General features: G+C 63.0%; 55 protein-coding genes (2 of these 55 running past the window's edge). 28 read left to right on the forward strand and 27 right to left on the reverse strand.

The window, feature by feature from the left end:
- The 5 genes in view from KJP29_RS18540 to trxA are tightly spaced (at most 36 nt apart) and all read left to right on the forward strand, a layout consistent with a single transcriptional unit that may run on beyond the window.
- On the forward strand, positions 1–928 hold the 3' portion of the coding sequence (locus KJP29_RS18540; RefSeq protein WP_218465119.1) for an aminoglycoside phosphotransferase family protein. Its footprint begins 92 nt before the window's first position; only the last 928 of its 1020 coding nucleotides appear in the window; its start codon lies off the left edge, out of view; its stop codon occupies positions 926–928.
- Entirely contained in the window at positions 904–1599 is a 696-nt protein-coding gene (locus KJP29_RS18545) for a nucleotidyltransferase family protein (protein WP_218465120.1), read from the forward strand. The genes KJP29_RS18540 and KJP29_RS18545 overlap by 25 nt, the downstream gene beginning before the upstream one ends.
- Positions 1592–4534, forward strand: coding sequence for a double-strand break repair protein AddB (gene addB, locus KJP29_RS18550; protein WP_218465121.1), 2943 nt, complete (start codon positions 1592–1594; stop codon positions 4532–4534). Before KJP29_RS18545 ends, addB begins: the two co-directional genes overlap by 8 nt.
- The gene (gene addA, locus KJP29_RS18555; protein ID WP_218465122.1) at positions 4531–7881 is read left to right on the forward strand and encodes a double-strand break repair helicase AddA; all 3351 of its coding nucleotides are present in this window, start codon (positions 4531–4533) and stop codon (positions 7879–7881) included. Before addB ends, addA begins: the two co-directional genes overlap by 4 nt.
- 36 nt (positions 7882–7917) lie before the next feature.
- Complete coding sequence (trxA, locus tag KJP29_RS18560) at positions 7918–8238, forward strand: thioredoxin (RefSeq protein ID WP_218465123.1); 321 nt, start codon at positions 7918–7920, stop codon at positions 8236–8238.
- Between the two features lie 129 nt (positions 8239–8367).
- On the opposite strand, the gene KJP29_RS18565 is transcribed toward trxA, so the two are convergent.
- The 3 genes from KJP29_RS18565 to KJP29_RS18575 form a co-directional block, all read right to left on the reverse strand.
- Complete coding sequence (locus KJP29_RS18565; protein WP_218465124.1) at positions 8368–8574, reverse strand: hypothetical protein; 207 nt, start codon at positions 8572–8574, stop codon at positions 8368–8370.
- Between the two features lie 155 nt (positions 8575–8729).
- Complete coding sequence (locus KJP29_RS18570) at positions 8730–8936, reverse strand: hypothetical protein (RefSeq protein WP_218465124.1); 207 nt, start codon at positions 8934–8936, stop codon at positions 8730–8732.
- A gap of 126 nt (positions 8937–9062) precedes the next feature.
- Positions 9063–9677, reverse strand: coding sequence for a L,D-transpeptidase (locus KJP29_RS18575; protein WP_218465125.1), 615 nt, complete (start codon positions 9675–9677; stop codon positions 9063–9065).
- Between the two features lie 171 nt (positions 9678–9848).
- Between KJP29_RS18575 and KJP29_RS18580 the strand changes: the two genes are divergently transcribed.
- On the forward strand, positions 9849–10361 hold the full coding sequence (locus KJP29_RS18580; RefSeq protein WP_218465126.1) for a CAP domain-containing protein: 513 nt from the start codon (positions 9849–9851) through the stop codon (positions 10359–10361).
- A gap of 69 nt (positions 10362–10430) precedes the next feature.
- On the opposite strand, the gene KJP29_RS18585 is transcribed toward KJP29_RS18580, so the two are convergent.
- From KJP29_RS18585 to KJP29_RS18605, 5 genes are all read right to left on the reverse strand, one after another.
- Positions 10431–11135, reverse strand: coding sequence for a L,D-transpeptidase family protein (locus KJP29_RS18585; protein ID WP_218465127.1), 705 nt, complete (start codon positions 11133–11135; stop codon positions 10431–10433).
- An 82-nt stretch (positions 11136–11217) separates the two neighbouring features.
- On the reverse strand, positions 11218–12429 hold the full coding sequence (locus tag KJP29_RS18590; RefSeq protein ID WP_218465128.1) for a class I SAM-dependent RNA methyltransferase: 1212 nt from the start codon (positions 12427–12429) through the stop codon (positions 11218–11220).
- Positions 12426–13574 (reverse strand): CCA tRNA nucleotidyltransferase, encoded by a 1149-nt coding sequence (locus KJP29_RS18595; protein ID WP_218465129.1) that lies wholly within the window; start codon positions 13572–13574, stop codon positions 12426–12428. The genes KJP29_RS18590 and KJP29_RS18595 overlap by 4 nt, the downstream gene beginning before the upstream one ends.
- Positions 13571–14170, reverse strand: a complete 600-nt coding sequence (locus tag KJP29_RS18600; RefSeq protein WP_218465130.1) for a CoA pyrophosphatase — start codon at positions 14168–14170, stop codon at positions 13571–13573. The genes KJP29_RS18595 and KJP29_RS18600 overlap by 4 nt, the downstream gene beginning before the upstream one ends.
- Complete coding sequence (locus KJP29_RS18605) at positions 14163–15143, reverse strand: Hsp33 family molecular chaperone HslO (protein ID WP_218465131.1); 981 nt, start codon at positions 15141–15143, stop codon at positions 14163–14165. The genes KJP29_RS18600 and KJP29_RS18605 overlap by 8 nt, the downstream gene beginning before the upstream one ends.
- Positions 15144–15216: 73 nt before the next feature.
- On the opposite strand from KJP29_RS18605, the gene KJP29_RS18610 reads away from it, so the two are divergent.
- Positions 15217–15651: an NUDIX domain-containing protein gene (locus KJP29_RS18610; RefSeq protein ID WP_218465132.1), complete on the forward strand. Its 435-nt coding sequence runs from the start codon at positions 15217–15219 to the stop codon at positions 15649–15651.
- A gap of 8 nt (positions 15652–15659) precedes the next feature.
- Here KJP29_RS18610 and KJP29_RS18615 read toward each other — a convergent pair whose 3' ends face one another.
- Positions 15660–16931, reverse strand: a complete 1272-nt coding sequence (locus KJP29_RS18615) for a PP2C family protein-serine/threonine phosphatase (protein ID WP_370630895.1) — start codon at positions 16929–16931, stop codon at positions 15660–15662.
- 132 nt (positions 16932–17063) lie between these two features.
- Between KJP29_RS18615 and KJP29_RS18620 the strand changes: the two genes are divergently transcribed.
- The 4 genes from KJP29_RS18620 (at position 17064) to KJP29_RS18635 (ending at position 19569) form a co-directional block, all read left to right on the forward strand.
- Entirely contained in the window at positions 17064–17372 is a 309-nt protein-coding gene (locus tag KJP29_RS18620; protein WP_255553753.1) for an Hpt domain-containing protein, read from the forward strand.
- Positions 17373–17451: 79 nt separating this feature from the next.
- Positions 17452–18678 carry an argininosuccinate synthase gene (locus KJP29_RS18625; protein ID WP_218465135.1) on the forward strand — a complete coding sequence of 409 codons (1227 nt, stop codon included), beginning with the start codon at positions 17452–17454 and terminating at the stop codon, positions 18676–18678.
- A gap of 137 nt (positions 18679–18815) precedes the next feature.
- Complete coding sequence (locus tag KJP29_RS18630) at positions 18816–19100, forward strand: SCP2 sterol-binding domain-containing protein (protein WP_218465136.1); 285 nt, start codon at positions 18816–18818, stop codon at positions 19098–19100.
- Between the two features lie 49 nt (positions 19101–19149).
- The gene (locus tag KJP29_RS18635) at positions 19150–19569 is read left to right on the forward strand and encodes a DUF1810 domain-containing protein (RefSeq protein ID WP_218465137.1); all 420 of its coding nucleotides are present in this window, start codon (positions 19150–19152) and stop codon (positions 19567–19569) included.
- Here KJP29_RS18635 and KJP29_RS18640 read toward each other — a convergent pair.
- The 4 genes from KJP29_RS18640 to KJP29_RS18655 are packed head-to-tail and all read right to left on the reverse strand — an operon-like array spanning position 19566 to position 24349.
- A complete protein-coding gene (locus tag KJP29_RS18640) occupies positions 19566–20279 on the reverse strand; it encodes an HAD family hydrolase (protein ID WP_218465138.1) in 714 nt (237 codons plus the stop codon). The two genes, KJP29_RS18635 and KJP29_RS18640, sit on opposite strands and share 4 nt — an antisense overlap.
- The gene (locus KJP29_RS18645; RefSeq protein ID WP_218465139.1) at positions 20276–21181 is read right to left on the reverse strand and encodes a D-amino acid aminotransferase; all 906 of its coding nucleotides are present in this window, start codon (positions 21179–21181) and stop codon (positions 20276–20278) included. The genes KJP29_RS18640 and KJP29_RS18645 overlap by 4 nt, the downstream gene beginning before the upstream one ends.
- Positions 21182–21227: 46 nt before the next feature.
- The gene (locus KJP29_RS18650) at positions 21228–22091 is read right to left on the reverse strand and encodes a ribokinase (protein ID WP_218465140.1); all 864 of its coding nucleotides are present in this window, start codon (positions 22089–22091) and stop codon (positions 21228–21230) included.
- Positions 22091–24349: an NADP-dependent malic enzyme gene (locus KJP29_RS18655; protein WP_218465141.1), complete on the reverse strand. Its 2259-nt coding sequence runs from the start codon at positions 24347–24349 to the stop codon at positions 22091–22093. Before KJP29_RS18655 ends, KJP29_RS18650 begins: the two co-directional genes overlap by 1 nt.
- Before the next feature lie 230 nt (positions 24350–24579).
- On the opposite strand from KJP29_RS18655, the gene galE reads away from it, so the two are divergent.
- Both galE and mutS read left to right on the forward strand, forming a co-directional pair.
- On the forward strand, positions 24580–25590 hold the full coding sequence (gene galE / locus KJP29_RS18660) for a UDP-glucose 4-epimerase GalE (protein WP_218465142.1): 1011 nt from the start codon (positions 24580–24582) through the stop codon (positions 25588–25590).
- 89 nt (positions 25591–25679) lie between these two features.
- Positions 25680–28298 carry a DNA mismatch repair protein MutS gene (gene mutS, locus KJP29_RS18665; protein ID WP_218465263.1) on the forward strand — a complete coding sequence of 873 codons (2619 nt, stop codon included), beginning with the start codon at positions 25680–25682 and terminating at the stop codon, positions 28296–28298.
- On the opposite strand, the gene KJP29_RS18670 is transcribed toward mutS, so the two are convergent.
- Positions 28299–28910 (reverse strand): nucleotide exchange factor GrpE, encoded by a 612-nt coding sequence (locus tag KJP29_RS18670; protein WP_218465143.1) that lies wholly within the window; start codon positions 28908–28910, stop codon positions 28299–28301.
- A 9-nt stretch (positions 28911–28919) separates the two neighbouring features.
- On the reverse strand, positions 28920–29984 hold the full coding sequence (gene hrcA / locus KJP29_RS18675; protein WP_218465144.1) for a heat-inducible transcriptional repressor HrcA: 1065 nt from the start codon (positions 29982–29984) through the stop codon (positions 28920–28922).
- Positions 29985–30056: 72 nt separating this feature from the next.
- Between hrcA and rph the strand changes: the two genes are divergently transcribed.
- Genes rph through hemW form a run of 3 tightly spaced genes read left to right on the forward strand, consistent with a single transcriptional unit; the run spans position 30057 to position 32537 of the window.
- On the forward strand, positions 30057–30770 hold the full coding sequence (gene rph, locus KJP29_RS18680; RefSeq protein ID WP_218465145.1) for a ribonuclease PH: 714 nt from the start codon (positions 30057–30059) through the stop codon (positions 30768–30770).
- Complete coding sequence (rdgB, locus tag KJP29_RS18685; RefSeq protein ID WP_218465146.1) at positions 30770–31378, forward strand: RdgB/HAM1 family non-canonical purine NTP pyrophosphatase; 609 nt, start codon at positions 30770–30772, stop codon at positions 31376–31378. Before rph ends, rdgB begins: the two co-directional genes overlap by 1 nt.
- Before the next feature lie 4 nt (positions 31379–31382).
- On the forward strand, positions 31383–32537 hold the full coding sequence (hemW, locus tag KJP29_RS18690) for a radical SAM family heme chaperone HemW (RefSeq protein WP_218465264.1): 1155 nt from the start codon (positions 31383–31385) through the stop codon (positions 32535–32537).
- Here the strand turns inward: hemW and KJP29_RS18695 are convergent.
- Genes KJP29_RS18695 through rho form a run of 6 tightly spaced genes read right to left on the reverse strand, consistent with a single transcriptional unit; the run spans position 32534 to position 39306 of the window.
- The gene (locus KJP29_RS18695) at positions 32534–33430 is read right to left on the reverse strand and encodes a ParB/RepB/Spo0J family partition protein (RefSeq protein WP_218465147.1); all 897 of its coding nucleotides are present in this window, start codon (positions 33428–33430) and stop codon (positions 32534–32536) included. The genes hemW and KJP29_RS18695 overlap by 4 nt on opposite strands.
- 10 nt (positions 33431–33440) lie before the next feature.
- Positions 33441–34253, reverse strand: coding sequence for a ParA family protein (locus KJP29_RS18700; protein ID WP_218465148.1), 813 nt, complete (start codon positions 34251–34253; stop codon positions 33441–33443).
- Entirely contained in the window at positions 34213–34830 is a 618-nt protein-coding gene (gene rsmG, locus KJP29_RS18705; RefSeq protein WP_218465149.1) for a 16S rRNA (guanine(527)-N(7))-methyltransferase RsmG, read from the reverse strand. Before rsmG ends, KJP29_RS18700 begins: the two co-directional genes overlap by 41 nt.
- Positions 34827–36701 (reverse strand): tRNA uridine-5-carboxymethylaminomethyl(34) synthesis enzyme MnmG, encoded by a 1875-nt coding sequence (gene mnmG / locus KJP29_RS18710; protein ID WP_218465265.1) that lies wholly within the window; start codon positions 36699–36701, stop codon positions 34827–34829. Before mnmG ends, rsmG begins: the two co-directional genes overlap by 4 nt.
- Before the next feature lie 37 nt (positions 36702–36738).
- A complete protein-coding gene (gene mnmE / locus KJP29_RS18715; RefSeq protein ID WP_218465150.1) occupies positions 36739–38010 on the reverse strand; it encodes a tRNA uridine-5-carboxymethylaminomethyl(34) synthesis GTPase MnmE in 1272 nt (423 codons plus the stop codon).
- Positions 38011–38037: 27 nt separating this feature from the next.
- Positions 38038–39306: a transcription termination factor Rho gene (gene rho, locus KJP29_RS18720; protein ID WP_218465151.1), complete on the reverse strand. Its 1269-nt coding sequence runs from the start codon at positions 39304–39306 to the stop codon at positions 38038–38040.
- A gap of 543 nt (positions 39307–39849) precedes the next feature.
- Between rho and KJP29_RS18725 the strand changes: the two genes are divergently transcribed.
- Genes KJP29_RS18725 through dnaQ form a run of 4 tightly spaced genes read left to right on the forward strand, consistent with a single transcriptional unit; the run spans position 39850 to position 42551 of the window.
- Positions 39850–40443: a nucleoside triphosphate pyrophosphatase gene (locus KJP29_RS18725; protein ID WP_218465152.1), complete on the forward strand. Its 594-nt coding sequence runs from the start codon at positions 39850–39852 to the stop codon at positions 40441–40443.
- Positions 40440–41273, forward strand: coding sequence for a shikimate dehydrogenase (locus KJP29_RS18730; protein WP_218465153.1), 834 nt, complete (start codon positions 40440–40442; stop codon positions 41271–41273). Before KJP29_RS18725 ends, KJP29_RS18730 begins: the two co-directional genes overlap by 4 nt.
- Entirely contained in the window at positions 41270–41860 is a 591-nt protein-coding gene (gene coaE / locus KJP29_RS18735) for a dephospho-CoA kinase (protein WP_218465154.1), read from the forward strand. Before KJP29_RS18730 ends, coaE begins: the two co-directional genes overlap by 4 nt.
- Positions 41853–42551, forward strand: a complete 699-nt coding sequence (dnaQ, locus tag KJP29_RS18740; protein ID WP_218465155.1) for a DNA polymerase III subunit epsilon — start codon at positions 41853–41855, stop codon at positions 42549–42551. The genes coaE and dnaQ overlap by 8 nt, the downstream gene beginning before the upstream one ends.
- A 145-nt stretch (positions 42552–42696) precedes the next feature.
- Here the strand turns inward: dnaQ and secB are convergent, their stop codons facing one another.
- Positions 42697–43200, reverse strand: coding sequence for a protein-export chaperone SecB (gene secB / locus KJP29_RS18745; protein WP_218465156.1), 504 nt, complete (start codon positions 43198–43200; stop codon positions 42697–42699).
- A gap of 104 nt (positions 43201–43304) precedes the next feature.
- Here secB and idi point away from each other — a divergent pair, with 104 nt between their 5' ends.
- Complete coding sequence (gene idi, locus KJP29_RS18750) at positions 43305–43826, forward strand: isopentenyl-diphosphate Delta-isomerase (protein ID WP_218465157.1); 522 nt, start codon at positions 43305–43307, stop codon at positions 43824–43826.
- Here idi and KJP29_RS18755 read toward each other — a convergent pair.
- On the reverse strand, positions 43806–44315 hold the full coding sequence (locus KJP29_RS18755) for an FxsA family protein (RefSeq protein ID WP_218465158.1): 510 nt from the start codon (positions 44313–44315) through the stop codon (positions 43806–43808). The two genes, idi and KJP29_RS18755, sit on opposite strands and share 21 nt — an antisense overlap.
- Positions 44316–44435: 120 nt before the next feature.
- Here KJP29_RS18755 and KJP29_RS18760 point away from each other — a divergent pair, with 120 nt between their 5' ends.
- The 5 genes from KJP29_RS18760 (at position 44436) to KJP29_RS18780 (ending at position 49593) form a co-directional block, all read left to right on the forward strand.
- Positions 44436–45095: a Tim44/TimA family putative adaptor protein gene (locus KJP29_RS18760; protein ID WP_218465159.1), complete on the forward strand. Its 660-nt coding sequence runs from the start codon at positions 44436–44438 to the stop codon at positions 45093–45095.
- A 91-nt stretch (positions 45096–45186) separates the two neighbouring features.
- A complete protein-coding gene (locus KJP29_RS18765; protein WP_255553756.1) occupies positions 45187–46146 on the forward strand; it encodes a murein transglycosylase A in 960 nt (319 codons plus the stop codon).
- On the forward strand, positions 46146–46736 hold the full coding sequence (locus KJP29_RS18770) for a Smr/MutS family protein (protein WP_218465160.1): 591 nt from the start codon (positions 46146–46148) through the stop codon (positions 46734–46736). The genes KJP29_RS18765 and KJP29_RS18770 overlap by 1 nt, the downstream gene beginning before the upstream one ends.
- Before the next feature lie 129 nt (positions 46737–46865).
- A complete protein-coding gene (locus KJP29_RS18775) occupies positions 46866–48005 on the forward strand; it encodes a hypothetical protein (RefSeq protein WP_218465161.1) in 1140 nt (379 codons plus the stop codon).
- Between the two features lie 28 nt (positions 48006–48033).
- On the forward strand, positions 48034–49593 hold the full coding sequence (locus tag KJP29_RS18780) for a phosphate ABC transporter substrate-binding/OmpA family protein (protein WP_218465162.1): 1560 nt from the start codon (positions 48034–48036) through the stop codon (positions 49591–49593).
- 12 nt (positions 49594–49605) lie between these two features.
- On the opposite strand, the gene radC is transcribed toward KJP29_RS18780, so the two are convergent.
- The 3 genes from radC to dnaK all read right to left on the reverse strand — a co-directional run bounded on the left by radC (position 49606) and on the right by dnaK (position 53546).
- Entirely contained in the window at positions 49606–50364 is a 759-nt protein-coding gene (gene radC / locus KJP29_RS18785) for a DNA repair protein RadC (protein ID WP_218465163.1), read from the reverse strand.
- A gap of 43 nt (positions 50365–50407) precedes the next feature.
- The gene (gene dnaJ, locus KJP29_RS18790) at positions 50408–51562 is read right to left on the reverse strand and encodes a molecular chaperone DnaJ (protein ID WP_218465164.1); all 1155 of its coding nucleotides are present in this window, start codon (positions 51560–51562) and stop codon (positions 50408–50410) included.
- Positions 51563–51635: 73 nt separating this feature from the next.
- Positions 51636–53546 (reverse strand): molecular chaperone DnaK, encoded by a 1911-nt coding sequence (gene dnaK / locus KJP29_RS18795; RefSeq protein ID WP_218465165.1) that lies wholly within the window; start codon positions 53544–53546, stop codon positions 51636–51638.
- A 193-nt stretch (positions 53547–53739) separates the two neighbouring features.
- Here dnaK and KJP29_RS18800 point away from each other — a divergent pair, with 193 nt between their 5' ends.
- Positions 53740–54369 carry an alpha-ketoglutarate-dependent dioxygenase AlkB gene (locus KJP29_RS18800; RefSeq protein WP_218465166.1) on the forward strand — a complete coding sequence of 210 codons (630 nt, stop codon included), beginning with the start codon at positions 53740–53742 and terminating at the stop codon, positions 54367–54369.
- Position 54370: 1 nt separating this feature from the next.
- On the opposite strand, the gene KJP29_RS18805 is transcribed toward KJP29_RS18800, so the two are convergent.
- Positions 54371–55192 (reverse strand): ABC transporter permease, encoded by an 822-nt coding sequence (locus KJP29_RS18805; protein ID WP_218465167.1) that lies wholly within the window; start codon positions 55190–55192, stop codon positions 54371–54373.
- Positions 55193–55318: 126 nt separating this feature from the next.
- Here KJP29_RS18805 and cysQ point away from each other — a divergent pair, with 126 nt between their 5' ends.
- A protein-coding gene (gene cysQ, locus KJP29_RS18810; protein WP_218465168.1) for a 3'(2'),5'-bisphosphate nucleotidase CysQ crosses the window boundary here: on the forward strand, positions 55319–55624 show its 5' end (the start). 495 nt of this gene lie beyond the right edge of the window; 306 of the gene's 801 nt are visible here — the first part of the coding sequence; it begins with the start codon at positions 55319–55321; its stop codon lies off the right edge, out of view.

Consider the following 55624-nt stretch of genomic DNA (forward strand, 5'->3'; position numbering starts at 1 on the left):
CCGCAGATACCGTCGCCTGCGTGACGGGGATCGGCTCGCCATCCTGATGGACGCCAATCCCGATCTGGGCGAGGATGTCAGACCCTTCTGCACCATGGCGCGCCACCTGTCGGCCCATGGCCTCTCCGCGCCACACATTCACGCGGAAGACGACGCCCTGGGCCTTCTCCTGATCGAAGACCTTGGCAATGACCTCTTCGCGTCGATGACGAAGGTGGATCCCACCAGGGAACGCGCGCTCTATCTGGCCGCCACCGACACGCTCATCGCGCTCCATGCCGCGCCCCTGCCCGAAGCGCCGGATTATGGCTTCGAGACCATGACGACCCTCGCCGGGCTTGCCCACGACTGGTACCTTTTCGGCGCGACCGGCACGAAGGACGACACCGCCAAGGCGCGGGTGCAAGAGACGCTCGCCGATGCCTTCGCCACGCTCCCCGTGGTCCAGCCGGTTCTTGTCCTGCGGGACTATCACGCCGAGAACCTGCTCTGGCTTCCCGACCGCGACGCGCCCGCGAACGTCGGGCTGCTCGACTTTCAGGACGCCGGGATCGGCCATCCCGCCTATGATCTCATGTCGCTCGCCCGCGACGCGCGGCGCGATGTGGACCCCGCCACGACCAGCGCGATGATCGCGCATTACGCCCGATCCACGCAAACCGACCCAGACGACTTCACCCGTGCCTGTGCGGCCGTCTCCGCCCAGCGCAACCTGCGCATCCTCGGCGTCTTCGCGCGGCTGTCGCTCCACTATGGCAAGGCGCATTACGTCGACCTGATCCCGCGCACCTGGGCCAATCTCATGATCGACCTGGCGCATCCCGCATTCGGCGCCCTCCGCCAGGCGGTCGTAGATACGCTCCCCGCCCCCTCCCCCCAGATCCTGACAGTGTTGAAATCGAAATGCGGAACCATCCCGACGCGCTGATGCTCTTCGCCGCAGGATTCGGCACGCGGATGGGGTCCCTGACCCAAGCCGTGCCGAAACCGCTCATCGAAGTCGAGGGAAAGCCCCTCGTGGACCACGCGCTCGACATCGCCCATGCAGCCGGCATCGACCGGGTGGTCGCGAATCTCCACTACCTGCCCGAACAGCTCGCTGCACATCTTGCCCCGAAGGGCGTCGCGCTGTCGCTCGAAGACGAGCAGATCCTCGAGACCGGCGGCGGGCTCAGACAGGCGTTGCCCTTGCTGGGCGAGGGTCCCGTCTTCACGCTCAACACCGACGCCGTCTGGTCCGGCCGCAACCCGCTCGAAGAACTCGCTGCCACCTGGGACCCGTCCCGGATGGACGCGCTCCTGCTCCTCCTGCCGCCGGACCGCGCGACCGGACACAACGGGACCGGCGACTTCACCATGACGTCGGACGGTCGCCTGTCGCGGGGTCCGGGATACGTCTATTCCGGTGCGCAGATCATCAGGACCGACGCGCTGGCCGATATCGCCGAGCCGGTCTTTTCCCTCAACCTGCTCTGGGACCGCATGGCCGCAAACGACCGGCTTTTCGGAACGTTGCATGACGGCGGCTGGTGCGACGTCGGACGGCCGGAGGGGATTGCGCAGGCGGAAGCCCTGTTGAAAACTGCGCGCAATGTTTGACCCTTCGGACCTGCCCCGCCTCTTCGCCCAGGCGCCCGGATGCGATTTCCCGCAGGCCATCGTGGACGGCCTGCGCGCCCGGCTTGCCGGTGCGCCGCCGGAGGCCATGGCAAGGGTGACACTTTACGTCAACACCCAGCGCATGCGTCGCCGGATCACCGAGCTGTTCGCGCAGGGTCCCGCCGGATTGCTGCCGAAGATCCGGCTGGTGACGGACCTTGGGACCGATGCGGCCTTTGCCGACATTCCCCCTGCGGTGTCTCCCCTGCGCCGGCGCCTGGAACTCGCGGAACTCATTGCGCAACTGCTGGACAGCCAGCCCGACCTCGCCCCGAAACACGCATCCTTTTCGCTCGCCGAGAGCCTCGCGGCCCTGCTGGACGAGATGCAGGGTGAAGGCGTGGCCATCGAGGCGCTGCGACGACTCGATGTCTCGAACCACTCGCGCTATTGGGCGCGCAGTCTTGCCTTCCTCGATCTGGCCGAGCGTTTCCTGGGCGCCGAAAGCGGCGAGCCGCCGGATGCCGAAGGGCGGCAAAGGCGCGTGATCGAGCGGCTGGTGCGGGATTGGGAAACCGATCCGCCGCGCGATCCGGTCCTCCTTGTCGGCTCCACCGGGTCACGCGGCGCGACCTCGGTCTTCATGCAAGCTGTGGCACGGCTGCCGCAAGGTGCTGTCGTGCTTCCGGGCTTCGACTTCGACCTGCCCGAAGACGTGTGGGACAAGGCGGATAACGCCCTGACCGCCGAGGATCACCCGCAATTCCGGTTCCGTCGGCTGTTGACGTCTCTCGGTTTGCCGTGGTCCCATGTTCGGCCCTGGCACGACATGGAGCCCCCTGTGCCAGAGCGCAACGCGCTTGTGTCACTCGCGCTGCGCCCGGCGCCGGTCACGGATTCCTGGCAGAAGGAAGGGCCGGCGTTCCGCGGTATCGACGAAGCGACCCGCAATCTGACGCTCCTCGAAGCGACTTCCCCACGGCAGGAGGCCACCGCCATTGCCCTCGTCCTGCGGGACGCAGCCGAGCGCGGAGAACCCGCGGCGCTTATCTCACCCGACAGGACGCTGACCCGGCAAGTGACAGCGGCGCTCGACCGCTGGCGCATCGTGCCGGATGACAGCGCGGGGCGGCCCCTGCCCTTGACCGCCCCCGGCCGGCTCCTTCGCCATGTCGCCGACCTGCGCGGACGCAAGATCACCGGGGTCGAGCTTCTGACGCTGCTGAAGCACCCGCTCACCCATAGCGGTGAAGGCCGGGGCGAGCATCTGCGCCTGACCCGCGACCTTGAACTGAAGGCGCTGCGCCGGGACATGCCCTTCCCTGATGCGAAGACCCTGGCCGATTGGGCCGAGTCCGATCTCGGCAGGATCAAATGGACGGACTGGATCGCAATGGTCCTGTCCCTGCTTGCCGACGTCGGTGACCGGCCGCTTCTGGATCACGTCGACGCGACGGTCCGCATCGCCGAGTTGCTCGCGGCAGGATCGGCGGCAGACGGCAGCGGCGGCCTCTGGGAGAAAGAGCCCGGCCGTGTCGCGCGGAGCACCTTAGACGAGCTGCGGCTTCAGGCACCCTACGGCGGCACGATGAACGCCGTCGAATTTCGCGACCTCTTCACTGGCGTCCTGAACGGGCGAGAGGTCCGGGAGGCGCGCGAATCCCACCCCGGGATCATGATCTGGGGCACGCTCGAGGCGCGGGTTCAGGGCGTCGGTCTGGTGATCCTCGCCGGGCTCAACGATGGAACCTGGCCCGAAGCGCCCTCGCCCGACCCCTGGATGAACCGCGCCATGCGGCACGCCGCCGGGCTCCTCCTGCCTGAGCGGCGCATCGGCCTTTCTGCCCATGATTTCCAACAAGCTATCGGCGCGAAGAAAGTGCTGCTCACGCGGTCTGTGCGAAGCGACGATTCCGAAACCGTTCCCTCCCGCTGGATCAACCGGCTGAGCAACCTGATGCAGGGCATGTCGCCGGAAGGGCGTGATGCACTGACCCAGATGCGCGCGCGCGGTCAAATCTGGCTTGATCGCGTGGACGACCTCGACGCCCCCGAAAGGGTCGTTCCGCGCGCCACGCGCCCGGCACCAAAGCCCCCGGTCCACGTGCGCCCCAATCGCCTCAGCTTCACGCAGATCGGCAAAATGGTGCGCGACCCCTACGCGATCTATGCGCAAAAAATCTTGAGGCTCCACGCGCTCGACCCGCTCCACCGCACGCCGGACGCGCCGCTCAAGGGCACGATCCTGCACAAGGTCTTCGAGCGGTTCATTCGCGAGACGCCCGCCGACGAGATGCCGGAGCACGCCAGAGAGCGCCTTCTGGAAACCGCCAAGGCGGTCTTCGAACAGAATGTCCCCTGGCCCGCGGCGCGGCTCTTGTGGCTCGCCAAACTCGAACGCAACGTCGACTGGTTCCTCGAAGGCGAACGGCAGCGGCAGTCGCAGGCGGCCGAGACCCTGACCGAACAGAGAGGCGAGGCGTCGTTCTTCGATCCCCCCTTCACGCTTTACGGGTTTGCCGACCGGATCGACGTTCTCAACGACGGGCGCGTCGCGCTCTACGACTACAAGACCGGGCAGATTCCGACCAAGGACCAACAGCTCGCCTATGACAAACAGCTCCTGCTCGAGGCGCTGGTGGCCCATGCAGGCGGCTTCGCGACCCTTGGGTCAGCGGAAACGGCTCGGGTCGCCTATATCGGCCTGGGTGCCACCGCGAAGATCGCCGAGGTCGAGGCCGATGCGGCGACGCTGGCCCGGATCGAATCCGAGTTCGACGCGCTCATCGCCTCTTTCCGAACGCGGGAGAGAGGCTATGTCTCGCGGCGAGTGATGTTTTCGGCCAATGATCGCGATGGCACCTATGACCACCTCGCGCGCTATGGGGAATGGGGCCACACGGACTCCGCGTCGCCGGAAGAGGTCGGAGAATGACTTTGGACGACGCGACCCGCCGCCAGATTGAAGCGGCCCGGCCGGATGCCAACACCTGGCTGTCGGCGAATGCCGGCTCCGGCAAGACGCGTGTGCTGACCGACCGGGTCGCTCGCCTGCTTCTCGCCGGCGCGCCCCCGCAGAACATCCTGTGCCTGACCTACACCAAGGCCGCCGCGAGCGAGATGCAGAACCGTCTGTTCGGACGCCTGGGCGCCTGGGCCATGATGGGCGATGCGGAGCTGCGCGAGGAACTCCAGTCGCTCGGCGCGGGGATGCCCGAGGATCTGGGCGTGGCGCGGCGGCTCTTTGCGCAAGCGATCGAAACGCCGGGCGGGCTCAAGATCCAGACCATTCACGCCTTCTGCGCCGCAATTCTGCGCCGGTTCCCGATGGAAGCGGGCGTGAACCCCAACTTCAAGGAAATGGATGAACGCAGCGCCCTTCTGCTTCAGGACGAAGTGCTCGAAGAGATGGCCTCCGGCACCGGGCAATTGTTGGTCGAGGCCGTCGCCCGCCACCATTCTGGCGCCGAGTTTGCGGAGCTGACCCGAAGCATCGCGGGAAAGGCAAAATCCTTTCGACAGCCAGCGGACATGGCCGCCATCAAGCAGGCCCTTGGACTGGCACCCGACCTTGCGGAGAGCGACCTCGTCGGGCAGGTCTTCGGACCCGGAACCGGCGCCCTGATCGAAGCCGCGATTGAAGCCATGGAGGCGGGGTCCGCCACGATGCAGAAGCGGGCGGCGGAGCTTCGGCTTGTCGACCGCACCACGCCCGGGCCCGAAGACCTGGCCCGGTTCCAGTCCGTGGTGCTGACCAAGACCGGCACCGTTCTGAAGGACATGTCGGCAAAGGCCCTGACGACCGCGCTGGCTGGTGCCTCTGGTGGCTTTCTGGATCTCTGCGCCCGGGCGGAAGACGCTCATCAGGCGATGCTGGCCCTGCGTGTGGCACGGCGGTCCTTCGCGCTTCACAGCTTCGCCCATGCCTTCGTCGCGAAATACGAGCGTGCGAAGGCACAGCGCGGCTGGCTCGACTTCGACGATCTGATCGACCTGACGGCGCAGCTCCTCACGCAGTCGGAAGTGGCCCAATGGGTGCTCTTCCGGCTGGAAGGCGGCATCGACCACATCCTGGTGGACGAAGCACAGGACACGTCGCCCGACCAATGGCGCGTGATCCGCAGCATCGCGGACGAATTCATGTCCGGCGAGGGGCTTCATGCCAATCGCGACTGGTCCATCTTCGTCGTCGGCGATCCGAAGCAGTCTATCTATTCCTTCCAGGGCGCGGACCCTGCCGAGTTTGCCCGGGTCCGGCAGGAGTTCGGCTCACGTCTGACCGCCATCGAGAAACCGCTCGCGCAACTGCCGCTCGAACACAGTTTCCGGTCGGCGCCTGCCATTCTGTCCGTCGTCGATTCCGTGCTTGCCGAGCAGCCAGGACTGGGCGACATCATTCCCCACCACCTCGCTTTCCACGACACAAGACCCGGCCGGGTTGACCTATGGCCGCTGGTCGAGAAGGCCGAGAGCGAGAAGCCGAAGCCCTGGCACGATCCCGTCGACATGCCGTCGCCAGAGGATCACACCGCAATTCTCGCCAAGAAGATTGCGGAAGAAGTCGCCCGGTTGATCGACGAGGAACGCCTTCCCACAGCCGACGGCGCGCGGCCGGTCGAACCCGGCGATATCCTCGTTCTGGTGCAGGGGCGCTCGGCCCTGTTCCGCGCGATCATCGCGCAGTGCAAAGCGCACGGGATTCCTATTGCCGGGGCGGACCGGCTCAAGATCGGGGCGGAGATGGCGGTCAAGGACCTGACCGCGCTCCTGTCGTTCTTGGCCACGCCAGAGGACGACCTGTCGCTCGCCGCCCTTCTGCGCTCGCCCCTCTTCGGATGGTCGGAGGACGACCTCTACCGGCTAGCACAGCCGCGCGAAGGCTATCTCTGGCAGGCGCTTCGCAACTCCGAGGGGCATCCGGCAAAGGCGATCCTGCAGGACATGCTGGACCAGGCGGATTTCCTGCGTCCTTACGACCTGCTCGACCGGATGCTCACCCGCCACGATGGCCGCCGCCTGTTGACCGGCAGGCTTGGTCACGAGGCTGTCGACGGCATCGACGCCGTTCTCGCGCAGGCGCTGTCCTATGAACAACTCGATGTGCCCAGCCTCACCGGGTTCCTCACCTGGCTTGCGGCCGCCGAGGTGGAGATCAAGCGGCAGATGGACCGTCAACGCAACGAGATGCGCGTGATGACGGTCCACGGCGCGAAGGGCCTTGAGGCCCCGATCGTGATCCTGCCCGATACCGCCGTGAAGCGACCGATGGATCTTTCGCCACTCATGCCGCTGGAGGGAACAACGATCTGGCGCCCGTCCAAGGCGGAACTGCCCGCGTCGCTCCTAGCCGAGTTCGATGCCGCCCGGTCCCGTGAGACGGAAGAGAAGATGCGCCTGCTCTATGTCGCGATGACCCGGGCCGAAAGCTGGCTGATCGTTGCCGGAGCGGGCGAGGCCGGAAAGGAACCGGGGAAAAGCTGGCACGACATCGTCATGAACGGTCTGCATGGGATGCCATGCATAACGCAGCAGATGCCCACGGGTGCCGGGCTTCGTTATCAGACGGGCGACTGGCCGGTGGCCGCACCCGGCAGGACCGAGAAACTTTCGAGCCACCGGGCGGCATTGCCGGACTGGATGACGACCCATGCACCGACACCGCCCCGGCCACCAAGGACCTTGTCACCCTCCGATCTTGGCGGCGACATGCCTTTGACGTTCAGCGCCACTCCGGGGCAGCTCGATCAGGAAGCGGCGAAGAGACGAGGTCGACAGATTCACCGGCTGCTGGAATTTCTTCCGACCTATCCGCGAACCGAGTGGGACCACCACGCGCGCGCGCTTCTTGCCTTTGGCGATGATGCGGCCGACGACGCAACGGTCGCGGAACTGGTCTCGGAAGTGCGGATCACGTTGGACAACCCGGACCTTGCCCATCTCTTCGACGGCGATGCGCTCGCAGAAGTCGGCATCTCCGCGCCCACCGACAAGGGCGGGGCCACCCGGTTGGTGGGTATCATCGACCGGCTGATTCTGACCCCCTCCCGCGTCACCGCCATCGACTTCAAATCCAACATCGCGGTTCCGGCGCGTGCCGATGATGTTCCCGACAGCATTCTGCGCCAGATGGGCGCCTATGCAGAGGCTCTGGGGAAAATCTATACGGACCGGGAGGTTGGGCTGGCGGTGCTCTGGACCCGGACCGGAACGCTGATGGACATTCCCCTTGGTCTGGCCAGCGCGGCATTTAGTGTCCTTGACGCTGCCGACGCCGATACCTAGGTTCCGATCAACCTTCCGCATTTCAGGAGACCAGTCATGGCAACCGTTCCCGTCACCGATGCTACTTTCGAAGCCGAAGTCCTCCAGTCCGACGTGCCTGTCGTGGTGGATTTCTGGGCCGAGTGGTGTGGCCCCTGCAAGATGATCGGCCCGGCTCTGGAAGAGCTCGCCGTCGAATATGGCGACAAGGTCAAGATCGCCAAGGTGAACGTGGACGAGAACCCGAATTCGCCGGCCCAGATGGGCGTGCGCGGCATTCCTGCGCTCTTCATGTTCAAGGACGGTCAGGTCGTGTCCAACAAGGTCGGCGCCGCGCCCAAGGCCGCGCTGCAAAGCTGGATCAACGAGTCGATCTGATCCATCGAGCTTCACAGAAACAAGACGCCCGGTCACAGCGACCGGGCGTTTTCATTTACGGCGGTCCAGGACACGAAAAAACCCCGCCCTGGAAGGGCGGGGTTCGCTGCCGGTAGACCGGCGAATGACTTAGCAGATCGTGGTGTTGATCGCGCAGAACACGCCCACGCCCACGAGGGCGAGGAAGATCAGGGGAACGATGATGCCGGCGTTCGACGACGACGACGACTGTTCCACGATGATTTCCGGCTCGACGATCGGGTCGATGAGGGTGCCGGCCTGAGCGGCGGTGGCGGCGAGAGCAGCAACGGCTGCAACGAGCATGACTTTTTTCATTTTCAGGTCTCCAATGTCCCCCCGGGAATCCCCGGGATCAGGTTGGTTGCTTTAGATAGTGCTAAGAAAACAGGAAATTGCGGCGATTGCAAAAGAAAAGACCCCGCCGAATGGCGGGGTCTTCGGTAAGTCTCGGACTGTGTCCGAAAAGAACCTTAGCAGATGGTGGTGTTGATCGCGCAGAACACGCCCACGCCCACGAGGGCGAGGAAGATCAGGGGAACGATGATGCCGGCGTTCGACGACGACGACGACTGTTCCACGATGATTTCCGGCTCGACGATCGGGTCGATGAGGGTGCCGGCCTGAGCGGCGGTGGCGGCGAGAGCAGCAACGGCTGCAACAAGCATGACTTTTTTCATTTCAATCTCCAATTGTCCTTCCGGCGCTTGCGCACCGGAACAAGGGTCGTTCTGTACCTCGTGCTTCGCAGAAAACAGGAACGCTGGAAAAATGCAATGGTCACAGGTTGAATGTGCCCCTTGTTGTCAAATTAGCAACACCTGTGTTCCCACTTTGGTCAGGGCGAAAAGCTCGGCAATATGCTCATTGTAAAGCCCGACGCATCCGTTGGACGAACGCCGCCCGATCTTGCGCGTGTCATGGGTCCCGTGGATCCGGTAATAGGTCCACGAGAGGTAGAGCGCATGGGTCCCGAGAGGGTTGCCGGGCCCGGCGGGAATGACGTCGGGCCACTCCGGGTTTCTCTCCTTCATGGACGGGGTCGGCCGCCATGTCGGACCCTCGACCTTCTGCACTACTTCGGTCCGCCCGACACGGGTCAGATCCTCGGTCAGCGGGACCGAGGTCGGATAGAGTTTGTAGACCGACTGATCCTCGTTCCAGAAGTGCAGCGCGCGCGACGTGATATCGACCAAGATCGCGCCGTTTCGAGTGGACGCGAAGTACGGCCGCCAGTCGAGAGAACGAAAAGACGAGATGTTGCGTCTCACCACTTCCGAGAGATCCCGTTCGACCTCGGTCGAGGCAGGCGGCGATTCGGTCTGGGCCAGCACCCGCGCCGCGGCGAATGTCCCGGCAACTGCCGCACCCGCGCCAATGAACAGGCGACGGTCCAGAAAGGGTGTCTTGGGATCGGACATCGGAACATGACCTGCGAGCGATGATTGCCACGGCGATGTATATGGCGGGAAGTCGCCGGTCGTAAATGCTGGTGGGCGGATCACGCGGGATTTAGGTCGCGGCAAATTGAAAGTTTCCCTGTTTGTCGCTAGGGAGAGCGCGAACGCAAGGTGCGGGATGGACGGACTATCATGAATCGCAGGGCTTTTATCGTGACCGGGGCGGCGCTGTCGCTGGCCGCCTGTTCTTCGGGCGCGGGGATGCGCATGGGGCCGGATGGCAAACCCATGCCGACCGTGAACCGGCTGTCCGCTGCCGAAACGAACCGCATCACCTATTCCATGGTGGACGGCGTGAACGAGCTGCGGGCTGCAGCGGGTCTTGCCCCCGTGCAACTGAACGCGCAACTCACAGCGGCGGCCGCGACCCATTCCCGCGACATGGCCGTTCAGAACCGCCCCTGGCACTTTGGGTCCGACGGCTCCTCCCCCATCGACCGGGTGACGCGTGCGGGATACTCGGGGATCATGCTGGGCGAAAACATCTCGGAAACCTTCGAGACCGAACTTGAGACCCTGTCGGCCTGGATGGCGCAACCCGATACACGCGATATCATTCTCGATCGCCGTGCCACGAACATGGGTTTTTCATGGTTCCAGGAAGAAAACGGCAAGATCTGGTGGACGATGGTCATGGGCGGCTGATCCGCCCGGCCCATCCATGAAACGCGAAGGGCGCCCTGAGGCGCCCTTTTTACGTCTTAGCTCTTTCCCTCAATGGAGAGGGTAAAAATTCCCATAGACCGATGCCGGAGCCACGGGCCCACCCTTGGTCACGATGGTTTCGACCGGCAAGGCATCCGTCAAGGCAACCGGGGCGAGCGCCGGGTCCGGCAGGCGGCCATAGGCGATCAGCACCTCGGGGTTCACCTCTTCGAGCGGCTTCGGGGCCCCGGGACGCAGCGGAGCGATCGGTTGCGCGGCGGGCACGATATGGACGGGCGTGCCATTGCGAACCATCGCATAGATGTCCTCGATCTCCTTGTTCCGCACGGCAATACAGCCGGCAGTCCAGTCCTTCTTGCCCTTGTCGCTGGCCAGCGTCGGCCCGCCATGAATGAAGATATCGCCACCGGCGCGCACGCCGCATTCCTTCGCGATCGCGCTGTCGGTCGGGTTGGGGTAAGAAACACCGATCGAGAGGTGATAGGCGCTGTCCGGGTTGCGGCGGTCGATGTAATAGGTGCCTTCGGGAGTGCGCCCGTCGCCATATTGCTGCTTGTGTCCGTAGGGCGCGAAGCCGAGGTCGAAGTCGAATTCCTTCAGCGCCTCCCGGTGATGCATGAGATACATCTTCCGGTTTTCCTTGAACACGAAGATCTCGGTCACTTCAGGGCCGTTGTAGGTCTTGAATTTGGAGGAGCAGGCCGACAGTCCGGCAAAGGCCGCCATCGAAGCCATCATCATACGCCTGTTCATCATCTTCTTCTGTCCCGAGGTCGTCTTTTCAATGCGCTATTTACCCGATTTCCCGGAAACCGGGAAGTGTCCGAACCGCCACTCATCGGGAGAATTGCGCTGCAAGCTCCACATGCGACGACCAGCGGAACTGGTCGACCACGACGATCCAGTCAAGTTTGTAACCCGCATCCGTTAATATTTTTGCATCGCGCGCGAAAGTCACCGGATTGCAGGACACGGCGGCGATCCGCCGAGCCGGGCTCTTCGCGACTTCCACGACCTGTGCTTCCGCCCCCGCGCGCGGCGGGTCGATCACGATGGCATCCGCCGCCAACTCGTCCGCGAGAAGCGGCCTGCGGAACAGGTCGCGCGTCTCGACCGTCACCTGTTTGAGCCCCTGACTTTGCCGCCAGCCCTGTTCCAGCGCCCGCAACATCTCGCGTTCGCCCTCGACCCCATGAACCTCGGCCCGTTCGGCAAGCGGCAGGGAAAACGTTCCCGAACCGGCGAAGAGGTCGATTACACGGCTCGCGTCGCCAACAGCCTCCTGCACGGCCGCCAGGAGCGCGGCCTCTCCGGCCTTGGTCGCCTGCAGGAACGATCCAGGCGGAACAACCACCCCGGCCCGGCCGAACCGTTGCACCGGCGGCAAGGCAGTCGCAATGACCTCGTCGCCCCAGGCAAGCCGCGCGAAGCCCTGCTCGCCCGCAATCCGTGCAAGCTCGGTCTCGAGCGCGAGGTCGAGCGGCTTGCCGCCTGACACCCAGACGTCGAGCCCCGCCTCGCTCTCGGACACGGTGATCCGCACCTCGCCCTTGCGGCTACCCCCGGCAATGACAAGCGCCTCGAAGCCTGGCAGCCCCGCCATGATCCCGGGCGCGAGAAGACGACAATCGGGCACCGGCGTCAGCACGTCCGAACGGGGCGCGTGAAAGCCAACGAGCGCACCCTTCTTCGTGCGCCGTCCGGACAGGACTGCGCGGCGCCGCGCATTCGCGGGCGAGGTCATGATTCCCCGGACCGTGGTGGAAATGCCCTGCGCGACGAGCGCGGTTTCGACAACCTGAACCTTCCAGTTCTCCACGAAGGCATCGCTGGCATGTTGAAGCGAACAGCCACCGCACATCCGGTAGTGCGGACATGGCGGCTTCACGCGATCCGCACTCGGCGTCACGATCACGGGCGTTTCGATGCGTCCGTCGACGACCTCGCCCGCGATCACCTCGCCCGGAAGCGTGCGGGGCACGAACACTGGACCTTTCGCGATTCCGTCGCCTTGGTGGCCCAGTCTTTCGATCGTCAGTTCGGTCATTTCAACAGCTCCTCTCGCGTGAGGGTGAAGCCCGACGCGATCCACCTTTGCTCCAGCTCCCGCAACGCCGCACCAAGGGCGGGACCCTCCAGCCCAGGCATCAGATCCTTCGCTTTGACTGGCAGTTCCTGATGGGCCCCATGTGCGACGCCTGTAGCCGCATTCGGCGGGATATCAGACCCTAATGATGCCGAAGTCAGCGCAATGACATCAAGAGCATCCTCTACCCCCAGACGGTATCCAAGCGTCTCAGGCCGGTCCATCGTGCCCGACCATTGCTTCAGGACGGCCAGCTTACGAGCCTCCGCGCGGGAAAGGCGCAAGGCGGTTTCAGGCGCATCACCACGCAGCGCCGCGAGACGCCGGACCGGGTCTGGCGCAAGGCCGAGCTGGGCTTCAAAGTGGACCAGAATTGGCAAGACATGCGCGACCGCCCCGGACAAGGCATGGGCCAGAACCCCACAGCGTTCCATCACGGCCACCGACGGCGCCGGGTCCGGTGCTGCCAGCAACTTCAGAAGCTCGGCCCCCACCCGTTCACGCGACAATCCGGCGATCCCTTCCGCCAGCGTTGCGATCGCTGCGAGCGCCTCAGGGTCCATCCCGGCTTCGGGGTCGCCGTACCACGCATGGAACCGAAAGAACCGCAGGATACGAAGGTAGTCCTCGCGGATCCGCGCCTCTGCGTCGTCGATGAAGCGGACGTGACGCGCACGCAGGTCGGCGAGCCCCCCAAGGGGATCCACGAGGTCGCCCTCGGGCGTCGCGTAGAGGGCATTCATCGTAAAGTCCCGCCGCCGCGCGTCCTCTTCCAGCCGGTCTGCAAAGGCCACGACGGCTCGTCGCCCGTCTGTTTCGATATCGCGGCGCCAGGTTGTGATCTCGAAGGCGCTGCCCTTGGCCGCCACCGTGACGGTCCCGTGCTCTATACCAGTCGGAACGGCATGAAATCCGGCCCTTTCCGCAAGGTTAGAGACGACTTCCGGCCGTGCGTCCGTCGCGATGTCCACATCCGCAACGGGGACACCCAGCAAAGCATTGCGCACGCAACCGCCGACGAAATGTGCCTGATACCCCGCCCGGATCAGCATCTCGCAGACCTCCTGCGCGGGGCCTTCCATCCATGACCCGACGACGCGTGTCATTGGACCCGGTCCGCGAGCACGCGCAGCATTCGCGCCGTCGCGCCCCAAATGTAATAGGGGCCGTAGGGCACGGTGTAGTAGCGCCGGATCCGGCCCCGGAACATGCGGCCCTCGACCATGTAATTGGCCGGGTTCATCACGTGATCGAAGGGCACACGAAAGACTTCGGCAACCTCACCGGGCTCTGCCCTGAAGGTGAAAGGCGCCTTGACGCGCGCGACGACGGGGGTGACGCGAAACGACGTGATCGTTTCATGGAATGGCATAGTCCCCAGCACTTCGACATTGCCCGGATCGAGCCCGACTTCTTCGTGGGCTTCGCGCAGCGCCGCCCCGATCACGCCGTCATCATCGGGGTCTACCTTGCCGCCGGGAAAGGCGATCTGGCCGGGGTGATGCTTCAGCGCGGATGACCGCATGGTAAGAATCAGGTCGAGACCACGCGCGCTCTCCATGAAGGCGACCAACACGCCGGCGTCGCGGGTGACGACACCCTCAGGCCGGAAATCGGGGTTCAGATCGAAATCGGACGACGCATCGCTCGGCTCCCAGCCCGCCTCGCAGGCCCGGACCAGCGCCGACAGACGGTCAGTCATTCGTGCCGGTGGCATCCTTGCCCAACCCCGACGGATCGAGTTCGTAATGCGCGCCGCAGAACTGACAGTCCGCCGTGACGATACCTTCGTCCGTCGTCATGTAGTCGATGTCCTTCTTCGAATAGATCGACAGGCTTTCGCGGACCCTGTCTTCGGAACAGGTGCATCCGAACATGACCGGCTGCGCGTCGTAAACACGCGGCTGTTCCTCGTGAAACAGCCGGACGAGAAGTTCGGTGGGCTGCACGGCGGGACCTATCATCTCATCGGCGGTGACACTGTCGAGCAGGATATTTGCGCGGCTCCAGTTTTCACGCTCTTCCTCGTCGGGCAGGATATCCTCGGCCGAGAGAAGCCCGCCCTCACCAGAACCACCTTCGCCACTCGCGAAGGGCGACGCTTTCGGCATGTGCTGAAGCATCACGCCGCCAGCCCGCCAGTTCTCAGCGGCCTTGGCGAAGGACAGGATGAAACGGGTCGGCAGCTGTTCGGACTGAGCGAAATAGGTCTGTGCGCAATCGGACAGGCTGTTGCCCGCGATCGGCGTGAGCCCCGAATAGGGAACCGTCCCGCGCCCCTGGTCGATCAGGATCGCGAAATAGCCCTTCCCGATCTGGTCGAACCCTCGTCCGTCGGGGTCGAGCCGATCCTCGTCATAGCTCGCATAGGCGCGGATCTGCGCGGGTTCGCCATCGGACTTCGGCGCATAGTAATCCGTCGCGATCAGCCGCGCAGGGCCATTGCCGCGCACCTGAAGCGAGAGCTTCCAGCGCAGCTTGATGGTCTGGCCGATCATCGCGGTCAGAAGTGCGGCTTCGGCGACCAGTTCTTCGATCGCGGGCGGATAGTCGTGCTGAGACAGGACGCGGTCCAGCACACCGTCGAGTCGCACGACGCGACCACGGATGTCGGACGCATCCAGTTGGAACGGCAGGACCGTATCGTCCCATGCGATCTGGGAGCCAAGGCTCATGAGCGGTTTTCCTTAGTTTTTGTGCGTGGCATATCCTCTTCCCTGATGAGGAGCAACCTGACGGAGACCCGAGATGCGGCGGTTCGGTAAGGCACCATTGGCGGGGCAGGTCTACCGTCGGAGGCCCGGCGCATATGCCATTTTGCGGCTGGGCGACAGCGTTCTTCTTACACATCAACGCGAGCCTGAGCCCGAGTTCCAGCTGCCGGGCGGCGGCATCGATCCCGGTGAAACGGCGATCGGTGCGCTGCACCGCGAAGTATTCGAGGAAACCGGATGGCGCATCGCCAAGCCGCGCAAGATCGGCATCTACAAGCGCTACGCCTACATGCCCGAGTATGACCTCTGGGCCGAGAAGATTTGCCATGTCTACGTCGCGCAACCGGTGCGCCGGTTGGGCGACCCGACCGAACCCGGTCACAGCGCGCATATGGTCGATGTCCGTCAGGCCGCGTCCCTCGTCGGGTCCGACGGCGATGCCGCGTTCCTGTCGATGGTGATACCGTAGTCGATGGTTCAGGACGGTCCCGCAGCGCGGTAGTCGATGACCGCACAAGACAGATCATCCGGCAGCGCTTGACCCGAGGCGAAATCGTCCAGATCCCAGATCAGCGCCTCGAACAGGTCTTCGGTCAGGAGGGCTGCGTTTCTGGCAAGCATCCGGGCGAAGCCGCTTTCTTCCAGCTCGTCCCCCTGCGCGTTCCGGCATTCGGTGAAGCCATCCGAATAAAGCGCCAGCCGCTCCCCGGGCGCCAAGGTGAGCGTCCAGTTCTCGTAGGAGGCGTCCGACATCAATCCGATGGGCATCCCGCCTGATCCATGAAACCGCACGCGCCCGCCCGGCTCGATCACCGCCGGGTTTGGGTGGCCGCATTGCGCAACTTCGACCCGCCCTGTCGCGATTTCGACGAGCGCAAGGTTCATGGTGAAATAGAGGTCGGATTTCACCTCTGACAGCATGAGCTGGTTGAGCAAAGCTGCAACCTCGGCCGGCGCGCGCGGGCGGTATCCTCCGTCGCCATCCTCGACAAGCGCGAGGTTCCGCGCACCCGGGCCCTGAGACAGATAGCCCGCCAGCCGCGCGGTCAGCAGCGCCGAGGCGACGCCGTGGCCCGACACGTCGATGGCATAGACACCGGCGTGCCCCGCGCCCGCGTCGAACATGCCCACAAGGTCACCCCCGACGTGTCCAGCCGGTTTCAGCATCAAGGAGACCCTAACCCCGCCGAAATCCCGCACCCGGTCTCTGACCAGCGCCTGTTGCATCTTGCGCGCTTCGATCAGGTCTCGGTCGAGGGAGTCGTAAAGCGTCGAGATTTCTTCCAGGGTCGCGCTGATCAATCGGTTCTTTTCGCTGAGTTCCCGCTCCATGCGAAGAATCCGGTCGCCGGCGGCGATCCGCGCCCGAAGCTCTTCGCCGTTGACCGGCTTGGTCACGAAGTCGTCCGCCCCGACATCGAGCCCCTGCGCGACCGCCCCCTTGTCATTCTTCGAGGTGAGGAGGATGAAATATCCATATCGGTCGCGCGGCAACGACCGGAACCTGCGGCAGAGTTCCAAGCCGTCCATCCCCGGCATCATCCAGTCGGACAGGACCATATCCACGTCCGTCCGCGCCGCAATCGACAGCGCGTCTTCCCCCGTCGCGGCTTCGATCACCTCGAATCCGAGCCGCGCCAAGGTGGACGCCGTCAAACGACGCTGCGCGCGACTGTCATCCACCACGAGAACCCGGCGGATCGCGTTGGCGACCGGGACCTCCGGGGCAGGCAAGTCATGAACCGTCACTGAGGGCACCAAGTTACCTTCGACCAGCCGGACGTCTTGCGCCCGGTGCCTTCCTAGCCGCCCCCGGCTTAAGGCCACCTTAATTCCCAAGGGCGTAAATCTCTGAGACACGCAGCACGAAGGGAGCGGAGCATGATCGACTGGACCCGGATATCCGATCTGAAGGCAGAAATCGGACCTGACGACTTCGACGAGGTGATCGCCATGTTCATGGATGAAGTGGATGAAACGATCGCCAAGCTGCAGTCGGCCCCCCATCCCAGGTCACTGGAAGAAGACCTCCATTTCATCCGGTCAGCTGCGCTCAACATCGGCTTCGCCGACCTTGCCCGGGCCTGTCAGGAGGGGGAAAGCGCCGCGGCCGCCAGACAAGAGGTCGACCTCGCCGGCCTTTTTGCCCTGTACCACGCCTCACGCGCCGCTTTTGCCAATCTGCCCTGACCCTGCCCCGCGCGGGCTCACTTGCCCCGATTGAACCTTCCCTATAAACCGCGCCGGACAGTGAACGAAGGAGTCGCCGATGTCCGCGCCAAAGAAAGTCGTGCTCGCCTATTCCGGTGGCCTCGACACCTCGATCATCCTCAAGTGGCTCCAGACCGAATACGGGTGCGAGGTCGTGACCTTCACCGCCGATCTTGGCCAGGGCGAAGAGCTTGAACCGGCACGCGAAAAGGCGATCATGCTCGGGATCAAACCCGAGAACATCTTCATCGAAGACCTGCGCGAGGAATTCGTCCGCGACTTCGTGAATCCGATGTTCCGGGGCAATACGGTCTACGAAGGCCAGTATCTGCTCGGCACCTCTATCGCGCGCCCGCTGATCTCCAAGCGTCTCGTCGAGATTGCCGAAATGACCGGTGCCGACGCCGTGGCCCACGGTGCGACCGGCAAGGGCAACGATCAGGTGCGGTTCGAACTGGCCTGCTATGCGCTCAACCCCAATATCAAGGTGATCGCACCCTGGCGGTTGTGGAACCTGACCTCGCGCACGAAGCTGCTCGAATTCGCCGAACAGAACCAGATTCCGGTCGCCAAGGACAAACGGGGCGAGGCGCCCTTCTCGGTCGATGCGAACCTTCTGCACACCTCGTCCGAAGGCAAGGTGCTGGAAGATCCCGCCGAAATGGCCCCCGATTACGTCTTCCAGCGCACCAACGATCCCGAAACCGCGCCCGACACTCCCGAGTATGTCGAGATCACTTTCGAGAAGGGTGACGCCGTCGCGATCAATGGCACCGCCGTTTCGCCCGCCGAGATGCTGACGCAGCTCAATGAATTGGGTCGCGTCCATGGTATCGGTCGCCTCGACTTCGTGGAAAACCGCTTCGTCGGCATGAAATCCCGCGGCATCTATGAAACGCCCGGCGGCACGATCCTGCTCGAAGCGCATCGCGGCATCGAACAGATCACGCTGGATTCCGGCGCGGGCCACCTCAAGGACAGCCTGATGCCGCGCTATGCCGAACTCATCTACAACGGCTTCTGGTTCTCGCCGGAACGCGAGATGCTGCAGGCCGCCATCGACAAGTCGCAGGAGCTCGTGTCGGGCACGGTGAAACTCAAGCTCTACAAGGGGTCCGTGACCTGTGTGGGTCGCTGGTCGGAAAACACGCTTTATTCCGAGGCGCATGTGACGTTCGAGGATGACGCGGGCGCATATGACCAGAAGGATGCGGCGGGCTTCATCCAGCTCAACGCCCTGCGACTCAAGCTCCTTGCTGCGCGGAAACGCCGGCTGGCGAAGTGATCGTCAAGCGGCCTGTCGAGTCTAAGGGACAGGCCGCTTTCGATGCCGCTTCTTGCGACGACTGACCTTCGCGTGACGTAACCATTGTTTGCGGTCGGGACTTGGCTCTAATTCACGCGAAACGAAGCGGAGCCGCCATGACCCTTGCCGAAATAGCCAGCCGCCTGGACGTGGCGCTCGACACCCGCCCCTTGGAAAATTCCATCAAGTTCGACTGCGGCGAAGCCGGCACACTGGTTCTGTCCGGCCACGACGCGCGACTGTCCGACGAGCCGGCCGACTGCACCATCCAGATCTCCGAAGCGAATCTGGCCAAGCTCTTGGCAGGCAAGCTCAACCCCATGACCGCCTTCGCGCTGGGCAAGATCAAGGTGTCTGGCAACATGGCGGTCGCGATGAAGCTCGCGCAAATTGTCGGCTGACGCCTTGTCCTCAGACCTGTGAGGCGTAGGCTCCCCGCAAGGAGGAGCCATGGACCCTGACGAAGCCGAGATGTTCATCGAAGCGCAGGACGGCGTCTGGAAAGACGTGCAGTCCGAGCTTGAGGCAGGCAAGAAAACGACGCACTGGATGTGGTTCGTTTTTCCCCAACTGGCCGCACTGGGACAATCCGACATGTCGCAGCTGTTTGGCCTGCACGACCTCGAAGAAGCCCGCGATTATCTGGAAGAACCGACCCTCGGTCCCCGCCTGATCGAAATGTCGAAGCTCTTGCTGACGCATGACGAAAAGTCAGCCGAGGAGATCCTCGGTGCGGTCGACGCCATGAAGCTGCGATCCTCCATGACGCTCTTTCGAGAGGTCCCGGGGGCGGATGGTGTCTTTGGTGATGTGCTGGAGGCGTTTTTCGGCGGCAAGCCCTGCGAGCGGACGCTGGCGGAACTCGGTTAGACCACGAGTCGCCGGTCCCGTAACCGCTCGTAGAAGGGCAAAGCCTCTTCCGCGAGCGCGGCTTTCCATTCTTCAAGGTGCGGGCGAGGGCCTTCGGGCCCGGCAAAGCCTGTCGACGCGTGGACGACGCCATACCAATGCGCCGCCCAGACCCCGTCGACCGGTTTCGGTCCCGCCGGCCAAGAAAGCATCGCCGGATCCCAAGCGAGGCCCAGCGCGGCACAGATGGCGCGCAGCATGAGTTCCGGCGCCGCCCGCACGTCCAATGAGTCGACGACCACCGGCGCGTGGCCTTCGGCGACAAGTTGATCGAAAAGCTCCGCCTGCTGCACGAAGCCAATATCGCCAAGGCCGACGGCGTCATACTTGGCCGAGAAGCTGTCCACGACGCGCGCGGGATGGCGAATGAGGAACAGGTGACGCATGCCGCCGAACCAGTCGCGCGGTATCTCGGGCAGCATGTGTTGCGCCATGTGCTTGTGATAGACATGCACGCGCTCGTCAGGCCCCGTAAGTTGGCGGATCACCTCGGCCAGGTCCTGCGATTGGCTCGCCAAAATCTCGTCCCGCATGGGGTGTGCCAGGCCGGTGCGCGCCAGATAGGCGGCATAGAAGGGCTCGTCGACCGCGCCGAAGTCCGCCCTGTTCGCGAAGGCATACATCATCGCCGTCGAGATATTGCGCGGGCCGGACCAACAGGCGATCTTCATCGCGTTTCCCGCTGGATCAGTGACACATAGAGGTCGCGTATGAGCTGGGTGACTGGCCCCATCTCCCCGCTCCCGATCACGCGTCCATCAATGCTGCCGACCGGCGTCTGGGCGCCGAAAGTGCCGGTCAGAAACGCCTCGTCTGCACCGTATGTATCGACGAGCGAGAAGTTCCGTTCGAAAACGGGGATCCCCTCCGCGCGGCACAGCTCGATCACCTTGCGCCGCGTGATCCCGTTCATGCAGTAATCGCCGGTCGACGTCCAAACCTCGCCCCGGCGCACGATGAAGAAATTGCAGGCATTGGTCGTGTTCACGAATCCATGCACATCGAGCATAAGCGCCTCGTCGGCCCCTGCCTTTTCCGCCGCGATGCAGGCCAGAATACAGTTGAGCTTGGAATGCGAGTTCAGTTTCGGATCCTGCGACATCGGCAGCCCGCGGATATGCGGCACCGTGGCAAGCCGTATAGGCGCCCCGATGGCGGGGACCGAGTGTTCCATGATGATCGCAATGGTCGGCCCGGAGCGTGACAGGGACGGATGCTGGAAGGGTCGCGCCTTGCGGCCGCGCGTGACCATCAACCGCGCATGGGCGTCGGTCTCCATCCCATTGGCGGCCCGGGTTTCCTCGAGCGCCGCAACGATCCTCTCGCGCGTCAGCCCGATCTCAAGGTCGATGGCCTTGGCCGCCTCGAAGAGCCTGTCGAGGTGGTCATCCAGGAAAGCCCAGCGCCCGTCGTAAAGACGCAGGCCCTCCCAGATCCCGTCGCCCAGCATGAAGCCAGCATCGTAGATCGACACGACGGCCTCGTCGTCTCGAACCAGACGCCCGTTGAGCCAATACGTCAGGTTGTCGTTGCGCGGATCCTCCGCGGCGTCATGTGTGGTTTGCACGGTCATGCTCCCGACGCTAGGAGCGGGCCGTCCGATTGAAAAGAGCCGACTGTTATCGGGTGGCGAGGAAGGCGTCGACTTCGTCGGAGGTGGGCATCGCGGCCGATGCACCGTGCCGCGTCACCTGGAGGGCCGAGGCGGCCGCGCCACGCAGAAGCGCGACGTCGATTGGAAAGCCTCCATCCAGCGCGGCAGCGACATAGCCGATGAAACAGTCGCCCGCACCTGTCGTGTCGACCGGTGTAACCTCGAAGGCGGGTTGGACATGACGCTCCTCTCCAAGCCACTCCGCACCGCGCGCGCCCTTGGTGACGAGTAGGTTGGCGACCTCGATGGCGTCGATCTCAATCCCAAGGTGCTTTGCCATCTGGGCCGCCTCGATCTCATTAACCACGAGCAGATCGACAAGCCCCACCATCGCGCCTGCATCCTCTGCGACGAAGGGCGCAGCGGAATAGATTACGAAGCACCCCCGGTCCTTCGCGATCCGCGCCGCTTTCCCGGCGTGGTTCACTTCGTTCTGAAGGAGCAGGATATCGCCCGGTCGCGCACCGCCCAGGGCGTTTTCAAGGTGGGATAGAGACTGATTTCGGTTCTCGCCGGGGACGATGACAATCTGGTTTTCGCCGGCGGGATCCACATAGATGTTGGCATGGCCCGTGGTCCCGTCAACCAGCTCGACAAAGCTCAGGTCGACACCGGCCCGTCGCATGTCCTCCAGCACCCGGCGATCCGACCCGACCCGACCGATGTGGCGCACCTCCCGCCCTGCCCGCGCCGCCGCGACCGATTGGTTGGCGCCCTTACCACCCAACCCGCTGGCAAGACCCGTCGCCGTCAACGTTTCGCCGGGTCCCGGCAGATGCGGGACCCGATAGACATGATCCACGTTGATGGAGCCGAAGGTCCAGATCATCAGCCGACCTTGCAGGCCGCGAAGATCGCCATGTTGAGAATGTCGTTCGCCGTGGACGTGGTCGAACAGATCTGGATCGGCTTGGTGACACCCGACAGGATCGGCCCGATCACCGTCGCCCCCGCCATTTCCTGCATCAGCTTGACCGAGATCGACGCCGAATGCCGCGCCGGCACGACGAGGATATTGGCCGGACCCGACAGCTTGCAGAACGGATATTGGGCAAGGACATCGGGGTTCAGGGCCACATCCACTGTCATTTCGCCGTCATACTCGAAGTCCACCCCCCGCGCTTCGAGGATCGCGGGCGCTTCGTGCATCTTCTCGGCGCGTTCCGACACCGGATAACCAAACGTCGAGAAGCTGACAAAGGCCACGCGCGGCTCGAGGCCCAGGTCCCGCGCAACGCTCACCGCGCCTTCCGCAATATTGGCGAGGTCCTCGGTCCCGGGCCATTCATGAACCAGCGTGTCGGCGACCAGAACGATCCGGCCCTTGTGAAGGATCGCGGTAACGCCCACGGCGCCGTCCTGCGGCTTGGCATCGAAGACATGGTTGATCAACTCGAGCACGTGCGCCGATTTCCGCGTGGCCCCGGTAACGAGCGCGTCGCCGTGACCATGCGCGAGCATGAGAGATGCGAAGACGTGCCGATCACGCGAAGCGAGCCGGTGAACGTCCTTCCGGTCGAAGCCTTCGCGTTGCAGCCGTTCGTAGAGGAACGCCTTGTAGGTATCGAGATGGGCGGTGTTGGCCGCGTTCACCACCTCGATCTCGGCCACCGCATCGGCAAGCCCCGCAGCCGACAGTTTGTCGGCCACGTCCTGTTCGCGGCCCACCACCAGAGCTTTCCCGAACCCGTTTCGCTGATACTGGACGGCAGCGCGCAAGACATGAGGGTCGTCGCCTTCCGCGAAGATCATGGTCGCCTGCGCCTGACGCGCCCGGGCATTCAGGCCGCGCAGGATCGAGGCGGTCGGGTCCATGCGGGCGCGCAGTGACGCGGCATAGCGGTCCATGTCGATGATCGGACGGCGTGCGACGCCACTTTCGATCCCGGCCCGGGCGACCGCGGGCGGGATCTGATGGATCAGGCGCGGGTCGAAAGGCGTTGGAATGATGTAGTCCCGGCCGAAGGTCAGCTTCTTGCCATAAGCGATGGCCACCTCGTCCGGCACATCCTCTCGTGCCATCTTGGCGAGCGCCTCGGCACAGGCGATCTTCATCTCGTCGTTGATCGCCCGCGCGTGGATATCGAGCGCGCCGCGGAAGAGATAGGGAAAGCCCAAGACGTTGTTCACCTGATTGGGGTAATCCGACCGCCCCGTGGCCACGATCACGTCCTCGCGGACCTCGTGCACCTCTTCCGGCGTGATTTCCGGGTCCGGGTTCGCCATCGCGAAGATCACGGCGTTTTCGGCCATGTTAGACACCATACCCTGCGTGACCGCCCCCTTGACCGACACGCCTAGGAAGACGTCCGCGCCGACCATCGCCTCTTCCAGCGTGCGCAGCTCGGTTTTGACCGCATGGGCCGATTTCCACTGATTCATCCCCTCGGTGCGACCCTGATAGATCACGCCCTTGGTGTCACAGACGATGCAATTGTCATGCCGGGCACCCATCGACTTGAGCAACTCGATACAGGCGATCCCGGCCGCCCCCGCCCCGTTCAGGACAATGCGGCACTCCGAGATGTCCTTGCCGGAGATATGCAGCGCGTTGATCAGTCCAGCCGCACAGATGACGGCCGTGCCATGTTGGTCGTCATGGAACACCGGAATGTCCATCAGTTCCTTGAGCCGCTGCTCGATGATGAAACACTCTGGCGCCTTGATGTCCTCGAGGTTGATCCCCCCGAATGTCGGCCCCATCAGCCGCACCGCATTGATGATCTCGTCCGGGTCCTCGGTGTCGAGCTCGATGTCGATGGAGTTCACGTCCGCGAAGCGTTTGAACAGAACCGCCTTGCCCTCCATCACCGGCTTCGACGCGAGCGCGCCGAGATTGCCGAGCCCCAACACAGCCGTGCCGTTGGACACCACCGCAACGAGGTTACCCTTGTTGGTGTAGTCATAGGCGGTTTCGGGGTTGTCGAAGATGGCCTCGCAGGGCACCGCGACCCCCGGCGAATAGGCGAGGGACAGGTCGCGCTGGGTCGTCATCGGCACACTTGGCGTCACATCGAACTTGCCGGGTCGCGGTTCCAGATGAAAGGCGAGCGCCTCTTCTCGGGTGATCCGGGGTTTCCCAGCCATGTTGCGTCCTCCGATCTTCCCGGCGTCTTTAGCCATGGGGGTCCCCTGTCTCAAGCCGAATGCGCCGAAGTGTCATAGGCATGGCGCATCGTTGTGTAACTTTTGAAAAGCCTTCGTGGTATATTCGGCAACATTAGTTCGCGCAAGAGCATCCAGACCCTGCGCCTCAGAGGGTACGTGAAATCCCGCCGAGATCGCCGTAAATTACCGACGAATCAACGGGATTTCTCATGTCCAAGACCATTCTTCTCACCGGTGGCGCCGGCTACATCGGGTCGCATACCTATGTCGAACTGAAGTCCGCCGGATATGACGTCGTCATCATCGACAACTTCTCCAACGCGCGTCCTGATGTGATCGACCGGCTGGCCCAGATCACCGATGCGCCGGTTACGTGGCACAAGGGCGACGTGCTGGACAAAGCCTTTCTGGCCAAGGTCTTCGCACAGCACGCCGTTGACGCGGTCATCCACTTCGCCGCGAAGAAAGCGGTCGGGGAATCGGTGGAGAAACCGCTCGACTATTTCGAAACGAATTGCACCGGGTTCTCCAACATCCTGATGGCGATGCAGGCAGCCGGGGTCTTCAACGTGGTCTTCTCCTCCACCGCCACAGTTTATGGCGAGCCCCTGTCCCTGCCCTATACCGAAGACCATCGGATCGCGCCGGTGTCACCCTATGCGCAGTCCAAGGTGACCTGTGAAACCCTGCTGCGGCAACTCAAGGACAGCGACCCGCGCTGGAACTATGGCGTTCTGCGGTATTTCAACCCGGCCGGTGCGCATGACTCTGCCCTGATCGGCGAAGATCCCAACGACATTCCGAACAACCTGATGCCCTATATCGCCAAGGTCGCCACCGGAGAGCTACCACATCTGAACGTCTTCGGGGACGACTACGACACGCCGGACGGCACCGGCGTTCGCGATTACATCCACGTGGTCGATCTGGCGCGCGGGCACGTGCAATCCGTGGGCAAGCTTCTGGACGATCAGGACACCCATATCCTCAACCTCGGCACTGGAACCGGTTACTCGGTCTTCGACATGCTCAGAAGCTATGAAAAGGCCTGCGGCACGACGCTTCCTTTCAAGATCGGCCCAAGGCGGGCGGGGGATATCGACTGTTTCTATGCCGATCCGGCGTCGGCACGAGACTACCTTGGCTTCGAGGCGACCCGTGGTCTCGACGAGATGTGCCAAAGCTCCTGGAACTGGGTCAGTCGCGTCCGCAATTCCTAGGGTTTCGTCCCCGGACAGAGGCAGATAGGGTCCGGGATATCTCTGGATCGGGGTCCGTTTTGAACACTGCAAATGCCGCTGTAACGCCCATGATGGCGCAGTATCTCGACCTGAAGGCGGGATATCCCGACGCGCTCCTCTTCTATCGCATGGGCGACTTCTACGAGCTTTTCTTCGACGATGCCGTCGCGGCGGCGCAGTCTCTCGACATTGCCCTGACCAAGCGGGGAAAACACCTGGGCGAAGACATTCCGATGTGCGGCGTGCCGGTGCATGCCGCCGAAGGATACCTCCTGACCCTGATCCGCAAGGGCCACCGCGTCGCCGTCTGCGAACAGATGGAGGACCCCGCCGAGGCAAAAAAACGCGGCTCGAAATCGGTCGTGCACCGCGACGTGGTGCGGCTCGTCACGCCCGGCACCCTGACCGAGGACTCGCTGCTTGACGCCCGCCGGCACAACTTCCTCGCGGCCTATTGCGAGGTACGGTCGGACTCTGCGCTGGCCTGGGTCGACATCTCCACCGGCGCCTTCCGTGTCATGCAGCTGGGCCAGGGAAAACTGGGACCGGAACTTGCCCGCATCGCACCGCGCGAAGTCATTGTCGCGGACGGCTTTGATGCCGATCTGGACGAACGGATTACCGACGCGGGCGCGGCGCTTACACCTCTTGGCCGCGCCGCCTTCGACAGCACCAATGCCGAGAAACGGCTTGGCGACTTGTTCCAGGTTGCCACACTGGACGCGTTCGGGACCTTCGGGCGTGCGGAAGTCGGCGCCATGGGGGCGCTGGTCGAATACCTCGACATCACGCAGAAGGGCAAACTACCCCTCCTGCGCCCTCCGGTGCAGGAACAGGCTCTTGCCGCGATGCAGATCGACGCGGCGACCCGGCGCAATCTTGAACTTACCCACGCGCTTTCAGGCGGTCGCGACGGCTCGCTTCTGGCGACGATGGACAGGACCGTGACCGCGGGCGGCGGACGCCTGTTGGAGCGGCGGGTCTCCTCCCCCTCCCGGACACTGTCCGTGATCCACGACAGGCTCGCCGCCGTTGAGCATCTGGTCGCCGACGCCCGGCTGCGGGACAACCTTCGCACCCTTTTGCGCAATGTTCCGGACATTGACCGCGCCCTGTCCCGGTTGGCCCTCGACCGGGGCGGTCCTCGTGACCTCGCTGCGATCCGGGACGGGCTTGGCGCCGCGCGGGAGATCTCGGAGAAGCTCCCTCCGACTGTGCCGGACCTTCTGCACCGCGCAGCACAGGCACTGGTCGGGCATGAGGCGCTGATCGAGCTTCTTGACCGTGCCTTGATCGCGGAACCGCCCCTTCTGACCCGGGATGGCGGCTTCATCGCCGAAGGGCACGACCCAGACCTTGATCAGGCACGCAAATTGCGTGATCAGGGTCGCGGCGTGATCGCTGGAATGCAGGCGGATTTCATCGAGGCGACGGGAATCTCATCCCTGAAGATCAAGCACAACAACGTGCTGGGCTATTTCATCGAAACCACAGCGACCCACGCCGAGAAAATGCTCTCCCCGCCGCTGTCGGAAACCTTCATCCACCGGCAGACCACCGCCAACCAGGTGCGCTTCACGACGGTGGAACTGTCGGAGCTGGAAACCCGTATTCTGAACGCCGGGAACCACGCGCTCGAGATCGAAAAACGTCTCTATGATGGCCTGAAACGCAGTATCCTTGAGCATCACGCGAAGCTTGGCGATGCCGCGCGCGCCCTTGCCGAGGTAGATCTGGCGGCGGCACTCGCCGAAGTCGCAGTCGTCGAGAACTGGTGCAAACCGGACGTCAGCGACAGCCGCGACTTCCTCGTGACGAACGGCCGCCATCCCGTGGTGGAGCGCAGCCTGCGCGCGCAGGGCGGGGCCAGCTTCGTGGCAAACGACTGCCACCTGTCGGACGGTGCCGAGGGCGCGCATATCTGGCTCCTCACAGGACCAAACATGGCCGGGAAATCGACTTTCCTCCGCCAGAACGCCCTGATCGCCCTTCTCGCCCAAGCCGGAAGTTACGTGCCCGCCGACGAGGCGCGCATCGGGGTCGTCTCCCAGCTTTTCTCCCGCGTTGGCGCGGCTGACGATCTGGCCCGGGGGCGATCCACCTTCATGGTCGAAATGGTCGAAACCGCCGCGATCCTCAATCAGGCCGACGATCGCGCCTTGATCATTTTGGACGAAATCGGGCGCGGCACGGCGACCTATGACGGGCTGTCCATCGCCTGGGCGACCCTCGAACATCTCCACGACGTCAACCGCGCACGCGCCCTTTTCGCGACGCATTATCACGAGATGACCCAGCTCGCCGGCAAGCTTCACGGCGTGGACAACGCGACGATTGCCGTCAAGGAATGGGAAGGCGACGTCGTCTTCCTGCACGAGGTCCGCAAAGGCGCGGCGGACCGGTCCTACGGGGTGCAGGTCGCGAAACTGGCCGGACTGCCCGCTTCGGTGATCGACCGGGCGCGTATCGTTCTGGATGCGCTGGAAAAAGGAGAGCGCGAGGGTGGAAACCAGAAGGCGATCATCGACGATCTGCCGCTCTTTGCCGTGTCACCGGCCCCCGCCGCACCGAAGTCTGCCGGTCCGTCACCCCTCAAGGAAAAGCTCGCCGGAATTCATCCCGACGAGCTCTCTCCGCGCGAGGCGCTTGACCTCATCTATCAGCTCAAAAAGCTGTCCGATCCGTAATCAGCCCGGATTGGACGACACGCCGACCTGGGCCGGGCGCAGGAGCCGGTCATGGATCATGAAGCCTTCGGCCATGACCTGAATGATCGCGCCCTTGGTCGTTCCGGGAACCGGGGCCTCGAACATCGCTTCATGTTCTTCGGGATCGAACTTGTCACCCACTTCCGGTGCAAGCACCCGAATCCCGTGTTTCTCGAAAATCCCCAGAAGCGACCGCATCGTCAGCTCGATCCCCTCGACCAGCCCCGAGGCTTTGCCGCGAAGCTCATCGTCAATGGCATCGAGCGCGCGCTTCATGTTGTCGTAAACCGGCAGCATGTCGCGGGCGAGCTTCGAGCCACCGTAGTTCTCGGCTTCCCGACGATCCCGCTCCGACCGCTTGCGCGCATTCTCGGCATCCGCCAGCGCGCGCATCCACTTGTCGCGAAGCAGGTCGCGTTCGGTCGTCAGTTCGGCAACGATGTCCACCTCGGCTTCGGTCGCCATTTCGGGCGCCGCTTCGACTTCGGGCGCCAGATCGGGCTCCGGCTGGGCCGATTTGCCTTGATCACCCATGATCTCTTCGATTGCCGCTTCGATATCGTCCAATGGTTGTTTCTTTGCGTCCGCCATCTCTACCTCTTAGCCCCTGTCAGATATCAGCCGTCCGACCAGTTGCGCTGTGTAATCCACGATCGGCACGATCCGCCCATAGTTGAGCCGCGTAGGTCCGATAACCCCAACCGCGCCGACAATCTTTCGGTCAGCGTTCATATATGGAGAAACCACCAGAGAGGAACCGGAAAGTGAGAAAAGTTTGTTCTCCGAGCCGATGAAAATGCGCACGCCCTCGCCATCCTCGGCCAGTTCGAGGAATTCCGCGATATCACGTTTTCGTTCGAGGTCGTCGAAGAGGCTCCGGATCCGCTCCAGATCGGCTTCGTCCCCCTGCCCCTGCAGGAGATTCGCCTGACCCCGCACGATAAGCCGGTCGGTCCCGCCGCCCTGGCCATCCCAGACGGCAAGCCCGCTTTCCACGAGCGCGGTCGCAAGCTGGTCAAGCTCCCGCCGCCGCTTTTCGATCTCTTCGACGATGACACGGCGCAGCTCGCCCAGCGTGCGCCCTTCGGCCAGGGCATTGAGGAAATTCGCGGCCTCCCGCATCGAACTTGGCGTTTGTCCCGGCGGCGGCGTGAACAGCCGGTTCTCGACCTGACCGTCTGCAAAAACGAGCACGGTCAGGGCGCGATCGGCCCCGAGCGCCACGAATTCGATATGCTTGATCGGCGCCTCGTGCTTAGGCGTCAGGACAAGGCTCGCTCCCGCCGTGATGCCCGACAAGGCCCGGCCCACGTTGTTCAGAAGCGCGCCGACATCCTGATCATTTGCCCCGAGGGTGGCGTCGATCTTGTCCCGGTCGTTATCGGTCAGTTCCCCCACCTCGAGAAAGCCGTCGACGAACATGCGAAGCCCCTGTTGCGTCGGAATACGGCCGGCCGACACATGCGGGCTGTCGAGAAGCCCCATGAACTCGAGGTCCTGCATCACGTTGCGGATCGTCGCGGCCGAGACCTTTTCGGACAGGGTGCGGGTCAGCGTCCGGGACCCGACCGGGTCTCCGGTTTCCAGATACGACTCGACAAGCCGCCGAAACACTTCGCGCGAGCGGTCGTTCAATGCGTCATATCCTGTCGACCCTTGGGCCATGGACTCTCCCGATGCTTGCTTTTCCAATGCGGCCATGACACCCACAGGCGACCAGAAAAGGAAGGACACCCGATGCGCCCGTCAGGCCGGAATGTAGATCAAATGCGTTCGATTTCAATTGAAACAGGGGTCACGAAACACGCGGAAGGGTCCTGTCTAATCAAGATCGGCGACACCCATGTCCTTTGCACTGCCTCGCTGGAGGAACGGGTGCCGCCGTTTCTGCGCAACACCGGCATGGGGTGGGTCACGGCAGAATACGGCATGCTGCCCCGTTCGACCTCGTCCCGCATGCGGCGCGAAGCGACGAGCGGTAAACAAGGCGGAAGAACTGTGGAAATTCAAAGGCTTATCGGGCGGTCCCTGCGCGCCGGCGTGGATCGCCAAGCCTTGGGCGAACGGCAGATCACGGTCGACTGTGATGTCCTTCAGGCCGACGGTGGCACACGCTGTGCGGCGATCACCGGCGGCTGGGTCGCGCTGCGTCTTGCCGTGAACAAGCTGATGAAGTCCGGCGATATCCGCACCGATCCGCTGATCGATCCCGTCGCCGCAGTCTCCTGCGGTGTCTACGCCGGTCAGGCGGTGCTTGATCTCGACTATCCCGAGGACTCGGAAGCGGGCGTTGATGGCAATTTCGTCATGACCGGCACCGGACGTCTCATCGAAGTGCAGATGTCGGCTGAAGGGTCAACCTTCTCCCGCGCCCAGATGGACGACCTCATGGGCCTTGCCGAGAAAGGCGTTCTGGACCTCGTCGCCGCGCAGAAGGCGGCCGTCGCCTGATGCGCCGGTTCACGGGCGACAAGCTGGTCATCGCCAGCCACAACAAGGGCAAGCTGCGCGAGATTGCCGCGTTGCTTGAACCCTTTGGCGTGACAGTCGTCTCGGCCGGCGATCTTGGCCTGCCCGAACCCGCCGAGACCGAGGATACCTTTGCCGGCAACGCCCGCATCAAGGCGCATTTTGCCGCCAAGGAATCGGGCCTCCCCGCACTCTCTGACGACAGCGGACTGATGGTCGATGCGCTGGACGGCGCGCCCGGCGTCTATACCGCCGACTGGGCCGAAACGCCGGTAGGCCGCGATTTCCCGATGGCGATGCAAAAGACATGGTCGCTGCTCGAGGAAAAGAACGCGCCCGAACCGCGGACCGCGTCGTTCAACTGCACGCTCTGTCTCGCCTGGCCCGATGGCCATGACGAGATCTTTGACGGTCAGGTCCCCGGCCGCCTCACCTGGCCGATGCGCGGCGAACAGGGCTTCGGTTACGACCCGATGTTCATCCCGGAGGGGTTCGACGTGACCTTTGGAGAAATGGACCCAACCAGGAAGCATGACATGAGTCACCGTGCCGTCGCCTTCGCCAAGCTGGTCGAGGGCTGCTTTGGCTGAGGTGATCGAGGATTGGCGGCACGGCGGCTTCGGCCTCTACATCCACTGGCCGTTCTGCGCCGCCAAATGCCCCTACTGCGACTTCAACAGCCATGTGTCCGCGACGATCAATCAGGAAGACTGGCTCCGCGCCTACCTTTCCGAACTTGACCGGGTCGCATCCGACACACCCGACCGGATCCTCAACAGCGTCTATTTCGGCGGCGGAACGCCTTCGTTGATGGAGCCGGGCCTCGTTGGCGCGATCCTCGAGACCGCTCTCGCCCACTGGACCCCGGCCAACGACATCGAGATCACGCTCGAAGCGAACCCCTCCTCGGTCGAGGCCGCGCGGTTCGTGGGTTACAGGGATGCGGGTGTCAATCGCGTGTCGATGGGGTTCCAGGCGCTCAACGACCGCGACCTGAAGGCCCTCGGACGCCTGCACAATGTCGAACAGGCGCTTGGCGCGCTGGACGTGGCCCGCAGCACCTTTGACCGCGTGAACTTCGACCTGATCTATGCACGTCAGGACCAATCCTTGGACGACTGGCGGGCCGAACTCAGCCGCGCGATCAGCTTCGAACCCGATCACCTGTCACTCTACCAGCTCACCATCGAGGACGGCACCGCTTTCGGAGATCGCTTCTCCCGTGGCAAACTGCGCGGTCTGCCAGACGAGGATCTCGCCGCCGACATGTATTTCCTGACGCAGGAGATCACGACAGCCGCCGGGCTTCCTGCCTACGAAGTGTCGAACCACGCGCGGCTCGGCCAGGAATCGCGGCACAACCTGATCTACTGGATGGGCGGTGACTACGCCGGGATCGGACCCGGTGCGCATGGCCGCATCACGCGAAACGGCCTGCGTCACGAAACCTGGACCGAACTTGGTCCCGCCAAATGGCTCCAGATGGTCGAAACAGGCTCCGGAAGTGCTGGCGAAACCGCGCTTTCTCGTAAAGACCACGCCTCGGAATACCTGATGATGTCGCTCAGGACGACGAGAGGAACGGATTTCGCTCGCTACGAATCGATCCTTGGTAAGCCTTTGGATTCAAAGGAAATCGCAACGCTAAAAGAGAATGGCCTCGTCCGCGAGGAACAAGGCCATCTGATTGCGACGCCCGGAGGCCGTGCCGTGCTCAACGCCGTGATCACGGCGCTCCTGCCGGACTAGGACCCGCCGCCAAGTTTGGCGCAGAGGTCGTCCAGCTCCTCGAGCGTCTTGTAGCTGATCGTGATCGACCCGCCCTCGTCCCCGGTCTTGTGGTCGATGGACACCTTCATACCGAGCGTCGCCGACAGATCACCTTCGAGCGCCACGGTATCGGCATCCTTCGTCCGGTAGGTCGCCGGACGCGACGGCGCCTTCTTCTCGGGCGCACCCTTCGCGAGCTTCTCGATCTCCCGCACCGACAGGCCCTTTGAAATCGCCTGGCGCGCAATCGACAGCGGATCGTCCGCAGTGATCATCGCCCGCGCCGCACCAGCGGACAGTCGCCCCTCCCGGACGTAGTCCAGAACTTCCGCCGGCAGGTTGAGAAGCCGCATCATATTGGCAAGATGCGAGCGGGACTTGCCCAAGGCTTCGGACAACTGCTCCTGCGTGTGCCCGAACTTGTCCATGAGGTCACGATATCCCGCGGCCTCTTCAACCGGGTTCAGGTCGGCGCGCTGAATGTTCTCGATGATCGCGACTTCGTAAGATTCCTGCTCCGTGTAGCTCCGGATGATCGCCGGCACCTCGTGGAGGCGCGCCGCCTGTGCCGCCCGCCACCGACGTTCGCCGGCGACGATTTCATACGCGCCTTCCTGCGTCGGATGCGGCCGCACGATAAGGGGCTGGATGACACCCTTCTCCTTGATCGACGCCGTCAATTCGCCCAGCGCATCCGGCGAAAACGTCCGCCGCGGCTGGGTCGGATTTGCCATGATCTGCCCGATCGGGATCATCATGTCGGGCTTGCGCGTCGGCTGCTCCGATGCCGCCTTTGCCGGCTCCGTCTGCACATCGGCCATGAGCGCGGACAGACCGCGTCCCAGGCCACGATTTTTCGGCGGTGTCGCCATATCTGCCTCCTTATCCCGCCTTCGCGACGAGTTCTTGTGCAAGTGCCATATAGGCTTGGCTGCCTTTCGACAGCGGGTCGTATTGAATGACCGGCATGGCATAGGACGGGGCTTCGCTGACCCGGACGTTGCGCGGCACCACGGTCTTGAACACAAGCTCACCCAGCGTTTGCCGCGCATCCGCCTCGACCTGCTGGGCAAGGTTATTGCGCGTATCATGCATGGTCAGCACGACGCCCTCGATTCGGAGGTCGGGGTTCGCCGCCTCACGCACCTCCCGGATCGTCAGCATGAGCTGCGACAGGCCCTCGAGCGCGAAGAACTCGGATTGAAGCGGGATCAGAACCGAGTGCGACGCCACCAGCGCGTTGACCGTGAGAAGATTCAACGAGGGCGGGCAATCAATGATCACATAGTCGAGCGCCAAAGAATCCGCATCCGCAGAGCGGAGCGCGTCATGAAGAAGATGCGACCGCTTTTCATTGGCCACAAGCTCGATATCAGCTGAGGACAGGTCCGTCGTCGCTGGCGCGATCAAGACACCTTCCACTTCCGTGCTGATCACAACATCTAGCAGCGGGACCTCCTCAATCAACAAGTCATAGGTGGTCAACCCACGCCCCGAGGCCTCGATCCCGAGTCCCGTCGACGCATTTCCCTGCGGATCAAGATCGACGATGAGGACCTTCTTGCCGCCGGCTGCCAGGGCCGCCGACAGGTTGATCGCGGTGGTCGTCTTGCCCACCCCGCCCTTCTGGTTCGTCACGGCGATGATCTTGGGATTAGCCACGCTCGATGTCTCCGATTCTAAGAACCACCGCATCGGGGTTCGTCCTGCTAGGGATCTTATCCGCGTGGAAGGACCACGTTTCAAGGGCGTCATTGATCTCTTTTTGGTGCTCTGCACCCTTCGGGAACAGTGCGACGCCTTCGGGTTTCAGATGACGTTTCGCATAGCCAAGAAGCATGGAAAGCGGAGCAAGCGCGCGGGCGGAAATAATATCGGCGCCTTGCGGTGCAAGATCTTCGACCCGTGTCGCCAGGACGGTCCCAAGCACCCCGGTCTCTCGCAAGACCGTGCGCAGGAACGTCGCTTTCCTTTGATCGGACTCGACGCATGTCACTTTCAGCTCGGGCCGCTGGTGCGCCCCAATGATCGCCACGACCACACCGGGAAAGCCGCCGCCCGTCCCGATGTCCAGCCAATGATCGGCCACCGGCGCCAGTTCAAAGACCTGCGCGGAATCGAGAAAGTGCCGGGTCCAGAGTTCGGACATGGTCCCCTTGGACACGAGATTGATCTTCGGATTCCATTTGGCCAAGAGGTCGGCATAGACGTCGAGCCGCTCGAGTGTTTCACGTGAAACATTCGAGCGCTCCGCAAACTCCGAACGGCTCATGCAGACCGCATCCGCTGAGCCTGCCGCAACTTGGCAAGGATTAGCGTCAAGGCCGCGGGCGTCATCCCCTCGATCCGCCCTGCCTGAGCCAAAGTCTCGGGCCGCACGCGATCCAGTTTGCCTTGAAGCTCTTTAGTCAGTCCATCCAGAACAGAATAATCGAATCCCTCCGGGATCGCCTGCCCCTCGTCCCGCTGCATCGCTTCGACTTCGCGTTTCTGACGCTCAATGTATTTGGCGTAAAGCGCGTCCTTCGAGACCTGTGCCCGCGTTTCGGCATCAATGTCCGAAAAACTGTCATCAAGCTGCCAGACACGGTCAAACGTCATGCCCGGGATCGAAAGCAGGTCGTAGGCCGAGCGCCGCGTCCCGTCCTCCCGCACTTGGCCGCCCACCGCGTTCACTTGCTGCGGCGTATAGGTTCGGTCCGACAGTGCCTCGGTCGCCTGGGCCAAGCGTTCCATCTTACCCTCAAAGGCGCGACGCCGCCGCTCCGATACAGCCCCGATCTCGATTCCGACAGGGGTCAGCCGTTGGTCGGCATTGTCGGCACGAAGCGACAAACGGAACTCGGCACGCGACGTAAACATCCGGTAGGGCTCGGTCACCCCACGCGTGATCAGGTCGTCGATCATCACGCCGATATACGAAGAGGACCGCGAGAAGATCAGCGGATCGCGACCCAGAGATGCCAGCGCAGCGTTGAATCCCGCAACGGTCCCCTGTGCAGCAGCTTCCTCATATCCTGTGGTCCCGTTGATCTGGCCCGCAAGATATAGCCCCGGCACGTCCCGCAACTCGAGCGTCTGGCGCAAGGCGCGCGGATCCACATAGTCATATTCGATCGCATATCCCGGCTGAAGGATCCGAACGTCTTCGAGCCCCGAGATGGACCGGACATAAGCCTCTTGCACATCCTCGGGGAGCGACGTCGAGATCCCGTTGGGATAGACCGTGTCGTCGTCCAACCCTTCCGGCTCCAGGAACACCTGATGCGACGTCTTGTCGGCGAACCGCACGACCTTGTCCTCGATCGACGGACAGTAACGCGGGCCAACCCCGTCAATGTGCCCGCCATACATCGCAGACCGCGAGAGATTGGCGGTAATGATCTCGTGGGTTCGTTCGTTCGTATGCGTGATCCCGCAGGACACCTGCCGCGCGACCGGCGCCTTGTTGAGGAACGAGAAAACTTCCGGCTCATCGTCGCCGGGCTGCTCGTCGAGGATGTCCCAGTTGATCGTCTTGCCATCCAGCCTCGGCGGTGTCCCGGTCTTCAACCGGCCAAGCGGCAGGGCAAATCCGTCGATCTGTTCAGCCAGCTTGACCGAGGGCTTGTCGCCGATGCGGCCGCCCGAAAAATGGCGATCGCCGATATGGATGATTCCGCGAAGAAAGGTCCCCGTTGTCAGAACCACCGCGTGCGCGGTCAGATCCGAGCCATCGGCCAGCCGCAGGCCGGTCACGCTGTTCCCGGACATGAGCAGCTCGGTCGCCTCGCCTTCCACAATCGTCAGGTTCTCGGTCTCGGACACAATCTGCGCCATGGCTGCGCGATAGAGCTTCCGGTCGGCCTGCGCCCGTGGCCCCTGCACCGCTGGACCCTTGGACCGATTGAGTAACCGGAACTGTATGCCTGCCATATCGGCGGCGCGTCCCATCGCCCCATCCAGCGCATCGACTTCGCGCACGAGGTGCCCCTTGCCAAGTCCGCCAATCGCCGGATTGCACGACATGACGCCCAGATCACCGCGCTTCAGCGTCACCAGAGCGGTCCGCGCACCAACACGAGCCGACGCCAAACCGGCGTCCGCACCTGCATGGCCACCGCCGACCACAATGACATCGAATGAATGTTTCACGTGAAACACTCCCATGGTTAAAGCCGCGCCCTACCTGCCCAGCCGGTTACTTGCCCAGACAGAAGCTGGCGAAAATCTCGTCGAGGATCATCTCTACATCGACCCGCCCGACCAGCGAATCAAGTGCGCGGATGGCGGACCATAATTCCTCGGCCGCCAATTCGCTTCTTTCGGATCCGCTCTCTACCTCGATTCGAGCGGTTTCCAAAGCCTCACGCGCGTGAGTCATGGCAAAACGATGCCGGGCGCGGATCGCCGTTCCGGCATGGCTCGCGCGTTCCGATAGAACCGCTGCGACCTGCTCGACAAGGTAGTCGATGCCTTCGCCCGTCTTGCCCGACACGCCCCGCCCCGTGATGTCCGCCTTGCCCTCGACAACGATGTCCCCGTCTAGCGGATCGAAATCCAGCGGATCGCCCGACAGCAGGAATATGCGAAGATCAGCGGCGAGGGCCCGGGTCCGCGCCCTCTCCACCCCGAGCCGTTCCACCACATCATCCGTCTCGCGCAGACCCGCCGTGTCGAGCATCGTGACCGGCAGCCCGGCAAGCTCCATCCGCACCTCGATCACGTCCCGCGTCGTGCCGGCGACCTCGGAAGTAATCGCCGCCTCGCGCCCCGCCAGAGCATTGAGCAAGGTCGATTTACCAGCGTTCGGCGCGCCCACGATTGCCACCTCAAAGCCGTCGCGGATGCGTTCGGAAATTCGCGATCCGGCAACTTCGTTGTCCAGCGACGCCATCGTCCTGTCGATCAGGTCGAGCACCTCGGGCGACACGTCCACCGGCACATCCTCGTCGGCGAAGTCTATCGTCGCCTCGAGCAGCGCCGCCGCCCGGATCAGATCGGTCCGCCAGGCCTCGGCCTTTTGCCCAAGAGCCCCGGACAGAACGCGCAGCGCCTGAACTCGCTGCGCCTCGGTCTCGGATTCGATGAGATCAGCCAGCCCCTCGACCTGCGCCAGATCGAGGCGTTCGTTCTCAAGCGCACGGCGCGTAAACTCCCCCGGTTCGGCCAGCCGCAGATCAGGCTGGCGGCCAAGCTCGGACAAAAGCGCGTTGGCGACAGCCACTGACCCGTGCACCTGGAACTCGACGACGTCCTCGCCGGTAAAGCTATGCCCCGCCTCGAACGTCAGGACCAGCGCCTCGTCGATAGGTCCGCTGGCGCCACGCAGCACACGCAAGGCCGACCGCCGCGGTTCCGGCAACGACCCCGCAAGCACGCGACCGGCCACAAAAGCAGATGGCCCGGAAATCCGGACCACCGCGACGCCAGCCTTACCCCGTGCCGAGGCCAGAGCAAAGATCGTATCCATATCTAACCTTCTGTTTTAAAACAGAAATCAGGCATTCATCGAATCGAAGAACTCGCCGTTCGACTTGGTTTGTTTGAGTTTCGAGATCAGGAACTCGATGGCATCCGTGGTGCCCATCGGGTTCAGGATGCGGCGCAGGACATAGGTCTTTTGCAGGTCCTTCGGATCCACCAGCAGCTCCTCTTTCCGGGTGCCGGACTTGAGGATGTCGATGGCCGGGAAGATCCGCTTGTCCGAGACCTTGCGATCCAGCACCAGTTCCGAGTTACCGGTGCCCTTGAATTCTTCGAAGATGACCTCGTCCATGCGCGACCCGGTGTCGATCAACGCCGTCGCGATGATGGTCAGCGATCCGCCCTCTTCGATATTCCGAGCAGCACCGAAGAACCGCTTGGGGCGCTGGAGCGCATTCGCGTCCACACCACCGGTCAGCACCTTGCCCGACGAGGGCACAACGGTGTTGAACGCGCGGCCCAGGCGTGTGATCGAGTCGAGCAGGATCACTACGTCCCGCTTGTGTTCGACAAGACGCTTCGCCTTCTCGATCACCATTTCGGACACGGCCACGTGGCGCGTCGCGGGTTCGTCGAAGGTCGAGGCAACGACTTCACCTTTCACGGACCGGCGCATGTCGGTGACTTCCTCTGGCCGCTCGTCGATCAGGAGAACGATGAGATAGACCTCGGGGTGATTGACCGAAATCGAGTGGGCGATGTTCTGCATGAGAACGGTCTTACCCGTTCGGGGCGGTGCAACGATCAGCGACCGCTGTCCCTTGCCGATCGGGGCAACCAGATCGATGATCCGGGCGGATCGATCTTTGACCGTCGGATCGTCCAGCTCCATCTTGAGCCGTTCGTCCGGATGCAGCGGGGTCAGGTTGTCGAACGCGACCTTGTGACGCGCGATTTCCGGATCGGTGAAGTTGATCTTCTCCACCAAGGTAATCGCGAAGTAATTCTCGTTCTCGCCAGGCGCGGCGATGATCCCTTCCACGGTGTCGCCGGTGCGCAGCGAATGCTTCCGGATCATATCGGGCGACATGTAGATGTCATCCGGACCCGGCAGATAGTTCGCTTCCGGCGAGCGCAGGAAACCGAACCCGTCCTGAAGAACCTCCAGCACACCATCGCCGCCGATGTCCCATCCATCCTCTGCCCGCGCAGAAAGGATCTGGAACATCATCTCGCCCTTGCGCATCGTCGAGGCGTTCTCGATCTCAAGCTCCTCGGCCAGAGCGAGAAGGTCCTTCGGGCTTTGCGCCTTGAGGTCCGCAAGGTTCAGTCGTTCGGTCATTGAAGTCACCAGTGGACGGAGCGGTCAGCCGTTCAGTCCTGTCATGAATGGGAAACGCAGGGCCGGACGGCCCATTGGCTGCGGGGTATAGGCAAGGGTATCCGTTGAGTCAACCTTGTCAGCCTTGACTGGCTTCTTTGCCTTGCCGCGCGGTGCCGGCAGGACACCCTTCTTAAAATAATAAAGAAAGAAAAGAAGATTGAAGAGTTTGTAGGGCCTGTGGATACTGGGGATTACCGTTTTGTCCTTGGGCTTATCCCGTTCGATACACGATATGGGACAATCTCGATATCCCGGATAAGGATTTCCATAAAACACAGTCTTATCAAGTGCTTAAAATGACACCGGACTGTGGATAAGCTTGGGCATGAACGGATGTCAAATGGACTGTCCACATGCCCCCGTGATCTGGTTTTCCCGTGACGACGGAAGCGGCGCGAAATGGGCAAGAACCCGCGCCTTTCTCGGCAGGCGGGATTTACACGCTGTCACCCACAATCGCATAAGTCGGAACATAACGTGACTGTCCACAAGGTTCCCCACATGCGGTTCATCCTCGCGTCTGGTTCTCAGATCCGGTCGCAGCTTCTGACCAACGCCGGAATTGCCCATGAGGTTCAGATCGCCCGGATCGACGAGGCCGCGATCCGGGCCGGGCTGGAGGCCGAAGGCGCCTCCCTTCGGGACATTGCGGACGCCTTGGCCGAATACAAGGCGCGCAAGGTTGGGTCCAAGGCCCCGGAGGCACTCGTCCTCGGTTGCGATCAGGTCGCGGAAGTGGACGGCAGGATCCTGTCCAAGCCGGAAACGCCGGAAGAAGCCCGCAATCAGCTTGCCACCTTGTCTGGTAAAACGCATCGGCTCCTCTCGGCGGCGGTGATCTATACCGGGTCGGAACCTGTCTGGCGGCATGTGGGCGTCGTTCGCATGCAGATGAGGGTGCTGTCGCCGGGATATATCGAGGACTATGTCGAGCGAAACTGGGACAGCATCCGCCATTCCGTCGGCGCTTACAAACTCGAGGAAGAGGGCGTGCGCCTTTTCAGTCAGGTCACTGGTGACTACTTCAACGTTCTGGGGTTGCCGCTAACCGAGCTCATCTCCTATCTCATTGTCCGAGGGGAGTTGACCATATGAACCGATCCGGGCCGCCGGTCGCCGCCGTTCTTCTTGCTCCGGGTGAAACGAGCCGTTTGCCGGCGCTCTTCGAATATTGGCTGGCCGCCACGGGCACCCTGGGGCGCTACCTGCCGCTCGAAGTCGAGGGCGACGACATCGGCGAGGTCATCTCGGCCCTGCCGAAGGCGGGATTTGCCGGTCTTCATGTCAGTGCCACTTTCCAGAAACGCGTTCTGGATCACGCCGACATCATCACGGACCGCGCCGCGCTCATGTCGGCGGCGAATACGATCATCTTCCGCAAGGACGGCAAGATCCATGCCGACAATACGGATGGGTATGGCTTCATCGAAAACATTCGCCAGACGGTGCCGAACTGGAACCCGAAATCCGGGCCGGCGGCCGTGTTCGGATCGGGGCGCGCGGCTCGGGTGATCATCGCCGCGCTGCTCGAAATCGGCGTCGAACACATCCGGCTCACGTCGCGCACACGCCCCCGTGCCGAAAACCTTCGCTCCGAGTTCGGCACGAGGATCGAGGTGCACGATTGGCTGAAGGCGGGCAATATCTCGGACGGCGCCTCGCTCGTCGTCAATGCGACGCCCCTTGGCGCCGTTGGCCAGTCCGAGTTTCGCGTGCCGATGGACGGGTTGCTGCCCGGTGCGGTGGCCTCGGACCTCGTGGTCGATCCGCCGGACACCAGATTTCTGCGCCAGGCAGCGACGTATGGCGCCTATCTCGCCGATGGGGTTGGGATGATGCTTTGTCAGGCGGCGCCCAGTTTCGAGCGATGGTTCGGCATCCGACCCCCGCTTGACGAGGCGGCAAGACAGGCGGCCATCGGATGAGTTTCGTGATCGGGCTCACAGGCTCCATCGGCATGGGAAAATCGACAACCGCGATGATGTTCGCGGACGAAGGCGTGCCCGTTTGGGATGCCGATGCGGCCGTGCATCGGCTTTATGCCAAAGGCGGTGCGGCTGTCGGCCCCTTGGCGGCTTTGAATCCCACTGTCGTCGAAGACGGTGCGATCAGCCGGGAGCAGTTGAAGGACTGGATCCGTTCCGATCCGACCGCTCTGAAACAGATCGAAGCCATCGTCCATCCTCTCGTGGCCGCCGATCGTGCAGCATTCCTTGCCGGGACGGATGCCGATATCGTGCTCCTCGACATTCCCCTTCTGCTCGAAGGCGGGGGTCAGAGGGCCGTGGATGCGGTCGTCGTCGTGACCGCGCCCGCCGATGTCCAACGGGAGCGGGTCCTTGCGCGTGGCACCATGGATGAGGCAACCTTCGCGACGATCCTTGCCAAGCAGATGCCGGATGCTGTGAAACGCGGACATGCGGATTACATCATCGAGACGCTGTCGTTGGAGAACGCGCGACAGGCAGTGCGGTGCGTGCTGTCGGACATACGGGAGAAGCTGAATGCGTGAAATCGTCATGGACACGGAAACCACTGGCTTCGATCCGAAGACCGGGGACCGGATGGTCGAAATCGGTTGCGTCGAACTGATCAACCATATGCCGACCGGAAAGACCTTTCACCAATACATCAACCCCGAACGCGACATGCCCGAAGGCGCCTTTGCCGTGCACGGGCTCTCGGCCGAATTCCTGCGCGACTTTCCCACCTTCAAGGAGATCGCGCAGAGCTTTCTCGACTTCATCGGGACCGACAAACTCATCATCCACAACGCGGGCTTCGATATTCCTTTCCTGAACGCGGAACTCGGATGGTGTATGAAACCGCAGATCCCCATGGATCGTGCGATCGACACGCTTCTGATCGCGCGCAAGAAGTATCCCGGGGCCGGGAACTCGCTTGATGCCCTGTGCCGCCGGTTCGGGATCGACAATGCGCATCGGACCCTGCACGGGGCCTTGCTCGACAGCGAGATCCTGGCGGACGTTTATCTCGAGCTGATCGGGGGCCGTCAGCCGGATCTCGTGCTGGGCGGCGGAGAGAAACAGACCGAGACCCGTGTGGCGGGTGACGACTGGCGCCCGCGCCCCCGGCCCACGGCCCTGCCTTCGCGGCTGACCGACGAAGAGCGTGCTGCCCATGATGCCTTCGTGGCGAAACTGGGCGAGAACGCGATCTGGAAGCGGTTCGCGGCGAATTAACCCTTGGCGTTAGCGCAGGGCAGTTTTCTTCATTGAGGCCCGTTGGTTAGAAGATACCGAGATTCCGGAATCCCGGAATCCTGAAACGCGCGCCTCACGAAAAAACGCGGCCCAGAGGACCGCGCTTTTCAAATGTCCGACTGGCTCAGTTTGGCTGGGCTTGCGCCGCCTGGGCCTGCTGACGACGGGCGACCTCGTTGCGGTAGATCGCCACGAAGTCGACGTTGTCGAGGTTGACAGGCGGGAAGCCCCCGTCCCGGGTCACGTCCGACACGATCCGGCGTGCGAAGGGGAAAAGCTGGCGCGGGCATTCGATCAGAAGGAAAGGGTGCATCTGGTCTTCGGGGACGTTCTCGATATGGAACAGACCGGCATATTCGAGCTCCAGAATGAACAGTTCGGCACCGGAGTCCTTGGCCTTCGACGTCACCTTGTACTTGGTGAGCACCTCGTACTGATGTTCGACCGTGCGTTTCTTGGCATCCAGCGCGACTTCGACCGTCAGATCGGGTTGAATCTCGCCCTGCACGCCCTTCTGAACCAGAATGTTCTCGAATGACATGTCGCGGATGTATTGTCCGAGAATGCGCATCACGATCCCGTTCTGCTGCGGCGTGGCGCCGATCGGTGCCTTCGCTTCATCAGCCATTTCGTAACTCCCAAAAATCTAAGGTCGACGGTTTCTATCAGGAAGCCGGCCAAGCCTCAACGCCAACCCTTTTCTAAATTTCAACCAGCCGTTATCAGCGACATATGATTGAACTGATCCCTGCCTGGGTGGATGGCGACCTCGCGCCCGTCGAGAAACTGAAGGCCCATCTCGATGGGTTGAGGCACCGTGCGGTCTCGGTTTTTCTCGTCCATGACGACGAGATCCTGATCCAGCAAAGGGCGGCCGGCAAATACCATACGCCGGGGCTTTGGGCCAATACCTGCTGCACCCATCCGCGTTGGGGCGAGGCGCCTTTGGACTGCGCGAACCGCCGGCTGGATGAGGAGTTGGGGATCACGGGCGTCACGCCGGTCTGGCGGGACCAGATCGAATACCGCGCCGATGTCGGCGGTGGCATGGTCGAGCATGAAGTCGTCGATCTCTTCCTTGTCCAGACCAGGGACCGACCGCTTGTGACACCCGACCCGGACGAAGTCGGCGCGATCCGCTGGGCGCCGCTCGCCGCCCTCGAAGCCGAAGTGGCCGACCACCCGGAGCGGTTCACGCCATGGCTTCGGATCTATCTTTCCGATCACAAGCTGTCAGTGTTTGGTCCAGCCTGACGGACCCTTCTGCACCTGATGGGTCGGGCGTTTGTCCGGCGTGACGTCCTCGAATTCCCCGTCGATCACCCCGTCGTCCTGCGAGGGCCGACCACGGCCGTCCGAACCGCGCATCGTGCTGTGAACGGTAAAGCTCGACTGAACTTTCACCCGCTTGCGCATTTCGCGGAAGGCCCAGCCACGGATACCGGGCACGAGGAGCAGGAACCCGACGGTATCGGTGAAGAAGCCAGGCGTCAGAAGCAGCGCGCCGGCAAAGAGGATCATCGCGCCATGCGCCATGGGCTCTGCCGGATTGCGTAGCTGGTTGAAGCTGTCCGCCACCTGGTTGAGGGCCAAGAGACCCTGTTGTCTCACAAGGTAGGACCCGATGATCGCCGTCACCAGAACGATGAGCAATGTCGGCCAGAGCCCGATCAGACCGCCGATCTGGATGAAGAGGCCGATCTCGATCAGGGGGATCGCGATGAACAAAAGAAGCAGGGGCATTGGCCTTCCTTTCACGTCAGCCTGATCGTGTCTGTGGGCCAGTGGACTTGGCCCCACCCAGCGCCTACATATGGTCCAGACCCGCGGGTTTCAAACCGCGACACTGAAAACGAGGTGCCCATGTCTTCTCCGATCATCCAGTTGATCGTTCTTGCCGCCATCGCGATCTTTCTGATCCTGCGTCTGCGCGACGTGCTTGGGACTCGCGAAGGGTTCGAAAAACCGGTCGTTACACGCAACGAGACCGAAACCGTCACGAACCGGGGCAAATTCGAAGTGATCGAAGGCGGGCCGGATCACGACATCGCGGACCACACCGACGACCCGGCCAGTGTCGAGGCGCTGGGCAAGATGAAGGCGGCCGAGCCGAGCTTTGCCGTGGGCGAGTTCCTGTCGGGTGCCCGGGGCGCCTATGAGATGATCCTCATGGCCTTCGAAAACGGCGACATCGCGAGGATCCAGCCGTTCCTGTCCGAAGACGTCTATGAAAGCTTCGCTGCCGTGGTCGAGGATCGGGAGACACGCGGGCTCAAGATCGATGCCAATTTCCTTGGCGTGCGCGAGATGAAGCTGGTCGAGGCCGAGTTCGACGATGATACCCGCGAAGGCGAGATCACGATCCGCTTCGTCGGTGAACTGAACTCGGTCGTGCGGGACAAGTCGGGCGAGATTGTCGAAGGCAACCCGAAAGAAGCGAAGAAACAGAAGGACGTCTGGACCTTCGCGCGCATCATGGGTTCCGACAACCCGAACTGGACGCTGGTCGCGACGGGCGGCTGAGGTGGGGGGCTTTCGCGCCCTTGCCTTTGGCATGGCTCTTATCGGGGCCATGTTTCCCTTGCCCACTCTTGCCTCTCTCGATGAAGCCGACATGCGGATTGTTCCGTTTCAGGCGCTCGTCGGCTGGGACAACGACGATCATGTCGCGGCGATGGAGACATTCATCGAAACCTGCCAGCTCCTCGACGATCCGCAGTGGTATCCCGTCTGTTCCCTGGCGCATGAATACAGTGGCACCGCGCGCAGTTTCTTCGAGCTCTTCTTTCGTCCCGTCCTGATCGAAGACGGCGCGCCGGGACTGTTCACGGCCTATTTCGAGCCGGAGATCACCGGAAGCGAGCGTCCCACCCCCCGCTTCCGCGTGCCCGTCTATCGCCGCCCGCCGGAAATCGCCTCCGGTGCGGCCAGCTATTCCCGGCGCGAGATCGAAGAAGACGGCGTGCTCGCGGGCCGCGGGCTTGAGCTGGCCTGGGTCGAGGACCCGGTCGACCTGCAATTCCTTCAGATACAGGGATCGGGCCGCATCCGTCTGACAGATGGCTCGGTCTTGCGTCTGGGGTTTGGCGGCTCCAACGGGCACCGGTTCCAGTCTCTGGGCGACGAACTGGTTCGACGCGGGATCTATGACCAGCATCAGGTCTCGGCCGCGGTCATCAAGAACTGGGTGCGGTCGAACCCCCTCGAAGGCCGCGACCTCCTGTCGCACAATCCGTCCTACGTATTCTTCACCGAGATCGCCCATCTTCCGCCCTATCGGGGACCCGTTGGCGCGATGAACCGGTCGATTACGGCGCAGCGCACCATCGCGGTCGATCCCGTCTATACGCCGCTCGGTGCGCCGGTCTGGATCGAGAAAGGCGGTCGGGAACCCTTCAACCGGCTCATGGTCGCGCAGGATGTGGGGAGCAGGATCAAGGGTGCGCAACGGGCCGATATCTTCTGGGGAACCGGCGAAGAGGCCGGGCGCGAGGCGGGAACCATCAAGGATCCGGGACGCATGTTCGTGCTGCTTCCCATTCAGCGGGCCTATGCCCTGGTTCCCGAAGAATAATGACAAGGAAACCCCGGCATCTTTCGCCCGAAGAGCGCGCGCTTTGGGACCGCGTGGCCGAGCGGACGACGCCCTTACACCCGACGCGGCCCGAATTGCCCGAGGCCCTCGACCCGTCCGCAAGGCCGAAGACACCGCCCAAACCGCCCCTGAAACGGTTCAAGGTCGGCCAGGCTGTGACCGCGACAACCCCACCCCATGACCTGAGCCCGTCGATCGAGGACGACGTTGCCAAATCGCCTGTCGCCATGGACAAGAAGCGGTTCGGCAAGATGAAGAAGGGTAAACTCACGCCCGAAGCGCGGATCGACCTTCACGGCCTTACGCTCGCCCAGGCGCATCCCGCCCTCGTGCGGTTTGTCCTCGAGAGCGTCGCCGATGGCCGACGCCTCGTGCTCGTCATTACCGGCAAAGGCAAGGCGCGGGAGTCCACCGGGCCGATCCCAGAGCGTCTTGGCGTTCTTCGCCATCAGGTGCCCCATTGGCTGAACCTGCCGCCGCTGTCCTCCCATGTGCTCCAGATCACGGAATCGCATCTGAAACACGGGGGTCGCGGGGCCTACTACGTGTATTTGCGTCGCGCGCGATGAGGCTCCTCGAACGGTAGGCTGGCTTGGACCATTCCGTCCAAAATGGCCCATTTCCAGTCACCTTCTCTTCATTCCATCGGCGTATTGGTGAGTCAGCTTGCACTCGAACTACGGGTAAAGGACCGTACCATGCTTGCGAAGATCTCCGAGATTTCCACGAAAGTGGACAAGAAACGTGTCTATACGGCGGCCGGCGCGCTCGTTGTTGCGCTTGCGGCCGGCCATGTCATGCAGCGGACGACCGGCCAGCCAACCGTGGCCGTCAATGCCCCCATGGAACAGGCCTCGGCCGAGGTCCCGCCCGCGCCAGCCGTCGCGAACATAACCGGCTTCGGGGCGACGGAAGCAGTTGTTGCACCCGCCTTGGTGGCTGAGGTTAATGAAGTGACGCCCGGCATTCTTGCCGAGGAAGCCGCGGTCGTCGCCGGCGGATCCACCGAGACTGAAGCTGAAACGCCGGTCGAGCTTGCCTTCGTTGAACCCGCGCCCGTCGCAGACATCGAAGTCATGCGCGCCGACAAGATGGACGCCCTGAGCGGCTTCGAAGACGAGGCCGTCGAAACATTGCCGCCTGCCATGGGCGAAACCGAGGTGACGCCGGATGACACTTGTGACATGGCGATGACGTCGGTGGCGGTGCCGGGTGCCTTGGTGGCGGTGTCGCTGACGGCGCCCTGCCACGCTGAGGCGACCGTCGAGTTTTCCCACGATGGCCTGAGCTTCACTGAGGCCCTCGATGAAGACGGCGCTCTGACGGTCATGATCCCGGCGCTCACATCCCCGGCCATGATCAACGCGCAAATCGGAGAGGACACCCTCGACAGCTTGGCGACCGTGCCGGATCTGACCCAATTCGACCGCGTCGCTCTAGTCTGGCAGGGTGGCACCGGGTTGCAGCTCCACGCGCTCGAAGATGGCGCCGCCTATGGCGAGCCCGGCCACGTCTGGGCCGAAGCGCCGCGCGCGCCGGAAACGGCCACACAGGGCGAAGGAGGGTTCCTGACCCTGCTCGGATCCGTGGCTGGGGGCTATGCCGCCGATATCTATACCTACCCGGCGTCCTTGATGATCGCGCCCTCCATTTCGATCGAGGCACAGGTGACCGAAGACACCTGCGGAACGATGATCAGCGGGCATTACATCCGCTCGACCCTCACCGGCACCGCGACGGAGGTCGACGTCGGCATGGTCGTGCCCGGATGCGAGGCTATCGGAGAATATCTCGTGTTGAAAAACCTTCCCGAAGAGCTGACTATCGCGCGCAACTGAGTGCGATAGTCGGGGCGGGACAGGGCCGATGAAAATGCTTCGTGCGGCAGTCTCTGCCGCACTTTTCACACTTATCGGTGCCTCATGGGCCCTGGCCCAGGACGTCACTCTCACATCACGTGACGGCTCGATGGAGATCTCCGGCTATCTCATCGGCTTCGATGGCGAATTTTATCGGATCGACACGAACTATGGCGTGCTGACCGTCGATGGCTCTGGCGTGAACTGCGAAGGCCCCGGTTGTCCCAACCTGACGTCCTATACCGCCGACATCGTCATCTCGGGCGCGGAAGCGCCCGGCTCTGTCCTCATGCCTGCGCTGCTGGAAGCCTTCGGTCTTGCCGAGGGATACGCCGTCACCCGTGAGGAACTGCCGGGTGTCGGGCTGCTCTATACGCTCTACGAAGTGGACGGGACGACCCCGGCGGCCCGCTTCACCCTTCGGCTTGCAACCTCGCAGGAAGGCTTTGCCGACCTGATCACGGAAGCTGCGGACCTTGCCTTATCGCTCCGGGAACCGACCCGGCAGGAGCGGTTGATGGCGCGGGACGCCGGGCTGGGCGATCTTTTCTCGGTCCGCCAAAGCCGCGTCGTCGCGCTGGACGCGCTCGTTCCCATCGTGAACCCTGACAATCCGGTGCGCCGTTTGGACCTTGAAGCCGTTTCGCACCTCTACGAAGGCACCTTCGACCGCTGGTCCGACGTCGGCGGCGAAGACGCGCCGGTCACGCTCTACTTGCGGGATCCGAACGCGGGGTACGGCATGGTCTTCGACCGGACCGTCGTCAAGGCACAGGGCCGCACCCTGAGTGAGCGCGTCTTGACCAAGGCCTCGAACGACGGCGTGACGCTTGCCGTGGAAGACGACCCTTTCGGCATCGGGATCGCCAGCATGTCTGCCCAAGGCATGACCGAGGCCATCACCCTGACGGGCGATTGCGCATTCGAGGTCTCCGCTTCGCAACTCTCGGTCAAGGCGGGCGACTACCCCCTCGCCGCGCCGGTGTTCTTGTATCAGCCCGCCATCCGGTTGCCGAAGATCGGGCGGGATTTCCTGCGCTACCTGCGCACGGAAAGCGCGCAGCGCGTCGTGCAGCGCGTCGGGCTCGTCGATCAGGGCATCAGCGAAGTGCCCCTGGCCGTTCAGGGGACCAGGCTGGCCAACGCGATCGCGCAGGCCGGGCCCGAGGTTTCGCTCGAGGAATTGCAGCGCCTCGTCGCGCTCATGACGGACAGCCAACGACTGACGCTCACCTATCGCTTCGAAGGGGGATCGACCGCCCTGGATGGCCCGTCCCGTTCGAACGTCGGCCTGCTCGCCGATGCACTGGAGACGGGCATGTTCGAAGGACGCTCTCTGATCTTCGTCGGCTTCTCGGACGGACAGGGGGACGCATCGCTCAACCGCCGACTGGCCCAGCGCCGGGCGGAAGCGGTTCAGGCTGCCGTCTTGCAGACCGCCGAAACGTTTGATCGGGACCGAACGGAGATCTCGGTCGACGCCTTCGGTGAAGCCCTTCCCATGGCGTGCGACGACACTGATTGGGGGCGCCGGATCAATCGTCGTGTCGAGGTCTGGGTTCGGTAGATCGACGTCGAATTACAGGTAGCCATCTGCACGAAAGCTGACCTCGCGTTCCTTGCCTATGATGAGGTGGTCGTGAAGCGTGATGTCCATCGCGCCAGCTGCATCGCGAATGCGGGCGGTCATGGTGATGTCGTCCTGCGACGGCGTCGGATCGCCCGACGGATGGTTGTGCACGAGGATCATGGCCGAAGCATTGAGTTCGAGCGCCCGCTTGACCACCTCGCGTGGATAGACCGGCACATGGTTCACCGTGCCGCGCGATTGTTCCTCGTCCCCCATGAGGACGTTTTTCCGATCGAGGTAGAGCACCCGGAATTGTTCGGTCTCGCGATGGGCCATGGTCGTGCGGCAATAGTCGAGCAGCGCATCCCAGGAGGAAATGATCGGACGGTGCATCACCCGTGCGCGCGACAGCCGGTGCGCCGCGGCCTCCACGATCTTCAGTTCCTGAATGACGGCTTCTCCCACGCCGCCGATTTCCAGAAGCCGGGTGGCCGGTGCGGACAACACGCCGTTGAAATCGCCGAACCGGTCCAGCAGCGCGCGCGCCAGCGGTTTCACATCCTGCCGCGGGATCGCGCGAAACAGCACGAGTTCCAAGAGCTCGTAGTCGGGCAGGGCCGCCGCACCGCCCGCCATGAACCGGTCGCGCAGCCGCTTGCGGTGGTCCCTGATATAGGAGGGTTGCGGCGCGCCGGACACGGGCCGCGCTTCGTCGAGATCGAACAGCGAGAGGGGGCGTTCACCAAAGGAAGGGGCAGGCTGGGTCATACCCCGAACCTGCCCCGAGTCGGTTAGCGCACGGTTAACGCGCTTAGCCTTTCATCCCGTCCCAAAAGCTCTTCACCTTCGAGAAGAACGACGAGCTTTCCGGGTTGTTCTCTTCCGAGAGCTTCTCGAACTCGCGCAGAAGGTCCTTCTGCCTGGAGGTCAGGTTGACCGGCGTTTCCACGGCAAGCTCGATGAACATGTCACCATAACCGCCGCCCCGAAGGGCCGGCATGCCCTTGCCCCGCAGACGCATCTGGCGACCGGATTGCGACCCCGCCGGGATCTTTACCCGTGACCGGCCGCCGTCGATGGTGGGCACTTCGATGTCGCCGCCCATCGCCGCCGAGGTCATGCTCACCGGAACGCGGCAGTGAAGGCTCACGCCGTCGCGTTCAAAGAGCGGATGATCCGCGACCTGGATGAAGATATAAAGGTCGCCCGCTGGCCCGCCGCGAAGCCCGGCTTCGCCCTCGCCGGCCAGCCGGATCCGGGTGCCGGTTTCGACGCCTGCCGGGATGTTGACCGACAGGGCACGTTCCTTCTCGACCCGTCCCGCGCCGCCACAGGCCTTGCAGGGGTTCTTGATCATCTGGCCCACGCCGTTACAGGTCGGGCAGGTGCGCTCGACGGTGAAGAACCCTTGCTGCGCACGGACCTTGCCCAGACCGGAACAGGTCGGACAGGTCGTCGGTTCGGCCCCGCCTTCGGCCCCGGTGCCCGTGCAGGTGGTGCAAGGCACGGAGGTTGGCACGTTGATCGTCTTCTGTAGCCCGCGATAGGCATCTTCGAGCGAAACCCGCAGGTTGTAACGAAGATCGGATCCCCGGGTCGCCCGCGACCGGCCAGCGCCGCCGCGTCCGCCCATGAAATCACCGAAGAGATCATCAAAGACGTCCGAGAAGGCGCTCGCGAAGTCGCCCTGACCCTGGAAGCCGCCCGGGCCACCGGGGCGCGGGCCACCGCCCATGCCGCCTTCGAAAGCCGCATGGCCAAAGCGGTCATAGGCCGCTTTCTTGTCGGCGTCCTTGAGCACGTCGTAGGCCTCGTTCACCTCTTTGAACAGGCTTTCGGCGTCGGGATTGTCGGCGTTACGGTCAGGGTGAAGCTCTTTCGCCTTGGCGCGATAAGCCTTCTTGATTTCCTCGGGCGAGGCACCCTTGGAAGTCCCCAACACGTCATAGTAATCGCGTTTCGACATTCGGTCAGTCCCCCTTTGGGAACGCGCAGGGCCGGCCCGGCGAAACGGACCGGCCCCACGTCGTCATTCTGGATTACGACCGCTTGTCGTTGTCGAGGTCCTCGAAGTCGGCATCGACGATATCGTCGTCCATGTCCGCGCTACGGGGGCCGCTGTCCACGTCGCCGTCCTCATCCGCCTGCGAGGCCTTGTAGATGGCTTCGCCAAGCTTCATCGAGGCTTCGGTCACGTTCTGGATGCCCGACTTGATCTTGTCGGCGTTGTCGCCTTCAAGCTCGTCCTTGAGCGCCGCGATGGCCAGTTCGATCGCCTCGACCGTGGTCGGATCGACCTTGTCACCATGCTCTTCGATGGCCTTCTCGGTCGAATGGATAAGGCTTTCGGCCTGGTTCTTGGCTTCGACGAGTTCCCGGCGCTGCTTGTCGGCATCCGCGTTCTCCTCGGCGTCGCGCACCATGCGGTCGATGTCCTCGTCCGAGAGACCGCCGGAAGCCTGGATCGTGATCCGGTGCTCCTTGCCGGTGCCCTTGTCCTTGGCCTGAACCGACACGATGCCGTTGGCGTCGATGTCGAAGGTCACTTCGATCTGCGGCATGCCGCGGGGTGCGGGCGGGATGTCCTCCAGATTGAACTGGCCGAGCATCTTGTTGTCCGCCGCCATTTCCCGTTCGCCCTGGAAGACGCGGATGGTGACCGCGTTCTGGTTGTCCTCGGCGGTCGAGAAGACCTGCGACTTCTTGGTCGGGATCGTCGTGTTGCGGTCGATCAGACGGGTGAACACGCCACCCAGCGTTTCGATACCGAGCGACAGCGGGGTCACGTCGAGAAGGACAACGTCCTTCACGTCACCTTGCAGAACACCGGCCTGAATGGCGGCGCCCATCGCGACGACTTCGTCCGGGTTCACACCCTTGTGCGGCTCCTTCCCGAAGAACTTCGTCACCTCTTCGATGACTTTCGGCATACGGGTCTGACCACCGACGAGGATGACCTCGTCGATCTCGTCCTTCGACACGCCCGCGTCCTTCAGAGCAGCCTGACAGGGCTTCAGCGAGTTCTTGATCAGGTCACCGACAAGGCTTTCGAGCTTCGCCCGGGTCAGCTTCATGACCATGTGCAGCGGCTGACCGTCCGAGCCCATCGAGATGAAGGGCTGGTTGATCTCGGTCTGGCTGGACGAGGACAGTTCGATCTTGGCTTTCTCGGCGGCCTCTTTGAGACGCTGAAGGGCCATCTTGTCCTTCGTCAGGTCGACGTTGTTTTCCTTTTTGAACTCGTCAGCAAGGTAGTTGACGATCCGCATGTCAAAGTCTTCGCCGCCAAGGAACGTATCCCCGTTGGTCGATTTCACTTCGAAGAGGCCATCGTCGATCTCGAGGATCGTGACGTCGAAGGTCCCGCCGCCAAGGTCATAGACCGCGATGGTTTTCGATTCTTTCTTGTCGAGGCCATAGGCCAGCGCAGCAGCGGTCGGTTCGTTGATGATCCGCAGCACTTCGAGACCGGCGATCTTGCCCGCGTCTTTCGTCGCCTGGCGCTGGGCGTCGTTGAAGTAGGCGGGCACGGTGATGACGGCCTGCTCGACTTTTTCGCCCAGATAGCTTTCGGCGGTCTCTTTCATCTTGCCGAGGATGAAGGCCGAGATCTGCGAAGGGGAATATTTCTCACCCTGCGCTTCGACCCAGGCGTCGCCGTTGCCGCCATCCACGATGTTGTAGGGGACAAGCTTCTTGTCCTTCTCGACGGCCGGGTCGCCCACGCGACGACCGATGAGGCGCTTCACGGCGAAGACGGTGTTGTCGGGGTTGGTGACAGCCTGCCGTTTGGCCGACTGACCGACGAGGCGTTCCCCGTCCTTGAAGGCGACGATCGACGGCGTCGTGCGCGCACCTTCGGAGTTCTCGATGACTCGCGGCTGCGAGCCGTCCATGATGGCGACACAGGAGTTGGTGGTCCCCAGGTCGATACCAATGACTTTACCCATGCTCATTTTCCTCTCTTTGGCGATGTGCTGGGCGTCGGCCCCGAAGGCACCTTCGCCCGATCCCATAGGGTGAGCCGTCAGGGCTGATCCCCTTCTGGCGTCTGGGCGTATATAAGGAGGGGAAATGGGGCCTGCAAGGCGTTGAAAAGCGCGTTTTGCGCCGAGAAATCGAGTCATTTTCAAGGTTTCGGAGATGAACGACAAATCCCTGCCCGAACATACGCGGGTCGATATCGGGGGCGCGACGCTTTGGCCCGGCTTTCTGGACATGGCGGCCCAGAGCGAGATGGTCGAAGACCTCCGGCGGCTGGTATCCGCAGCGCCGCTTTTCTCGCCCGAAACGCGCTTCGGTAGGCCGATGTCGGTCCGCATGACCAGCGCCGGGCGCTATGGGTGGTATTCCGACCGGCGTCACGGCTACCGCTATGAGCCGCGCCATCCCTCCGGTGTCGACTGGCCCCCGATCCCGCAGAGCGTCCTGTCCGTCTGGCAGGCGGTCGTGCCGGAAGCGCGCAGCCCGCACGCCTGCCTTGTCAATTTCTACGGCGAAGGGGCGCGGATGGGTTTGCATCAGGATCGCGACGAGGCCGACTTCACCCAGCCGGTGGTTTCGATCTCGCTCGGTGATGACGGGCTTTTCCGGATCGGGGGCGTCGACCGCGGTGGCCCGACGAAATCGGTCTGGCTCAGGTCCGGCGACGTGCTCGTCCTGGGTGGCGAGGCGCGGCTCGCCCATCACGGGGTCGACCGGATCAGGTTCGGCTCGTCCACGCTTCTGCGCGAAGGTGGCAGGATCAACCTGACCCTGCGCGTCGTGGACTGATCTAGCCGCGGGCCCCCCAGGACAGCGACGCATGCTTGCGGGTATAGCTTTCGCCCATGAAGCCCAGCACGAGAAGGACGGAGGACACGATCAGCGGATAGAGCCAGTTGGAATAATGCGGATTGTAGTTGATGAACATGAATCCGCGCGCCTGGTCGATGATGTGAAAAAGCGGGTTCCACGTGAACATGACGAGGATGTTCCAGGGCACCGTGTTCGCCACGAACATCTTGCCGGACGCGATCATGTTGGCACGGGCATAGATGGTCGAGCCGACAGAGGCGACTGACGGCATCCAGGGCTTGATCGCATAGAAACACAGCCCGATCGCCACGCCCGAGAACCAGGCGAGGAAGATCATCATGAAGACCCCGGTCATGTTGTAGATCTCGACCGGCTTGAAAGCGATGTCGTAGAGAAACACGACCAGAACCACGGAGAGGATCTGGATATAAAGCGCCGAGAGCGCGTGGCTCACGATCGAGATGAAGGTCGACATGGGCGCATGCTGCATCATCGGACTGGCGGCGCCCTCGGCCCCGACGACCGAACCCATGCTCTTGATCTGCGTCATGTAGATGAAGATGCCGGACATGATGTAGAGCAGGAAATCGCCGCGGATCTGCGAGTTGCGCATGCCCATGATCGCGAACATGAGGTAGAAGACCGCGACCAGCACCATGGTCTGAAGCACGTTGATGAAGAGCCCCATCAGCGCATTCGTGTGGCTCTTGCGCAGGTCATGCACGGCGGCGTGGTAGATCAGTTCGAAAATGCGAACCGCCTTCGATAGGCCGCTTTCGGATCTGGGCACGTTAAACATGAGGTGTCCTTGCCTGCTCAATGTGGCTTTTTGGCAGGGAAATCTTGCCGTTCCCTTGACGCGACAGCATAAGGGAACCGAAGGTTTTTTCAATCACGATGGCAGATCCCCGGAAAGGAACAGGACTTGGACTACGAAAAGCTCATGGGTGTCCTTCGGCGGCTTGCAATCGAAGCTGGCGACAAGATCATGGAGATCTACGACGCCGACGACTTCGAAGTGAAATCCAAGTCGGACAACAGCCCCGTTACGGAAGCGGACGAGGCGGCGGACGCCCTGATTTCCGCCGGCCTGCGCGAGGTCTTCCCTGACATCGCGCTCGTGACCGAGGAACAGGCGGACACCCACGGTGAAACGGCCTCCGAGTTCCTGATCGTCGACCCGCTCGACGGTACGAAGGAATTCGTGAACCGGCGCGGCGATTTCACGGTG

The organism is Maritimibacter sp. DP1N21-5, assembly GCF_019218295.1.
In the GTDB taxonomy this organism is placed as follows: domain Bacteria; phylum Pseudomonadota; class Alphaproteobacteria; order Rhodobacterales; family Rhodobacteraceae; genus Maritimibacter.

Excerpts from the sequence above, each read along its gene's own strand:
- KJP29_RS18545 (WP_218465120.1), top strand. The coding sequence starts at position 904 with ATGCGGAACCATCCCGACGCGCTGATGCTCTTCGCCGCAGGATTCGGC.
- addB (WP_218465121.1), top strand. The coding sequence starts at position 1,592 with ATGTTTGACCCTTCGGACCTGCCCCGCCTCTTCGCCCAGGCGCCCGGA.
- addA (WP_218465122.1), top strand. The coding sequence starts at position 4,531 with ATGACTTTGGACGACGCGACCCGCCGCCAGATTGAAGCGGCCCGGCCG.
- trxA (WP_218465123.1), top strand. The coding sequence starts at position 7,918 with ATGGCAACCGTTCCCGTCACCGATGCTACTTTCGAAGCCGAAGTCCTC.
- KJP29_RS18565 (WP_218465124.1), bottom strand. The coding sequence starts at position 8,574 with ATGAAAAAAGTCATGCTCGTTGCAGCCGTTGCTGCTCTCGCCGCCACC.
- KJP29_RS18570 (WP_218465124.1), bottom strand. The coding sequence starts at position 8,936 with ATGAAAAAAGTCATGCTTGTTGCAGCCGTTGCTGCTCTCGCCGCCACC.
- KJP29_RS18575 (WP_218465125.1), bottom strand. The coding sequence starts at position 9,677 with ATGTCCGATCCCAAGACACCCTTTCTGGACCGTCGCCTGTTCATTGGC.
- KJP29_RS18580 (WP_218465126.1), top strand. The coding sequence starts at position 9,849 with ATGAATCGCAGGGCTTTTATCGTGACCGGGGCGGCGCTGTCGCTGGCC.
- KJP29_RS18585 (WP_218465127.1), bottom strand. The coding sequence starts at position 11,135 with ATGAACAGGCGTATGATGATGGCTTCGATGGCGGCCTTTGCCGGACTG.
- KJP29_RS18590 (WP_218465128.1), bottom strand. The coding sequence starts at position 12,429 with ATGACCGAACTGACGATCGAAAGACTGGGCCACCAAGGCGACGGAATC.
- KJP29_RS18595 (WP_218465129.1), bottom strand. The coding sequence starts at position 13,574 with ATGACACGCGTCGTCGGGTCATGGATGGAAGGCCCCGCGCAGGAGGTC.
- KJP29_RS18600 (WP_218465130.1), bottom strand. The coding sequence starts at position 14,170 with ATGACTGACCGTCTGTCGGCGCTGGTCCGGGCCTGCGAGGCGGGCTGG.
- KJP29_RS18605 (WP_218465131.1), bottom strand. The coding sequence starts at position 15,143 with ATGAGCCTTGGCTCCCAGATCGCATGGGACGATACGGTCCTGCCGTTC.
- KJP29_RS18610 (WP_218465132.1), top strand. The coding sequence starts at position 15,217 with ATGCGGCGGTTCGGTAAGGCACCATTGGCGGGGCAGGTCTACCGTCGG.
- KJP29_RS18620 (WP_255553753.1), top strand. The coding sequence starts at position 17,064 with ATGATCGACTGGACCCGGATATCCGATCTGAAGGCAGAAATCGGACCT.
- KJP29_RS18625 (WP_218465135.1), top strand. The coding sequence starts at position 17,452 with ATGTCCGCGCCAAAGAAAGTCGTGCTCGCCTATTCCGGTGGCCTCGAC.
- KJP29_RS18630 (WP_218465136.1), top strand. The coding sequence starts at position 18,816 with ATGACCCTTGCCGAAATAGCCAGCCGCCTGGACGTGGCGCTCGACACC.
- KJP29_RS18635 (WP_218465137.1), top strand. The coding sequence starts at position 19,150 with ATGGACCCTGACGAAGCCGAGATGTTCATCGAAGCGCAGGACGGCGTC.
- KJP29_RS18640 (WP_218465138.1), bottom strand. The coding sequence starts at position 20,279 with ATGAAGATCGCCTGTTGGTCCGGCCCGCGCAATATCTCGACGGCGATG.
- KJP29_RS18645 (WP_218465139.1), bottom strand. The coding sequence starts at position 21,181 with ATGACCGTGCAAACCACACATGACGCCGCGGAGGATCCGCGCAACGAC.
- KJP29_RS18650 (WP_218465140.1), bottom strand. The coding sequence starts at position 22,091 with ATGATCTGGACCTTCGGCTCCATCAACGTGGATCATGTCTATCGGGTC.
- KJP29_RS18655 (WP_218465141.1), bottom strand. The coding sequence starts at position 24,349 with ATGGCTGGGAAACCCCGGATCACCCGAGAAGAGGCGCTCGCCTTTCAT.
- galE (WP_218465142.1), top strand. The coding sequence starts at position 24,580 with ATGTCCAAGACCATTCTTCTCACCGGTGGCGCCGGCTACATCGGGTCG.
- mutS (WP_218465263.1), top strand. The coding sequence starts at position 25,680 with ATGATGGCGCAGTATCTCGACCTGAAGGCGGGATATCCCGACGCGCTC.
- KJP29_RS18670 (WP_218465143.1), bottom strand. The coding sequence starts at position 28,910 with ATGGCGGACGCAAAGAAACAACCATTGGACGATATCGAAGCGGCAATC.
- hrcA (WP_218465144.1), bottom strand. The coding sequence starts at position 29,984 with ATGGCCCAAGGGTCGACAGGATATGACGCATTGAACGACCGCTCGCGC.
- rph (WP_218465145.1), top strand. The coding sequence starts at position 30,057 with ATGCGCCCGTCAGGCCGGAATGTAGATCAAATGCGTTCGATTTCAATT.
- rdgB (WP_218465146.1), top strand. The coding sequence starts at position 30,770 with ATGCGCCGGTTCACGGGCGACAAGCTGGTCATCGCCAGCCACAACAAG.
- KJP29_RS18695 (WP_218465147.1), bottom strand. The coding sequence starts at position 33,430 with ATGGCGACACCGCCGAAAAATCGTGGCCTGGGACGCGGTCTGTCCGCG.
- KJP29_RS18700 (WP_218465148.1), bottom strand. The coding sequence starts at position 34,253 with ATGCGGTGGTTCTTAGAATCGGAGACATCGAGCGTGGCTAATCCCAAG.
- rsmG (WP_218465149.1), bottom strand. The coding sequence starts at position 34,830 with ATGAGCCGTTCGGAGTTTGCGGAGCGCTCGAATGTTTCACGTGAAACA.
- mnmE (WP_218465150.1), bottom strand. The coding sequence starts at position 38,010 with ATGGATACGATCTTTGCTCTGGCCTCGGCACGGGGTAAGGCTGGCGTC.
- rho (WP_218465151.1), bottom strand. The coding sequence starts at position 39,306 with ATGACCGAACGACTGAACCTTGCGGACCTCAAGGCGCAAAGCCCGAAG.
- KJP29_RS18725 (WP_218465152.1), top strand. The coding sequence starts at position 39,850 with ATGCGGTTCATCCTCGCGTCTGGTTCTCAGATCCGGTCGCAGCTTCTG.
- KJP29_RS18730 (WP_218465153.1), top strand. The coding sequence starts at position 40,440 with ATGAACCGATCCGGGCCGCCGGTCGCCGCCGTTCTTCTTGCTCCGGGT.
- coaE (WP_218465154.1), top strand. The coding sequence starts at position 41,270 with ATGAGTTTCGTGATCGGGCTCACAGGCTCCATCGGCATGGGAAAATCG.
- dnaQ (WP_218465155.1), top strand. The coding sequence starts at position 41,853 with ATGCGTGAAATCGTCATGGACACGGAAACCACTGGCTTCGATCCGAAG.
- secB (WP_218465156.1), bottom strand. The coding sequence starts at position 43,200 with ATGGCTGATGAAGCGAAGGCACCGATCGGCGCCACGCCGCAGCAGAAC.
- idi (WP_218465157.1), top strand. The coding sequence starts at position 43,305 with ATGATTGAACTGATCCCTGCCTGGGTGGATGGCGACCTCGCGCCCGTC.
- KJP29_RS18755 (WP_218465158.1), bottom strand. The coding sequence starts at position 44,315 with ATGCCCCTGCTTCTTTTGTTCATCGCGATCCCCCTGATCGAGATCGGC.
- KJP29_RS18760 (WP_218465159.1), top strand. The coding sequence starts at position 44,436 with ATGTCTTCTCCGATCATCCAGTTGATCGTTCTTGCCGCCATCGCGATC.
- KJP29_RS18765 (WP_255553756.1), top strand. The coding sequence starts at position 45,187 with ATGCGGATTGTTCCGTTTCAGGCGCTCGTCGGCTGGGACAACGACGAT.
- KJP29_RS18770 (WP_218465160.1), top strand. The coding sequence starts at position 46,146 with ATGACAAGGAAACCCCGGCATCTTTCGCCCGAAGAGCGCGCGCTTTGG.
- KJP29_RS18775 (WP_218465161.1), top strand. The coding sequence starts at position 46,866 with ATGCTTGCGAAGATCTCCGAGATTTCCACGAAAGTGGACAAGAAACGT.
- KJP29_RS18780 (WP_218465162.1), top strand. The coding sequence starts at position 48,034 with ATGAAAATGCTTCGTGCGGCAGTCTCTGCCGCACTTTTCACACTTATC.
- radC (WP_218465163.1), bottom strand. The coding sequence starts at position 50,364 with ATGACCCAGCCTGCCCCTTCCTTTGGTGAACGCCCCCTCTCGCTGTTC.
- dnaJ (WP_218465164.1), bottom strand. The coding sequence starts at position 51,562 with ATGTCGAAACGCGATTACTATGACGTGTTGGGGACTTCCAAGGGTGCC.
- dnaK (WP_218465165.1), bottom strand. The coding sequence starts at position 53,546 with ATGGGTAAAGTCATTGGTATCGACCTGGGGACCACCAACTCCTGTGTC.
- KJP29_RS18800 (WP_218465166.1), top strand. The coding sequence starts at position 53,740 with ATGAACGACAAATCCCTGCCCGAACATACGCGGGTCGATATCGGGGGC.
- KJP29_RS18805 (WP_218465167.1), bottom strand. The coding sequence starts at position 55,192 with ATGTTTAACGTGCCCAGATCCGAAAGCGGCCTATCGAAGGCGGTTCGC.